This window comes from Roseivirga pacifica (assembly GCF_900111145.1).
GTDB classification, from domain to species: domain Bacteria; phylum Bacteroidota; class Bacteroidia; order Cytophagales; family Cyclobacteriaceae; genus Roseivirga; species Roseivirga pacifica.
Genome location: NZ_FOIR01000002.1, coordinates 692,058 through 749,728 on the forward strand (window position 1 = coordinate 692,058; position 57,671 = coordinate 749,728).

57 protein-coding genes and 1 tRNA gene (2 of these 58 cut by a window edge) are annotated in these 57,671 nt (G+C 41.5%); 38 read left to right on the top strand and 20 right to left on the bottom strand.

Annotated elements, in window-relative coordinates; translation table 11 throughout:
• Positions 1-667, bottom strand: partial view of a M13 family metallopeptidase gene (locus tag BMW98_RS11765; protein ID WP_090258784.1) — the start only. The gene continues 1,346 nt to the left of window position 1, outside the view; only the first 667 of its 2,013 coding nucleotides appear in the window; it begins with the start codon at positions 665-667; its stop codon lies off the left edge, out of view.
• Positions 668-868: 201 nt separating this feature from the next.
• On the opposite strand from BMW98_RS11765, the gene BMW98_RS11770 reads away from it, so the two are divergent.
• Complete coding sequence (locus BMW98_RS11770) at positions 869-4,045, top strand: AsmA family protein (protein ID WP_090258785.1); 3,177 nt, start codon at positions 869-871, stop codon at positions 4,043-4,045.
• A gap of 64 nt (positions 4,046-4,109) precedes the next feature.
• Here the strand turns inward: BMW98_RS11770 and BMW98_RS11775 are convergent, their stop codons facing one another.
• The 4 genes from BMW98_RS11775 to pnuC all read right to left on the bottom strand — a co-directional run bounded on the left by BMW98_RS11775 (position 4,110) and on the right by pnuC (position 8,789).
• Positions 4,110-6,746: an ABC transporter permease gene (locus BMW98_RS11775; RefSeq protein WP_090258786.1), complete on the bottom strand. Its 2,637-nt coding sequence runs from the start codon at positions 6,744-6,746 to the stop codon at positions 4,110-4,112.
• On the bottom strand, positions 6,739-7,074 hold the full coding sequence (locus BMW98_RS11780) for a PadR family transcriptional regulator (RefSeq protein ID WP_090258787.1): 336 nt from the start codon (positions 7,072-7,074) through the stop codon (positions 6,739-6,741). The genes BMW98_RS11775 and BMW98_RS11780 overlap by 8 nt, the downstream gene beginning before the upstream one ends.
• 136 nt (positions 7,075-7,210) lie before the next feature.
• The gene (locus BMW98_RS11785) at positions 7,211-8,197 is read right to left on the bottom strand and encodes an acyl-CoA dehydrogenase family protein (RefSeq protein WP_090258788.1); all 987 of its coding nucleotides are present in this window, start codon (positions 8,195-8,197) and stop codon (positions 7,211-7,213) included.
• The gene (pnuC, locus tag BMW98_RS11790; protein WP_090258789.1) at positions 8,184-8,789 is read right to left on the bottom strand and encodes a nicotinamide riboside transporter PnuC; all 606 of its coding nucleotides are present in this window, start codon (positions 8,787-8,789) and stop codon (positions 8,184-8,186) included. Before pnuC ends, BMW98_RS11785 begins: the two co-directional genes overlap by 14 nt.
• 338 nt (positions 8,790-9,127) lie before the next feature.
• On the opposite strand from pnuC, the gene BMW98_RS11795 reads away from it, so the two are divergent.
• Positions 9,128-11,095: an LruC domain-containing protein gene (locus BMW98_RS11795; protein WP_090258790.1), complete on the top strand. Its 1,968-nt coding sequence runs from the start codon at positions 9,128-9,130 to the stop codon at positions 11,093-11,095.
• Positions 11,096-11,120: 25 nt separating this feature from the next.
• The gene (locus BMW98_RS11800) at positions 11,121-11,591 is read left to right on the top strand and encodes a hypothetical protein (protein WP_090258791.1); all 471 of its coding nucleotides are present in this window, start codon (positions 11,121-11,123) and stop codon (positions 11,589-11,591) included.
• Positions 11,592-11,686: 95 nt separating this feature from the next.
• On the opposite strand, the gene BMW98_RS11805 is transcribed toward BMW98_RS11800, so the two are convergent.
• Entirely contained in the window at positions 11,687-12,274 is a 588-nt protein-coding gene (locus BMW98_RS11805; protein ID WP_090258792.1) for a superoxide dismutase family protein, read from the bottom strand.
• Between the two features lie 190 nt (positions 12,275-12,464).
• On the opposite strand from BMW98_RS11805, the gene BMW98_RS11810 reads away from it, so the two are divergent.
• The 7 genes from BMW98_RS11810 (at position 12,465) to BMW98_RS11840 (ending at position 17,936) form a co-directional block, all read left to right on the top strand.
• Complete coding sequence (locus BMW98_RS11810) at positions 12,465-12,881, top strand: SRPBCC family protein (protein WP_090258793.1); 417 nt, start codon at positions 12,465-12,467, stop codon at positions 12,879-12,881.
• Between the two features lie 59 nt (positions 12,882-12,940).
• A complete protein-coding gene (locus BMW98_RS11815; RefSeq protein ID WP_090258794.1) occupies positions 12,941-14,029 on the top strand; it encodes a hypothetical protein in 1,089 nt (362 codons plus the stop codon).
• An 18-nt stretch (positions 14,030-14,047) separates the two neighbouring features.
• Positions 14,048-14,512: a cupin domain-containing protein gene (locus BMW98_RS11820; RefSeq protein ID WP_222843640.1), complete on the top strand. Its 465-nt coding sequence runs from the start codon at positions 14,048-14,050 to the stop codon at positions 14,510-14,512.
• Between the two features lie 94 nt (positions 14,513-14,606).
• Positions 14,607-16,112, top strand: coding sequence for a potassium/proton antiporter (locus BMW98_RS11825; protein ID WP_090258795.1), 1,506 nt, complete (start codon positions 14,607-14,609; stop codon positions 16,110-16,112).
• Between the two features lie 27 nt (positions 16,113-16,139).
• A complete protein-coding gene (locus BMW98_RS11830) occupies positions 16,140-16,514 on the top strand; it encodes a hypothetical protein (protein ID WP_090258796.1) in 375 nt (124 codons plus the stop codon).
• 93 nt (positions 16,515-16,607) lie between these two features.
• Entirely contained in the window at positions 16,608-17,087 is a 480-nt protein-coding gene (locus BMW98_RS11835; RefSeq protein WP_139177528.1) for a hypothetical protein, read from the top strand.
• A gap of 177 nt (positions 17,088-17,264) precedes the next feature.
• On the top strand, positions 17,265-17,936 hold the full coding sequence (locus BMW98_RS11840; RefSeq protein ID WP_090259448.1) for a YiaD family glycine zipper/OmpA-like lipoprotein: 672 nt from the start codon (positions 17,265-17,267) through the stop codon (positions 17,934-17,936).
• 81 nt (positions 17,937-18,017) lie between these two features.
• On the opposite strand, the gene BMW98_RS11845 is transcribed toward BMW98_RS11840, so the two are convergent.
• Both BMW98_RS11845 and BMW98_RS11850 read right to left on the bottom strand, forming a co-directional pair.
• Positions 18,018-18,644 (bottom strand): opacity family porin, encoded by a 627-nt coding sequence (locus tag BMW98_RS11845; RefSeq protein WP_090258798.1) that lies wholly within the window; start codon positions 18,642-18,644, stop codon positions 18,018-18,020.
• Positions 18,645-18,646: 2 nt separating this feature from the next.
• A complete protein-coding gene (locus BMW98_RS11850) occupies positions 18,647-19,321 on the bottom strand; it encodes a DUF4136 domain-containing protein (protein WP_090258799.1) in 675 nt (224 codons plus the stop codon).
• Between the two features lie 82 nt (positions 19,322-19,403).
• On the opposite strand from BMW98_RS11850, the gene BMW98_RS20465 reads away from it, so the two are divergent.
• The 4 genes from BMW98_RS20465 (at position 19,404) to BMW98_RS11865 (ending at position 25,372) form a co-directional block, all read left to right on the top strand.
• Complete coding sequence (locus tag BMW98_RS20465; protein ID WP_170836515.1) at positions 19,404-19,544, top strand: hypothetical protein; 141 nt, start codon at positions 19,404-19,406, stop codon at positions 19,542-19,544.
• A 187-nt stretch (positions 19,545-19,731) separates the two neighbouring features.
• Positions 19,732-20,868, top strand: coding sequence for an efflux RND transporter periplasmic adaptor subunit (locus BMW98_RS11855; RefSeq protein WP_090258800.1), 1,137 nt, complete (start codon positions 19,732-19,734; stop codon positions 20,866-20,868).
• Between the two features lie 3 nt (positions 20,869-20,871).
• Positions 20,872-24,057, top strand: coding sequence for an efflux RND transporter permease subunit (locus tag BMW98_RS11860; RefSeq protein WP_090258801.1), 3,186 nt, complete (start codon positions 20,872-20,874; stop codon positions 24,055-24,057).
• Positions 24,050-25,372 carry a TolC family protein gene (locus tag BMW98_RS11865; RefSeq protein WP_090258802.1) on the top strand — a complete coding sequence of 441 codons (1,323 nt, stop codon included), beginning with the start codon at positions 24,050-24,052 and terminating at the stop codon, positions 25,370-25,372. Before BMW98_RS11860 ends, BMW98_RS11865 begins: the two co-directional genes overlap by 8 nt.
• Before the next feature lie 76 nt (positions 25,373-25,448).
• On the opposite strand, the gene BMW98_RS11870 is transcribed toward BMW98_RS11865, so the two are convergent.
• Together BMW98_RS11870 and BMW98_RS11875 are read right to left on the bottom strand one after the other, a co-directional pair.
• Positions 25,449-25,925, bottom strand: a complete 477-nt coding sequence (locus BMW98_RS11870; protein WP_090258803.1) for an ankyrin repeat domain-containing protein — start codon at positions 25,923-25,925, stop codon at positions 25,449-25,451.
• 163 nt (positions 25,926-26,088) lie between these two features.
• Entirely contained in the window at positions 26,089-27,012 is a 924-nt protein-coding gene (locus tag BMW98_RS11875; protein ID WP_090258804.1) for an SRPBCC family protein, read from the bottom strand.
• 108 nt (positions 27,013-27,120) lie between these two features.
• On the opposite strand from BMW98_RS11875, the gene BMW98_RS11880 reads away from it, so the two are divergent.
• On the top strand, positions 27,121-27,345 hold the full coding sequence (locus tag BMW98_RS11880; protein WP_090258805.1) for a DUF3820 family protein: 225 nt from the start codon (positions 27,121-27,123) through the stop codon (positions 27,343-27,345).
• Here BMW98_RS11880 and BMW98_RS11885 read toward each other — a convergent pair.
• On the bottom strand, positions 27,335-28,480 hold the full coding sequence (locus BMW98_RS11885; RefSeq protein ID WP_090258806.1) for a serine hydrolase domain-containing protein: 1,146 nt from the start codon (positions 28,478-28,480) through the stop codon (positions 27,335-27,337). The two genes, BMW98_RS11880 and BMW98_RS11885, sit on opposite strands and share 11 nt — an antisense overlap.
• Positions 28,481-28,760: 280 nt before the next feature.
• Here BMW98_RS11885 and BMW98_RS11890 point away from each other — a divergent pair, with 280 nt between their 5' ends.
• From BMW98_RS11890 to BMW98_RS11915, 7 genes are all read left to right on the top strand, one after another.
• A complete protein-coding gene (locus BMW98_RS11890) occupies positions 28,761-29,279 on the top strand; it encodes a YdeI/OmpD-associated family protein (RefSeq protein WP_090258807.1) in 519 nt (172 codons plus the stop codon).
• Between the two features lie 149 nt (positions 29,280-29,428).
• Positions 29,429-29,965, top strand: coding sequence for a CBS domain-containing protein (locus tag BMW98_RS11895; RefSeq protein WP_090258808.1), 537 nt, complete (start codon positions 29,429-29,431; stop codon positions 29,963-29,965).
• A 141-nt stretch (positions 29,966-30,106) separates the two neighbouring features.
• The gene (gene yidD, locus BMW98_RS11900) at positions 30,107-30,349 is read left to right on the top strand and encodes a membrane protein insertion efficiency factor YidD (protein WP_222843659.1); all 243 of its coding nucleotides are present in this window, start codon (positions 30,107-30,109) and stop codon (positions 30,347-30,349) included.
• A 40-nt stretch (positions 30,350-30,389) separates the two neighbouring features.
• Complete coding sequence (locus BMW98_RS11905; RefSeq protein WP_090258810.1) at positions 30,390-31,256, top strand: SDR family oxidoreductase; 867 nt, start codon at positions 30,390-30,392, stop codon at positions 31,254-31,256.
• A 220-nt stretch (positions 31,257-31,476) separates the two neighbouring features.
• Positions 31,477-31,632: a hypothetical protein gene (locus BMW98_RS20470; protein WP_162844732.1), complete on the top strand. Its 156-nt coding sequence runs from the start codon at positions 31,477-31,479 to the stop codon at positions 31,630-31,632.
• Between the two features lie 76 nt (positions 31,633-31,708).
• Positions 31,709-32,041, top strand: coding sequence for a hypothetical protein (locus BMW98_RS11910; protein ID WP_090258811.1), 333 nt, complete (start codon positions 31,709-31,711; stop codon positions 32,039-32,041).
• A gap of 120 nt (positions 32,042-32,161) precedes the next feature.
• Complete coding sequence (locus BMW98_RS11915; RefSeq protein ID WP_090258812.1) at positions 32,162-33,865, top strand: amidohydrolase; 1,704 nt, start codon at positions 32,162-32,164, stop codon at positions 33,863-33,865.
• Positions 33,866-33,919: 54 nt separating this feature from the next.
• On the opposite strand, the gene BMW98_RS11920 is transcribed toward BMW98_RS11915, so the two are convergent.
• Positions 33,920-36,469, bottom strand: coding sequence for a M14 family zinc carboxypeptidase (locus tag BMW98_RS11920; RefSeq protein WP_090258813.1), 2,550 nt, complete (start codon positions 36,467-36,469; stop codon positions 33,920-33,922).
• 67 nt (positions 36,470-36,536) lie between these two features.
• The gene (locus BMW98_RS11925; protein ID WP_090258814.1) at positions 36,537-37,460 is read right to left on the bottom strand and encodes a carbon-nitrogen hydrolase family protein; all 924 of its coding nucleotides are present in this window, start codon (positions 37,458-37,460) and stop codon (positions 36,537-36,539) included.
• A gap of 129 nt (positions 37,461-37,589) precedes the next feature.
• On the opposite strand from BMW98_RS11925, the gene BMW98_RS11930 reads away from it, so the two are divergent.
• The 5 genes from BMW98_RS11930 to BMW98_RS11950 all read left to right on the top strand — a co-directional run bounded on the left by BMW98_RS11930 (position 37,590) and on the right by BMW98_RS11950 (position 41,076).
• Entirely contained in the window at positions 37,590-37,871 is a 282-nt protein-coding gene (locus BMW98_RS11930) for a hypothetical protein (RefSeq protein ID WP_090258815.1), read from the top strand.
• Positions 37,872-37,942: 71 nt separating this feature from the next.
• Positions 37,943-38,650, top strand: a complete 708-nt coding sequence (locus BMW98_RS11935) for a hypothetical protein (RefSeq protein ID WP_090258816.1) — start codon at positions 37,943-37,945, stop codon at positions 38,648-38,650.
• 4 nt (positions 38,651-38,654) lie between these two features.
• The gene (locus tag BMW98_RS11940; protein ID WP_090258817.1) at positions 38,655-39,047 is read left to right on the top strand and encodes a hypothetical protein; all 393 of its coding nucleotides are present in this window, start codon (positions 38,655-38,657) and stop codon (positions 39,045-39,047) included.
• A gap of 16 nt (positions 39,048-39,063) precedes the next feature.
• On the top strand, positions 39,064-39,960 hold the full coding sequence (locus BMW98_RS11945) for a DNA-3-methyladenine glycosylase family protein (protein WP_090258818.1): 897 nt from the start codon (positions 39,064-39,066) through the stop codon (positions 39,958-39,960).
• A gap of 78 nt (positions 39,961-40,038) precedes the next feature.
• Positions 40,039-41,076, top strand: coding sequence for a bestrophin family protein (locus BMW98_RS11950; RefSeq protein ID WP_090258819.1), 1,038 nt, complete (start codon positions 40,039-40,041; stop codon positions 41,074-41,076).
• 2 nt (positions 41,077-41,078) lie between these two features.
• On the opposite strand, the gene BMW98_RS11955 is transcribed toward BMW98_RS11950, so the two are convergent.
• From BMW98_RS11955 to BMW98_RS11975, 5 genes are all read right to left on the bottom strand, one after another.
• Positions 41,079-41,534: a hypothetical protein gene (locus BMW98_RS11955; protein WP_090258820.1), complete on the bottom strand. Its 456-nt coding sequence runs from the start codon at positions 41,532-41,534 to the stop codon at positions 41,079-41,081.
• An 87-nt stretch (positions 41,535-41,621) separates the two neighbouring features.
• Positions 41,622-42,275: a response regulator gene (locus BMW98_RS11960; RefSeq protein WP_090258821.1), complete on the bottom strand. Its 654-nt coding sequence runs from the start codon at positions 42,273-42,275 to the stop codon at positions 41,622-41,624.
• A complete protein-coding gene (locus BMW98_RS11965) occupies positions 42,272-43,054 on the bottom strand; it encodes a sensor histidine kinase (RefSeq protein ID WP_090258822.1) in 783 nt (260 codons plus the stop codon). Before BMW98_RS11965 ends, BMW98_RS11960 begins: the two co-directional genes overlap by 4 nt.
• Positions 43,036-43,680, bottom strand: a complete 645-nt coding sequence (locus BMW98_RS11970; RefSeq protein WP_090258823.1) for a hypothetical protein — start codon at positions 43,678-43,680, stop codon at positions 43,036-43,038. Before BMW98_RS11970 ends, BMW98_RS11965 begins: the two co-directional genes overlap by 19 nt.
• 9 nt (positions 43,681-43,689) lie before the next feature.
• On the bottom strand, positions 43,690-44,595 hold the full coding sequence (locus BMW98_RS11975) for a hypothetical protein (RefSeq protein ID WP_090258824.1): 906 nt from the start codon (positions 44,593-44,595) through the stop codon (positions 43,690-43,692).
• A 198-nt stretch (positions 44,596-44,793) separates the two neighbouring features.
• Here BMW98_RS11975 and BMW98_RS11980 point away from each other — a divergent pair, with 198 nt between their 5' ends.
• The 4 genes from BMW98_RS11980 to BMW98_RS11995 all read left to right on the top strand — a co-directional run bounded on the left by BMW98_RS11980 (position 44,794) and on the right by BMW98_RS11995 (position 48,357).
• The gene (locus tag BMW98_RS11980; protein ID WP_090258825.1) at positions 44,794-46,170 is read left to right on the top strand and encodes an aldehyde dehydrogenase; all 1,377 of its coding nucleotides are present in this window, start codon (positions 44,794-44,796) and stop codon (positions 46,168-46,170) included.
• Positions 46,171-46,231: 61 nt separating this feature from the next.
• A complete protein-coding gene (locus BMW98_RS11985; RefSeq protein ID WP_090258826.1) occupies positions 46,232-47,272 on the top strand; it encodes an MBL fold metallo-hydrolase in 1,041 nt (346 codons plus the stop codon).
• 10 nt (positions 47,273-47,282) lie between these two features.
• Complete coding sequence (locus BMW98_RS11990) at positions 47,283-47,855, top strand: Crp/Fnr family transcriptional regulator (protein ID WP_090258827.1); 573 nt, start codon at positions 47,283-47,285, stop codon at positions 47,853-47,855.
• A gap of 49 nt (positions 47,856-47,904) precedes the next feature.
• Positions 47,905-48,357 carry a DoxX family protein gene (locus BMW98_RS11995; RefSeq protein ID WP_090259449.1) on the top strand — a complete coding sequence of 151 codons (453 nt, stop codon included), beginning with the start codon at positions 47,905-47,907 and terminating at the stop codon, positions 48,355-48,357.
• On the opposite strand, the gene BMW98_RS12000 is transcribed toward BMW98_RS11995, so the two are convergent.
• Positions 48,358-48,642: a GNAT family N-acetyltransferase gene (locus BMW98_RS12000; protein ID WP_090258828.1), complete on the bottom strand. Its 285-nt coding sequence runs from the start codon at positions 48,640-48,642 to the stop codon at positions 48,358-48,360.
• Between the two features lie 34 nt (positions 48,643-48,676).
• Here BMW98_RS12000 and BMW98_RS12005 point away from each other — a divergent pair, with 34 nt between their 5' ends.
• The 4 genes from BMW98_RS12005 (at position 48,677) to BMW98_RS12020 (ending at position 51,556) form a co-directional block, all read left to right on the top strand.
• Entirely contained in the window at positions 48,677-49,252 is a 576-nt protein-coding gene (locus BMW98_RS12005; protein WP_139177534.1) for a DUF6134 family protein, read from the top strand.
• A 163-nt stretch (positions 49,253-49,415) separates the two neighbouring features.
• Positions 49,416-49,489: transfer RNA gene (locus tag BMW98_RS12010), tRNA-Asp, on the top strand.
• Positions 49,490-49,949: 460 nt separating this feature from the next.
• Positions 49,950-50,693: a sulfite exporter TauE/SafE family protein gene (locus BMW98_RS12015; protein ID WP_090258830.1), complete on the top strand. Its 744-nt coding sequence runs from the start codon at positions 49,950-49,952 to the stop codon at positions 50,691-50,693.
• A 62-nt stretch (positions 50,694-50,755) separates the two neighbouring features.
• Positions 50,756-51,556 carry a DUF3050 domain-containing protein gene (locus tag BMW98_RS12020; RefSeq protein WP_090258831.1) on the top strand — a complete coding sequence of 267 codons (801 nt, stop codon included), beginning with the start codon at positions 50,756-50,758 and terminating at the stop codon, positions 51,554-51,556.
• A gap of 206 nt (positions 51,557-51,762) precedes the next feature.
• Here the strand turns inward: BMW98_RS12020 and BMW98_RS12025 are convergent, their stop codons facing one another.
• Positions 51,763-53,244 (bottom strand): alpha-L-fucosidase, encoded by a 1,482-nt coding sequence (locus tag BMW98_RS12025; RefSeq protein WP_090258832.1) that lies wholly within the window; start codon positions 53,242-53,244, stop codon positions 51,763-51,765.
• Between the two features lie 698 nt (positions 53,245-53,942).
• On the opposite strand from BMW98_RS12025, the gene BMW98_RS12030 reads away from it, so the two are divergent.
• The 3 genes in view from BMW98_RS12030 to BMW98_RS12040 are tightly spaced (at most 4 nt apart) and all read left to right on the top strand, a layout consistent with a single transcriptional unit that may run on beyond the window.
• A complete protein-coding gene (locus BMW98_RS12030; protein WP_090258833.1) occupies positions 53,943-54,902 on the top strand; it encodes a 5'-nucleotidase in 960 nt (319 codons plus the stop codon).
• A complete protein-coding gene (locus BMW98_RS12035) occupies positions 54,899-56,911 on the top strand; it encodes a DNA methyltransferase (protein WP_090258834.1) in 2,013 nt (670 codons plus the stop codon). Before BMW98_RS12030 ends, BMW98_RS12035 begins: the two co-directional genes overlap by 4 nt.
• A gap of 4 nt (positions 56,912-56,915) precedes the next feature.
• Positions 56,916-57,671 carry the 5' end (the start) of a DEAD/DEAH box helicase family protein gene (locus tag BMW98_RS12040; protein WP_090258835.1) on the top strand. 1,776 nt of this gene lie beyond the right edge of the window, so only the first 756 of its 2,532 coding nucleotides appear in the window; the start codon lies at positions 56,916-56,918; the stop codon falls past the right edge of the window.

Here is a 57,671-nt window from a genome sequence, read left to right on the forward strand (position 1 = left end):
TATTGTAAACCAATGCCGCATGCTTTTCTGCTTCAGCCGTAGTTGAGCCAGTCAACTCAAACAAGGTGGCTAAATAGGTTTTATAAGCATCTTGAATCTGCTTGGTCGATTGGTCAGTATTGAAGTAATAATCTCTGGTTGGCAAACCAACGCCCGTCTGTCGCGCATGGGCAATATTCATGCTGCTGTTCTTATCGTCTGGCCCAATATTAAATCCAATGATAGAGTTGTTATAGGCCTTTGCTTGCTCGGCTACAAACTGCATTAAAGCTGGCACAGAATTGACACCATCAATACTAGAAAGTATGGGCTGAATAGGCTCATAACCGCGCTGGTTCACGGTAGCCGTATCCATTCCCGAGGCGTAGAAGTCGCCTACTTTCTGGCCAATGCTACCCACAGGACTATCGGCTTGCGCCACACTATCGAGAATACCTTGCAAGCGAATGCGCTGCGGATAATTCATAAACATATAAGCACCAACCCCAGCTTGGCTAGGCGGAATTTGCGCGGTGTCGTACCAAATGCTATTGGCATATCGGAAAAAGTCATCTCCAGGGTCAAGGGATAAATTCACCCCTTCTATCGCTACATGCTTTTCTTCTGGCTGTGTTGAACAAGCCTGAATGGCCAGTACTACAACCAAAAGGATTAAAATCTTCTTCATAAGGTCATTTGATTTAGCTAAAAGTTGAAATGAATATTAAGATAAGCAATTCAGCAACAACAAAAACTTACATTATTTAAAGAGAAGTGCTAAGCCGAAAACCCTACAAACACTTTTGCTTTAGCTTGTTAAGCACAACAATGGTACTTACTTTCAGTTTTAGAAACAGTACCGTCTAAATCTTCTCGAAAACACAAAGCAATGCCAAAGCAGAAACGTATGAAATGGTGGATCAAAACACTCGCTATTGTTGCGGGCATATTCGTGCTCTTTCTAACAACGGTATTGGGCATTGCCTATAATCAGCAAGACAGGCTTATTCAAAAAGCACTAAGCCAGCTGAATGAAGATTTCCCCGGCAGGTTTACCATAAGAGACTCTCACATCTCCCCTTTTGCAAACTTTCCTTATGTATCGATTGACTTAGAAGATATTGAGATTTTCGAATCTAAAGCAGACAGCAGCCAAGCCCTTGTGCATGTGCAAGACACCTACATTGGCTTCGACCTGATCTCCATAATCAAGGGCACTTATCAGATCAAAAAGGTAAAACTAAGTGATGGTTTCGTAAAGCTGATTCAGCATACAGATGGGAGCTTCAATGTGGTGAACGCATTGGTCGTACCGAGTGAAGAAGAAGCGCCTGATGCAAGTTCTGAGGCTTTGCACTTAAGTCTCGATGCTTTTGAACTGGTGAATATTGACGTGCTGAAAATCAATGAGGCCAACAACTTGCTTGCCGAGGTTTTTATTGAAAACATTAAGTCCAGTGTCTCTACTTCCGATAAGCATATAAAAGCGCAATTGGATAGCAAAATGCTTTTCAACCTGATACTGGATGGTGATACTTCTTTTCTGCACGACAAACACCTTTCGCTTAGCACAGGCATAGATTATGACCTGACTACTGGCTTACTCGATATGGACCCTTCCAAACTGATGATTGAGCAAGCCGAGTTTTTAATGGATGGAACCATTGATATGACACACGACATGGATTTGGATCTTCAATTCAGTGGTCAAAAACCTAATTTCGATATGTTTTTGGCTTTTGTTCCTGAGGAGTACGATCCACTCCTAAGAAGATACGAAAACGGTGGCTCGGTTTATTTCGATGCGATAATTAAAGGCCCTTCTGCCAATGGCGCTATTCCACATGTTGAGATTGATTTTGGTTGTGCCGAAGCCTTTGTTGAAAACGTGAATGTTTCCAAAGGCGTAGATGAGCTTTTCTTTAAAGGACATTTTACCACGGGCGAAAAAAACACTCCCGAAACCATGTCAGTGGTAATAGAAGACTTTCGCGCCCGGCCAGAAGAAGGCTCATTTACAGGAAATGTGCGTATTCAAAACTTCGAATCGCCCGACATTGAAATGCAATTGAGATCCGAATTCAACCTAGACTTCCTCATTGACTTCTTTGAGATACCGAACATTGAAGATGCTAGCGGAAAGATCGTTCTGGATATGAACTTCCATGACATTGTGGACTTGGACAACCCGGCAAAAGCCATAGAAAAGCTGAATGAAAGTTACTACACCGAGTTTAAGGTGGAAGATCTGAATTTTAAGAGTAAGGACTTACCGCTGCCCATGCGAGATATCAATATTCACGCATCTATGGACGGCCATTTGGCTTTAGTAGATCAGTTTAAGTTTAAAACCGGTAATTCGGATCTTTCCTTAGTTGCCAGCGTTTCTGACCTCCCAGCCATTTTACATCACACAGCCACACCTGTGGAAGTAGATTTAGACATCCGTTCTAAGGTATTGGACATACAAGAATTGACAAAAACCCCTGAAGATACGGTTGGGTTTGATGAAAGAATTGAGAATCTATCCATGAGCTTTAAATTTAACAGCTCAGCAAGAGCGTTTACAGAATCGCCAAACCTACCTCTGGGCGAATTCTTTATAAAAGAGTTAAACGCACAACTTACCCACTACCCTCACCGATTGCATGACTTTAATGCCGACATCATAATCGATTCTACTGATTTTAAGGTGATCGATTTTACGGGTATGTTGGACCAAAGCGACTTTCACTTTAATGGAAGCTTAAAGCACTACGACCTCTGGTTTGATGAAAACCCAAATGGTGATACAGAAATTGACTTCAACCTCACTTCGAACCAAATTGAATTAGATGATATCTTCTCTTATGGCGGGGCAAATTATGTTCCGGAAGACTATAGACATGAAGTACTGAAAGACGTCAAAATTCATGGGCTTACGGCCATGCATTTCAAAGGTGATCAGCTAACAACTGACCTTGCCATTGATAAAATTGAAGCATTTGCTCAATCACACAATGTGCGTTTGGAGCAATTCAGTGGAAACATTTATTTGGATAGCGCCAACCTGAAAATAGACAACCTTGGTGGCAAACTAGGCAACACAGAACTTAAAGCAGACTTGCTCTATCACTTAGATTCAAATGACGCTCCGGGGCCTCATATATTCACGCTGCGAAGCCCAAGACTAGACTTCGATCAGTTGTTCTCCTATGCACCACCTGCCGAAACAACTGACAGCACCTCAGTAGATCATGAAGACGGTTTCAACCTCTTCGACCTACCTTTTTCCAATTTGGAGTTCGATTTGGTTGTGGAGCACCTGAACTACCATCGCTACCTGATCGATGACTTTGCGCTTAAAGGCCGCATGCAAGAGAACCACTACATTTACATTGACACCATGGCGCTGAAAGCAGCAGGAGGTTCAATGGCGCTAAATGGCTACTTTAACGGTTCAGACCCCGATCAAATCTACTTCAGCCCGAACATGAAACTGGAAAATGTAGACTTGGATAAACTGCTGTTTAAGTTTGACAACTTCGGCCAAGACCAACTGATCTCCGATAATCTGCACGGGCAATTAAGCGGTACTTTAACGGGTAGAATACACATGCACCCCGACTTGGTACCCGCCACAGATGTTTCTGAATTAGACATGAACATAGAGGTGGTAAACGGCAGCTTGGTTGAATTCTCAGCCTTTGAAGCGCTCTCAGACTACTTTACCGACAAGAACCTTAAGCTGGTAAGGTTTGATACATTGAAAAATAATCTAACACTCAAAAACGGTAGCCTTATCATTCCGAACATGAACCTAAATACCACATTGGGGTATTTTGAGATTGCCGGAGAACAAGGCCTTGACTCGAGCATTGATTACACCATGCGAATTCCGCTAAAGGTGATTACTAAAGCGGGCGTACAAAAACTCTTTGGCAACAAAAACCGAGACAACTCCGACCAGGTAGACGAAATTCAATATAGGGACGAGTCGAAGCGAACAACCTTTATAAGCCTAACCGTAAAAGGCACTCCCGATGCTTATAGTATTTCCTTGGGCAAAAAAGAGCGGGGGAATTGACATTGAGTATGACCAAAAGAAAAGGCAGACCATTCGATCTGCCCTTTCACTTAGCCACATAAGACTACTCGTCTTTCAATATTTTTGTAGGGTTTGACATGGCAGCCCCAATAGTTTTGAAGCTCATAGTTAAAAGTGAAACAGCAAGCGTAATTGAAGCTGCAAAACCGAACACCTGCCAACCAATTGAGGTTTGATACGCAAATGAAGCTAGCCAAGTGGACATGATCCAGTAAGCCACAGGAATGGCCAAAAGTAGAGCAATACAGTAAAGCTTAATAAAATCGAAAGAAAGGGTGGTGACTATACGTTGTACAGAAGCACCCAATACCTTTCTAATACCAATTTCTTTTGCACGCTGGTTAGTCGTGTAAATAGTTAGCCCAAACAAGCCAAGGCAAGCTACAAAAACAGCGAGTATTGAGAACGAGTAGAAAATAATTCCAAAGCGTTCATCTGCTTCGTATTGATTGTCAAAGCTCATATCATTAAAGTAAGTGTTGAATGGATAAGACGGAACCGCTTCCTTCCATATGGCTTCCAACTCACCTAAAGTACTTCCCAAATCCGTTGATTTAAGCTTAACCGAAAATTTTTCAGTAGACCACCAAATTGAGTACCTCAATGCCAAAGGTTCAACCTCGCTATGTAAAGAAACATAGTTAAAGTCTTCAACCACTCCAATTACTTTACCCTCTCTTCCCCATTGGCTAAAATTCTTGCCAACAATATCTTCCGGATTGCTATAGCCATAGAGTTTGGCAGTAGCTTCGTTTACGAGTAAGGCTTTTGTTGTATCGGTAGGAAAGCTCTTCGAAAAGTTCCTACCAGCAACCATGTGCATATCGTAGGTAGGTATAAAGTCTTCATCTATCTCATAAATAGCAGGGCTTTTAGCTAACATTTCGCCATTTGGCGTTTCTATGGTAGTTCCAGCATTAGGAAAAAAATCTCCTGGAGTTGCCCTGGAAACAGAAACTGACTCAACAGCACTGTGCTTAAGCAATTCGGCCTTAATAAAATCAATATTTCTCTTCACCTTATAATCGCCTCCATAATCGATAACCAAAATTTGCTCAGACTCAAAACCTTTATCATAATCTCTTATGTAGTTGAGCTGCTGATAAACGATGGCTGTTCCGGCTAAAAGCATAATGGACAACGCAAATTGAAGCACCACAAGCGTCTTTCTAAGCCAAATGCCTTTTGAAGAATTTTTAAAAGAGCCTCTAAGCACTTGAAGAGGCCTATAATTAGAGAGAATAAACGCAGGGTAAAGCCCCGCAAGCACGCCCAATAATAACACAAGAAGCAACCCAATTAACAAGCTAACAGGTGAAAATAACCAATCTACTGAAAGTTGTTTCCCTATAAACAATTCGAGGTAACCGTGCCCCAAAGAGACCATTAGAACAGCCACTAAAGCCGCGAAGAAAGTTATGAGTACCGATTCGATTAAAAACTGAGATATTAATGGGCTTCTGCGCGAACCTAATGTCTTCCTTACTGCCACCTCTTTGGCGCGATCGATTGAGCGTGCTGTAGAAATATTAACGAAGTTAATGCACGCGATAAGAAGGATAAACACTGCCACAGAAATGAATAGATAGATATTATTCTTGCTCCCAACTGGTCCTGGCTGACGTCCCGCATCTGAGTTTAGATAGGCATCTTTTAAAGCTTCAAATTGAAAGGTATAGCCATATTCAGTATCATAATACTTGGTAAGAAAATCTGGAATCTGCTCACCTAAATCATGAATATTGGCTTGCTCATTTAGGGTGAAATAAGTGTAAAAGTCTACGTAGCCCCATGCATCGAAAATCTCAGGTCTATAGCCCTTAAACGTTGACATGGATATTATTGCATCGACCTGAAAGTGTGAATTGGCAGGTATTTCAAACACGCCCGTTACTTCAAACAGTTCATCTCCATCCATTAGTAATGATTCCCCAATCGGGTTTTCGTTACCAAAGTATTTCTCCGCAAGTTTCTTCGTTAGAATAATGGTAGAAGGCCTCACTAAGGCCGTTTCAGCATCTCCAGCAAGCCAATCCCAAGAGAACACTTTGTAGAAAGTGGAATCACCGAAAACTACATCCTTTTCCTGATAGCGGTTTCCTTTGTATTCAACCAACCAATTGAATTGGCTAGTAAAACGGAATACGCTTTCTATCTGAGGATAATATTCTTGAAGTGCTGGCGCTATTGGAGCATTTCCCCATACCTGATATTCAGAAGTGGGTAATATTTCATTCTTTAGATCAGATCCTCTTCCACCAAAGTGTTGAATCACTCGGTAGGTTCGGTCGTAATTGGCATTGAAAGTATCATAAGAGAGTTCATTCTTAACATAGATAAGAATGAGCAGGCAGCTAGCCAGGCCCACACTTAGACCTGTGACATTGAGAATTGAGAATACCTTGTTTCTCAATATGCTGCGCATACCAATTTTAATGTTGTTTTTAATCATACCGTAATTATTGAGTTTTTGAGTTCCTTCTAAGCTTCGGACTATACCGGGTCTAATAAACCTCAGTATGGTCCATATGTATTTCCACCTCGCTATTAACTGACCTTTTGATTCTACTTCGGTGTAGAATGCTTCTTCCAAGTCGCCCAGAATACTCTCCTGTAATGGCGCCTTACAATACCATTTGAAAAACTTGGTAAATAAGCGAGGTGGCCTTACTTCAGACATGGTTGAATTTCAACTGAGGCGTAAGCTTCCATAGTTTGCTTCTGGCGTCCTTCATCTCTTGCAGCATGGCTTTGCCTGCATTGGTTATTTTAAAGTAGCGCTTCTTCCTCCCCCCTCGCACCTTTGTGGCACCACCAAAGTGAGACTCCAGATACCCTTTGTCCTCCAACCTGTAAAGTGTAATATGCACCGAGCTCAGGTTGACCTCCCTGTCTTGGTGCTCCTTAATTCCATTTACAATTGTGTTACCGTAAGCATCATCATCAAGAATCAAAACCATAGTAAGAATCAACTCTTCGAATTCGCCTAAAAAAGATGTACGACTCATTATTATTGAATTTGTAAAACAAATATATACTTAATTTCTATATAAATTGTAAAACAAATTAAACCACAATACAGATATCAAAATCAAACAAATGATTTTCAATTACTTACACCTCAAAAAACTCAATCAAGAGAAATTATCTGGTAAAAATATGATGTTGGGTAGCGGTAAAGTAGTCTCTAAAAATTTGGTTAAGTGCGCTATCCTCCCGACTGGCGTTAATGCCTAAATAAGGATGTAGCCCAAGGATTGCAGCAGACAACTGTTTTACCGATGCGGCAGCAATGTTGTGTACCGTACCAATGTACTCTTCAGAAAAGGTTGCATTGCGTTTGGTGCCACTTTCTATTTCTTCTGCATATGCGTACAACCTTTTACTTGCCGCAGCAATAGCTTGCCTTAACTCCCCTAATCGCTTTATTTCCTTTGGCTGAGCCTCAGCTAAATAATGCTCGGCCATACCAATGTAGTTTACCCAAAGGGTAAGGTCGGCAAACAGTGAAAAGTGCACCTTAAAAACATCTTGTGGCAGGTAAAACTCATTATAAACAAAACTATAATCCTTGCCCACCTCCACATTGTTTACCTCAAAAGAATGCGTGGCCGAGGCCTTCAAGCCCATGGTGTTCCAGTCTTCTATAATGGTTACCTTACTGGCCGGAATTACGAAAGACAAGAATTTAGGCGTTCCATCTTTATTGGTTTGCTCCTTTCCGTTTTCCACTATTTTGGCATTGAGCGTAAAGTGCGTAAGGTATGGTGCACCTGTGGCATAGCGCCAGGTTCCATTCAGTCTGTAGCCATCTCCCTCTTTTTCGGCTGTACCAAGCATACCACCGCTACCGCCCAATATCGCAGGCTGGGCAAACACCTTTTTAGCCATTTCGGGCTGTAGGTTGCCTATAAAGTAATTGGCGCCACTGCACAAGGTAACTGTCCAGCCGAGGCTGCCATCAGTACTTGCTAGTGACTGCAAGGTTTTTAGGCCTTCAGTAAGTGGTAGCTCCAAACCACCAAAAGCTTTGGGCACCCAAATATTCCACAGGTTTTTCTCAGCAATGTAGTCCAGTACTTCTTTGCGAAAAACGGGTGCATCGGCACACCATTGCTTAAGCTGCTGCATACACCGTTTGGTTTTCTTTACTCATTAATTTACGCCATTTTAAATACCCTGAAGTGCCCATAATAAACAGAAAAACCGACATACCTGCGTAAATGTAAAGTTCTTTATACATTAAAAGCGGAATGGAAATGATGTTGCTGATATTCAGGTACACCCAGTTTTCGATCTTGCGCTTGGCCATTAGCCACATGCCTGCCCAGGCAAAGGCCACCACCACGGCATCCCAAATAGGCACGTCCGAATCGGTGTGGTAAAAGAGCCAATAGCTCATAAGTGCAAAACAGCCCAACACTATTCCATTGGCTTTTAAAAACTCGTTTTTGTTAACTGTCGAAATGGGTACTTCGGCTTTTTGTTTGCCAAACTTCCAGTAAACCCACCCATATACACTCATTACCAAGTAATACATGTTAAGTAGAATATCGGCATAAAGCGCACTCTGGTACAATACCCACATGCTGATTAAAATTGAGGCAATACCGAACAGGTAAGTGTGTACACTATTCTGTCGTGCAAGCACCACTTGCACAATGCCAAAAATTGTCCCGAAGGCTTGCAACCATGTTAATTCTGAAAGAAATTCCTCGATCATTGTTTTAGTTTTTTCAATGAAATGAGGAGATGAACCAAACCACAACAGACAGGTTGCGATCGCTTAAAATCCCTACGCCAGCATTATCCGGGTCAGGTGTGGAGCCAAGCTCCTGGGTATCATCTCAGCCTACCAACTGGCAAGCACCCCATTTTGGGCAAATGTATGCCCGAAGTTTTTAGCAGAAAAGAATTCCACCAAATATTGGCGGTAACAGGCTCAAGTTTCCCGTTTCATTCAACGAAAACAAATGCCAATTATCGAAAGCAAGGCTTGGTTCATCGAAATAACCCTTTAAAAACCTGACTACTAGCGATTTTTAGGAAAATTCGTGAGCCATGAAAAAGTTCGTTTTCCTAATTCTTAGCCTTTCCCTTGTTGCATGTATTGAAGAACCAAATGTTGGTAATGAGGTAGATGATAGCCAATCACTAACCGATTATTCGTTCGACACATTTGATTTTGAGACCGCCAAACAGGTGGAAATCAATATTAACGACATAGGCAGCGATGCGGCAAAGTATGAGCTTTTCTATGAGTTTGAAGGTGAAATGCTTTCGGTTGGGGCTTACATTAAAGAAACAAATGGTTTGACTGTGAGCCATACGCTCCCTTCTTCTGTAAGTGAATTGTATGTGAATAAAACAACAGTAAACGGAACGCAGCAATACAACATGCCCGTTAATGGCGCTAGTGCAGCTTTAAGCATTAAAGACTACACTACTGGCAGTGCGGCCAATAGCAACAACGAAGGCTGCGTAGATCACCTTTATGCTGTAAACAACAATGGAGACTTTTTCAGCATAGATGTTTCGAACAGCGACTTTGCTCCAACAGAACTTGGCCAGCTGCAGGGTGGTGGCTCTATTGCCAATGCCTTAGACCAAGCCAATGGCATAATGTATTACAATGTGGGCAAGAACTTATACGCGTACGACATTGCCACGGGCACATACACCACCAAGCATACCAACAACCCATTTAACGGAAACTACCCAAGGCTTGAGTACTATGACGGTTACTTTTATATGAGTAATAAAGATGTGATGCACAAGGTTGAAGTAGAAACCAATAATGTGGTGGCTACTTATAAAATCTCTGGCTTTATAAACAATAGTGGAGGTGGCGATTTGGCTTTCGACTCAAATGGCGAACTATATCTAGCGTGCTTTTCAGGACTTTATAAATTCTCATCTTTTGATGATGCCAATGGCACAGCGCAGATTATTAGGATTAGTGCTGAAAACTTTCCATTTCAACTTACCTCTATGGCTATTGATCGCCAGGACAGAATATTTGTAGGAACAAATGATGCTCAGTCTAATCTTATTCAAATAAGTAAGGAAGATGGCGCCTACTCCATTGTAAAAACCTTCGACAAAAAGATCAATGATTTAACTGCATGGAAGTGCGAAACAAGTGATTTGAGCCAGGTTGACTCTGACAACGATGGTGTAATTGATGAACTTGATGACTACCCCAATGACCCTGAGGCTGCGGTTGATAGCTATACGCCTTCAGAACTAGGCATGGGCTCTTTTGCATTCGAAGACCTTTGGCCTAACAAAGGAGATTACGATTTTAACGATATGGTAATTGGCTACCGATACAGAAACGTATTGAATGGAGATAATGAAAGCGTAAGGCTAATCATGAACTTCACGATCAGGGCCATTGGTGCGGCAAACCACAGTGGTTTTGGTATTGAACTAGATGTTGACCCGAACTTGGTAGCATCGGTAAGCGGACACAGTACTGCAGGCAACAATACTAGCCTAAACGAAAAAGGACTTGAAGCACAGCAAAACAAATCTGTGATCATTGTATTCAACGATAGCTTCAACCACATAAAGCCAGCTGCAGGCGCATCTTTTATCAACACCGACCCTAACGAGACATCCGTAGCACCTTTCGAATTCGAGGTGGTTGTACAGTTTACCAACCCAATCGACCCTACGCTAATTGGCGAAGCTCCATTCAACCCATTCATCTTTTCGAGCTACGACCGCGGTGTTGAGCTACACCTGGCAGGCAATATGCCAACTGCTCTGGCCGACCAAAGCTTATTCGGCACTGCCGGTGATGCAACAGACCTAGCTGCCGGAAAAACCTATCAGGACAGCAATAACTTGCCTTGGGCCATTCATATCATTCACAAGTTCAGGTATCCGACAGAAAAATCGAGAATTGACCAAGGGTACAACAAGTTTGTGGACTGGGGTTTAAGTCGAGGCACTCAATTCAAAGACTGGTATGGCGATAACTCAGGCTATAGAAATGTAAATAGACTATATTTTGACAATTGATAGTAAGTGAATTACATTTCACTTAATGTTTGAAGATGATGACGATTTTATAGACCCGAAGACCCTGCCCATTTACCAAAAGGGAAAGGAAATATTCGATACGGTAAAGCAAATTTGTGACTTGATACCTGAGGACAACGAAGAATTAGCATTCACCCAGTCCATTATGTTGGATGATGCAATGATGTTGACTGTAAAAGTAGCGGGTGCTACTGGCGCAGGGCTTTACGACATTAAAATGGAAAATGCGGCCATTATTAGAAAAGCAGCCCGCGACCTAATGGTGCAAAACCACACATTGGAAATGTTTGGTTTTAAGGAGGTGCATTACTTTCAGGTGGTAAGAGAGCTTATTGAAGAATACCGACTATTATTTATCGACTGGGTAGCTAGCTTTGATCCGTGGGACTATGCAATTGACAGGTGGGGGCTTTTCAACCCACCAGGCGTTGGTCCATTCGATAAGGATCCGGATGATGATATTCCAATGGACTAAAGACCATTGCTTACGCTTGCCCTAAAAGTGAGAATGCCCCAGCATTAGCTGAGGCATCGAAATCTATATATTTAGGGTTTATTACTAAACCTCGTTTATTTCTCTATTACACCACAACCAACTCTGGCACCAGCGGCACCGCTTGGTTGCGAAGTAAAATCGTCTGGACCAGCATGTACAATTACCGCTTTACCCAAAATATTACTTACATCAGAACCGCCAATTGTCCAGCCAGCAACATCGAGCATTAATGTGCCAGTTCCGTCCTCTCCTACAGTAATATTTCCAATATCTCCTTTATGGAAAGTCTCACTTTCCATTCTGTTGCCATGGGCCACATCTAAAGGGTTCCAGTGGCCTCCAGCCGACTTACCATCTGCTGCCGAACAATCACCTTTCTCGTGAATATGCACCGCGTGCTCTCCTGGTTTAACGCCACTTAGCTTAACGCTTAAGTTAATCTTACCTTCTTCCAATTCGCTAAAGGTAACTTGCCCCTTGAGCTCGCTTCCACTTCTGCTTATTAGCTCAGTGGTTACAACTTTAAACTCCTTGTTAGGCTTTAGAGAAGGTATTTCGTTCTCGGGCGCATCGTTTTTTTGCTCTTTTACCTGAGTACAAGCAACTAGTGCAGTAACTATACCCAGTGCAATGGTGAACATATTGTTGTTAAAGCTTCTCATGGTTGTAGTCTTTGGTTGCTAGCCATAAAGAAAATCACATGCCAAGGCCTTAAAAGCCGTACAGGCGCTGTAAAGGCCAATTGCACAGCATGAACTTTCTCAAGTTGAAAAAATCTATTTCAAAACAATAAAGACCAAGTGTTCACCAGACAGAAAAAGACTATTTTCATGAAGACAAAACTTCAAGAAAATGACTTTTCAGAAAATAAACATCGAAGCCACAGTAAATGCCGATATGCAAACTGCGTGGAACTGCTACACTAATCCGGAGCACATTACAAAATGGAATTTTGCTGACGACAGTTGGCACTGCCCTTCGGCAGAAAACGATCTAAGGGTTGGCGGTAAAATGAAATCGCGTATGGAAGCCAAAGACGGAAGCTTCGGTTTCGACTTTGAAGCCATTTATGATGAAGTGAAGGAAAACGAAAAAATAGTTTACCACCTTGAAGACGGCCGATCAGTTGACATTACTTTCGAGGATAAGGGTGGTTCCATACTTATAAAAATTGTATTTGATGCTGAAAACGAAAACCCAGTTGATATGCAAAAAGCAGGGTGGCAAGCTATTTTGGATAACTATAAAAAACACGCTCAAGCACAGTAATCTAAAACATTATTGTGTCTTACCTATATTTTTCGTTCATTTGAGTAAATCATTTATTTATGAAAATAAACATACTTTTTCTATCGTTGATTCTAGTTGCTTTTAGTTGTAAAGATGCTGATGAAACTCCGGAACCATCAACCAGTATACATCTGATAGCCAAAGAAAGTGGTACTTCCAGTTACAAACACCTTGTAAATGGTAAAGAGCAAGAGATACCATCTGAATTAAATTCTGAGTATACTACGTTAGTCTCAGCAAGTGTAGATGAAGAAGGTAATAGTAAGCTATACTACATCTCTAGAAACTACGGGGAAACAGCCAAGCTATACATCAACGAGAATGGAACAGAGAGCTTGCTAACAAGCTTTCCTCATCCGCTTGTTTTTTTTACTGGAAGTGGCTCCAATGCAAACTCCCTTATATCAGGTTATGTTGAGGGAAATAAAGGCTTTTATATTGAAGGAAACAATATCACCTATGTTGGCGAGGCTGAACATTCAATGGTTCATGTAGCACTAAAGGATAACCAAGGAAACTACCATATAATTTATCAAGAGCGTAAAACCACATACTCTGAAGCATACGGAGCAAATTTTTCTGGCCCTACAGGGCAGCCAAAATACATTTTAAATGGTCAAGAAGTTGTGATACCAATTCCAGAGGGTGCGGTAGTCAACTCATACCGCTTCAATCTTTCTCCTGACGGAACCCCCACCCCGCGTATTAATTTGAACAAAAACCCTTCATCTCCAAATAGCACTCATACTTTACATGAATTCGTAGATGGAGAACTAATAGAAATTGAAACTGAAAGTAATCCAAACGGAACGTTCAAAACATCACGCACAAAACATATTGATGGTAAAGAATATCAGCTTGGCAATTTCTATGCCTTTGATAATTCTCCAGAGGAATCGTACGCTTACTATTTAGAAGATGGCGAAATGCATAAGTTTTCAAATGAGCACCGAAACTATGAGTTTACGGATATTACGGAGATTGATAATGTACTGCACATAGTTGGAAAATCACGATTAAAAAACAACTATGCAGACATACAATCTTTGTATTTAGTAGATGGAGAACCAAATGAACTATCAGGCATTCCGAATTTAGAATTGCTATCTATTTTCAAAGTGGAGTAATTACGGTTACTTTACTTTATGAAAAAACCACTACTCTATTCTACGCTAACCCTTACACTCATGACACTTTCTGCTTTTGTAGGCTGGAAAGGTCATGAGAAATTCACCGATATAGAAAGCATTATCGTTTCTAGAACTCAGGCCAATATTAGCCATGAGAACTGGGGCGATATAGTTATATATACGCCAGAAGATGGCACCAACACCTTTGGCACCAAAAACACACTTACAGCAGTTGCGGAGATCAAGCCAGGAGAGCAAATACACCCACCACACCAACATACGGCAGAAGAGTTTATGTACATGTTAGAGGGTGAAGGCACTTGGAGCTTGAAAGGCAAAGAATCTCCAGCCAAAGCCGGTGATATGATGTACGCTAAACCATGGGACTGGCACGGGCTAACCAACACAGGCGATAAGACATTAAAGTTCTTTGTGGTAAAATGGGATAACAAAGGCGTGAAACCACCGAAAAAACCATAAACCAAGCCCATATTTTACAGAACGAAATGGAACGCTTTAATCAAAAAAGTGTTTTCTTGATTGCTATTCCACTCAAATAACTAAGAATCAGTAGGTGCAAATTACCATTGAAAACATTATTCTAATCGGATCGCTGTTGCTTTTAATAAGCATAGTGGCAGGTAAAACCAGCTATAAGTTCGGTATACCTACCCTATTGCTCTTTTTGGCAATTGGTATTTTGGCCGGCTCCGATGGAATTGGCGGTATTCAGTTCGATAACCCTGGAGTAGCCCAATTCATTGGTATTGTATCGCTCAACTTTATTCTGTTTTCTGGTGGTTTAGACACCAGCTGGTCATCCGTAAAACCAGTACTTAAGGTTGGACTTACCCTTTCTACCCTTGGCGTGTTGTTCACGGCATTGGGGCTTGGCACATTCGTTTATTTTATTACCGATTTCACCCTGTTCGAGAGCTTTTTGCTTGGCGCTATTGTATCCTCTACCGATGCTGCTGCAGTATTTTCTATTCTTAGGGGGAAAAACTTAGGGCTAAAAAAAGACCTTCGCCCCACGCTGGAGCTAGAAAGTGGTAGTAACGACCCGATGGCCTATGTGCTGACCATTGCTTTTCTATCCTTAGTACAAACACCAGACAAAAGCTTGTGGTCAATTATTGGTTTATTCTTAATGCAAATGAGCATTGGTGCCGCTGCTGGCTTTTTGTATGGAAAACTGAGCAAGTGGATCATTAACAATATTAACCTTGATTTTGAAGGGCTTTACCCAGTTCTTGCCATCACACTTATGTTCATTGTGTTTTCAAGCACCGATGCACTTGGCGGAAATGGTTTCTTAGCCATTTACATATGTTCCGTTTACTTGGGCAATCAAAACCTCATTCACAAGAAAACCATAATGCGAATGTTCGATGGGTTGGCTTGGCTAATGCAAATCGTGCTTTTCTTAACCCTTGGTCTTCTGGTTTTCCCGAGTGAAATTGTGCCTTACATTGGCATCGGATTGATCATCTCGCTTTTCTTAATATTCGTAGCTAGGCCATTGGCGGTATTTCTATCACTCATCCCCTTCCGCATGAAGCTAAGAAGGCGGTTTTATATTTCGTGGGTTGGTTTAAGAGGTGCGGTTCCTATTGTTTTTGCCACCTACCCACTATTGGCCGGAATAGATAAGGCAAATGTGATATTTAATATCGTGTTCTTTATTTCGGTTAGTTCGGTGCTTATTCAAGGTACTACACTGCCTATTGTGGCCAAGTGGTTGCATGTGGCCCTACCAAGCAAAGCAAAGCCACTTTCGGCTACCGACATGCTGTTGGAAGAGAAACCAAAAACCATTTTAGACGAAGTTTTGGTTAGCAGCCATTGCCAGCTTATTGGTAAAAAAATTGTAGAACTTGGTTTTCCTAAAAATGTATTGATTGCAATGATTGAGCGAGGTGATAGTTACATTACACCGAATGGGTCAACTGTAATTGAGGATCATGACAAACTTGTAGTGCTTACCGATAAGCAGGAACATTTAGATGAAGTGCGCAAAGTTTTGGGTACTTACGCTAATGAACAAGAAAAACCCGTAGAGGAGGAAGTAAACAGCTAATGCACTAGCTATATTTGCAGCTATACAATGAAAAGAGCAGGAACATACGGCAAAAAAACCCAGTCAGTTGCACTGATGCTTTGTTATGTATTTACTCTGTTTATTGGTTACGTAGCCAATATTGAGGCCAATACGAGAGATTATTCGGCAGCAGACACCACGCTTAGCACTTTACTTTCCGATACTTTTCACCATGCCACCAACCTAAGTAGAAACTCTAGTGAGCGGATAATTACACCGGCTCAAACTGATGATACCCCAGGCAAGGATCACTTGGCTGCTGCCTTATATGGCAATGCGCAAGCACACACAAACATTAACCAGTTTTATGCTGATAGAAGGATTAGACCCTTACATCAACGTAAAGCTGATTTGCTCTTCCCATTCCATTATTTCTGGTAATTCAACTTTTCTCCCACGCCTTAAAAGGCAATTACTTATTACCTAAAACGCTACCACGGCCATTGGCCATGGCAGCACATGAATTACTATAAAATGGAACTAGATATAACAATCATAGGCCTTATTGCAATGGCCCTATGCATTATTCCTTTGCAGATAATGTATAAAAGCAAAAGAAAGAATAGCCTGAAAATAACCGATGCGCTTAAGCAATTGGCCAACGAACTAGGCACCGAATTGAGTACGTTCGACACCGCCTCAAGCTTTGCCCTTGGTTATACTGCCGACAATAGCCATTTGCTATTTAATTATACCGGCAAAGCTGACCCTTTTCAACAAGCCATTCCTTTTTCCGAAATAAGCAATTGCAGGCTTTTGGTAAATCGTACCTCTAAAAAAGCAGGAAAAGAAACAACTTCTATTATTGATAGAATCATGTTGGAACTGGATATGAAGCACGGTGGAAAAAAGCTAAACCTTACGCTTTTTAATTACGACAACTTTATTCCCATGTATAATGAGCTACAACTTGCGCATAAATGGGAAATAGAAATCAATCGGTTGATTGATTAACCCTGCTAGCTGCGGAGCGCAAAAGGTGCTCCGTAGCTTCCTAAAACCCTTTCATTTTGAGAAAATCACTTTCCATCTGAAAAGAGAAAGTGCCGTCAGAGTTTATTAAGCGCGTTTTCCCGCTCATTTCTGGCTTGGCATTACGCTTGTATTTCAATGGCAAAAAAACAATTAGCCATGAAATCAACATTAAAATCTTTAATAGCAGTAGCCCTAGCCGCTACAGTAATAGTAAGTTGTCAAACAAGTAATGCTGTAAAAGGCGGAGCCATTGGCGCAGCCGGTGGTGGTGTGCTTGGTGGCGTAATTGCCGGAAAAGACAACACAGCCGAAGGCGCAATTATAGGTGCTGTAATTGGTGGTACTGCTGGTGCCTTAATTGGTAACCGAATGGACAAACAAGCCGAAGAACTTAGAGCAGACTTAGAAGGTGCCGAAGTAGAACGTGTAGGTGAAGGAATTAAAATCACCTTCGATTCGGGACTTATGTTCGCTACCAATAAGTCGGACTTGAACCCAGCTACCAAAACCAACTTGCAAGAGTTAGCCACTACCCTACAGAAATACGAAGACACCAACGTATTGATTGAGGGCCATACAGATGCAACAGGCTCTGAAGACTACAACCTTAAACTCTCAAAACAGAGAGCATCTTCAGTAGAAGATTACCTAATTGACCTTGGAGTAGGTTATGGCAGGTTACAAACTGAAGGTTATGGAGAACTGCAGCCAGTAGCCAGCAACGACAATGCGAGCGGACGCCAACAAAACAGAAGGGTTGAAATTGCCATTTATGCTAATAAGAAAATGCAGCGCATGGCAAAACGCGGAGAGTTAGGGCAAGAGTAATATAGATTAGTTAGTTAGATTCATTAGAGAAAAGGCCACTTTCGACATAGAAAGTGGCCTTTTTCCATTAATTCATTCTATTTAAAGCCCAAAACCAACACCGATAGAGAAGCCGAGGTAATTTACATTAGCACTATCGCCAGCTTTGGTGGCATAATTATACTTTACACCAAAATGCCCTGAGACATCACCTTGAAAAGGTACTATTACACCTGCGGCCGGTGCTAATCCAAAGTGAAAGTTATTGTCCTCAAAAGCATATAAACCCATTTCGGTACGCCTAGCGATGTAATAGCCACCCACACCAATACCAACATATGGTCTTACACTATACTCAGAGCCAAAATAATAGTGACCGGTAGCTAATACTGGTGTTGAGTTGATAAACCTAAACTGCTTGGCAGATAGTGTAAGCGTGTTGTCTTCGGTCTCAATCACTTCGGTAACAATACCATCACTTTCTTCACGCATTACTTGCCAACCAGACTCCAGGCCCACCGAAACGTTGGTACTAATAAAGAACCTATAGCCAGCCGAAAAACCATTAAAACTAAAACCACCAGCATAGTCTGCTGTTTCACCTAGCCCAATTACAGGGGCATAATCAATATGTAAATAAGAGGCCTGATATTGAGCCTCAGCATCTGTTGTACTAAAAAGCCCAGCACCTAAGATTACAATCGCGAATATTCTATAAAGCTTCTTCATTATTAATTCTTGTCTAGGTAAGGTGAATCATTAAACATTTGGTCGAGCCCCTTGGCTAGCCTAGCATTTATGCTGGTCTGACTACCCTCTAACAGGCCATTGATAGAGCCAGACCACAGTACTGGCACTGGATCAGTATCCGCATCATTCTCATTTACTCCAGCATTCGGATCTACCATCTCAATAATCAAGGTACCCTCGCGATAAGCATAAACCGTTGTAATTCCTCCCGGGTACCAAGGATACCATGGGTACCAACCACCAGGGGGGTATGGTGGGTACCAACCCCAGCCGCCCCAGCCGCCCCAGTAAGACCACCAGTCGTAAATCACCGACACATTTACATTGTCGATTAGCGTAGCGGTAATCAACACATCTGAGCCATTATTCTCAGGGTCAGTGCTTTCTTGCCAACCTAAGCTGTTAAAATGATCTTGCACACTTGTTAGAATCAGCTGCTCCTCGCTTTCAGCTATTTCTTTATCAGGATCGTTAGTAATGTACATTACTGTATCAGGAATTACATAGGTCATGTAATCATCGTAGTTCACCGAATTATCCCTAATGGTAGCCACTAAATCGAGTTCATCGATGTATTCAGCTCCATTCGGATAACAGCCTGCTACCAGCAATAGGCATAAAAGCCCTGGCCAGGCATTTGAGATTTTGAGTTTCATAAGCGTTTTTGTTAAATGGGTTGGTTAGCCCAACACGGGCTCACACTAATATCAAAATTATAATAGATAATTGAATTTACTAATGTTTACAACACTACAACAAAATGCCTTAAAGGTTGTTTATCATTCGGTTATGGAGCAAACCATAATTGAAAAGGGCAACTTCGAACTAAGTGAGCGAGAAATGAACAGTCATTGCACTGAAATGCAAACGATTGAATAAAACTCGGAAAAATTTGTGCGCAAGATTGACCAACCTCTCTTAACAGAAATTGACCTTTCAAAAATTTGCAAGCTTCGCTTACGAAAAAAAATAAGTCTTTTGCTGGAATTAAACGTCCTTAACTAAACACAGTCTAACTGCACAAGCGCGTACATTTTAGACCCTAATTGTATACGATTAAAGCTTTATGGTAAGAAAAATTGTAGGAATAGCAGTAGGTTTAATCCTATTAGCAGCATCGTTCTATGTGGCAAAAAGCCTTGTAGAAAACAATAAACGACCGGTTTTTGAGGTTCCGAAAACAGTAAAAACCGTTTATACCCAATCTGTACTTAATACCGATGTACCTATAGTGGTTGAAGCCAAAGGAAACTTGGTGGCCTCTAGAAAAATTGAACTTTATGCCGAAGTTCAAGGGATACTGCAAGAAACTAGCAAGGCCTTTAAGGCCGGTCAAGCCTACCGAAAAGGTGAAATACTAATGGATATTGATAGCCGCGAGTATTACACCAGTTTGTTGGCTCAAAGAAGTACACTTTACGATCTTATTACTGGCATGATGCCAGACTTACGATTCGACTACGAAGAATCGTTTGAACAATGGCAAACCTACCTCAATAATTTCGATCTAAACGAAAATGTAAAGCCGCTTCCTGAGCCCGTAAACGATCAGGAAAGATACTTTGTAAACGGTCGCCAGGTAGTAACTACTTACTACACCATCAAAAACATGGAAGAACGCTATAGCAAATACAAAATAACGGCTCCATTTGATGGTATTCTTACTGAATCGCTTGTAAATCCTGGAACTTTGGTTCGTTCTGGCCAAAAAATGGGAGAATTCGTTTCCCTAAACGATTTTGAGCTTGAGGTAAACGTTAACCAAGAGTTTTTAGACATTCTTCGTGTTGGAGAGCCCGTATTATTGACGAACCTATCTGGCGCAAAGGAATGGGACGGTATTGTAAAACGCGTTAATGGAAGAATTGACCAAGCTACGCAAACCGTTACTGTATACATTGGCGTAAAAGGTAGCGAACTGATTGAAGGTATGTACATGGAGGCCAAAATTGCTGGTAGATCAGAAAACAATGCCATCGAAATTCCAAGATCGCTCTTGATCAACGACTCTGAAGTTTTTGCAGTAGAAGGTGATAAACTGGTAGTGAAGGAAGTAAACACAGTTTATTTTACTGACGAAACAGCAGTGATAAAAGGCCTGCCTGATGGCACCCAGTTGGTGAACCGCCCTGTTGCTGGTGGTTATAGCGGAATGCTCGTAAAAATTGCCCCTTCAAGAGAAACAGGAACTATTGAACAATAGGCCATGAGGAATTTAATTTCATATTTCATCAAGTATTCGGTAGCGGTAAACGTGCTTATGGCCGCTATCCTAATCTTTGGTGTGGTGGGTTTGCTGAGGATGAAATCTTCATTTTTCCCACTCAACGAAACACGAACAATTAGCATTTCCATCACCTACCCTGGTGCTTCTCCTTTAGAGGTAGAAGAGGGAATAATGCTGAAAATTGAGGATAACCTTAAAGGGGTTATCGGTATTGATAGAGTAACCTCAGTAAGTCGCGAAAATTCCGGAACTATTACTGTAGAAACAGAAAAGGGCCGAGATATTGACCTTATGCTGCAAGAAGTTAAAAATGCAGTAGACAGGGTTCCCTCCTACCCATCGGGTATGGAACCATTGGTTGTGGCCAAGCAGGAAAGAGTAAGACCTAGTATTTCTTTTGCCCTTACGGGAGATCAAATTCCGCTAAAAACATTGAAAGATGTTGGTCGCGAAATTGAGAATGACTTGCGAGGCATAGAAGGAATTTCTCAAGTGGAGTTAAGTGGTTTTCCGAATGAGGAAATAGAGATTGCCCTTAGAGAGTCTGATTTACAGGCTTACAACCTTACTTTTAGCCAGGTAGCAGAAACCATTTCTCAAGAGAACATACTGGTAACAGGTGGTAATATTAAAACCGATATTGAGGAATACCTTATACGAGCCAACACGCGCTCTTATGTAGCCCGTGAGTTAGATTACTTAGTAGTAAGGGCTGATGCATCAGGAAATGTAATTCGCTTAAGAGACATAGCTGAGGTTCGCGATAGATTTGCAGAAAGTCCGAACGCAACCTATTTCAATGGAAAAGTAGCTGTAAACGTAAGCATCTCAAACACCAACGATGAAGACTTACTTTCTACCGCAGCCAATGTAAAGGAATACATAGAAGGGTTTAATCAAAGATACTCTAACCTAAAAATTGACATTGTAAGTGACGGTTCCATTCGCCTAAAGCAAAGAACCCAACTGCTTATTGAAAATGCTGGTGTAGGTGCGCTTTTGGTGCTTTTCTTCCTATCACTATTCTTAAACACACGATTGGCATTTTGGGTAGCAATAGGCCTACCAATAGCATTCTTAGGAATGTTCATTTTTGCCCCATACCTGTCACTTACCATCAATATTCTGTCACTCTTCGGAATGATCATTGTAATTGGTATTCTGGTAGATGATGGAATTGTAATAGCAGAAAACATTTACGCTCACTACGAGCAAGGCAAAGGCCGTATTCAAGCGGCAATTGATGGTACAATGGAAGTTGTTCCACCAATTGTATCGGCTATTCTTACTACCCTATTGGCATTCAGTACCTTTCTGTTTTTAGATGGTAGAATTGGTGAATTCTTTAGTGAAGTTGCTGTGGTTGTAATGATTACACTGGCTGTTTCGCTAGTAGAAGCTTTGATTATTCTTCCGGCACACGTTGCCCACTCAAAGGCATTGCAGAAAGAAGAACCAAAGGCCAAAAAGTCAATTGTTGGTAAAATATTCTCCAAGCTGAGAGAAGTGAACAAAATCGGAGATTATATCACGAATATATTAAGGGATAAGATTTACGCCAAAGTGCTCAGATTTGCACTAAATAACAGATTCTTAACCGTAGCATTCGCTTTCTCCTTACTTATTGTAACTGTAGGAAACATCGGTGGTGGAGTAATTAAAAGAAGCTTCTTCCCTTCCGTAGCTAGTGACGAAGTAAGTATTGAGCTAAATATGCCGGAGGGTACCAACGTACGTATTACAGACTCTATTCTTACGGTTTTAGAAGAAAAAACCTGGTTGGTAAACGAAGAATTTACTGCCAAACAAACTGGCAACCGACAGGTAGTTGAGAATGTGATTAAGCGTGTGTCTGGTACATCGAGTGGTTCATTAAGAATCAACTTGTTACCAGGAGAACTGAGAGATTTCAACTCAGATGAAATCGGTAACGCTATTAGACAAAAGATGGGGCCTGTTTATGGCGTTGAATCACTTGTTTACGGTGGCGGTAGAAACTTTGGTGGCAGTCCAGTTTCAGTTTCTCTTTTGAGTAACAACATTGAGGAGCTAAAAGCAGCCAAACAAGAGTTAAAAGAAGAGCTATCGAATAATGCCCTTTTAAAAGACATTACTGATAATGACCCTCAGGGTATTAAGGAAATCAGTATTCGACTTAAAGAAAAGGCTTACTTGCTTGGCTTAAGCACAAGAGAAGTCATGAACCAAGTGCGTTACGGTTTCTTCGGCTTTCAGGCGCAGCGTTTTCAGCGCGGTCAAGACGAAATCCGTGTTTGGGTGCGCTACGACAGGGTAAACCGCTCGAGCATTAACAACCTAGACGAAATGAAGATTTCGGCTCCTGACGGTTCTAGAATTCCTTTTGCAGAAATTGCCAACTACACCATTGAACGTGGAGAAATCGCCATTAACCACCTTGATGGCCGTAGAGAAATTCAAGTTTCGGCCGACCTAGCGGATATAGATGCTAGTGCGCCTGAGATTCTGGCAGATATTGAAAACGTGATTATGCCAGAGATTCAGTCGAAATACCCGTCTGTTTCGGCTATTTTCGATGGACAGCAGCGCGAACAAAACAAGATGACAAGGTCTGCCAACACGGTAATTCCAATCATCATTTTCCTAATTTATATTACCATCGCCTTTACATTCCGTTCTTACGATCAGCCATTGCTACTATTATTATTAGTGCCAATGAGTTTGGTTGGCGTAGCATGGGGACACTACCTACATGGCTTCTCTATCAACCTACTTTCTTGGTTGGGAATCATCGCCTTGGTGGGAATTATGGTGAACGATGGCCTTGTGCTAATTGGCAAGTTCAACGGCTGCCTTAAAGACGGTATGCCATTCGATGAAGCATTATTCACAGCGTCAAAAGCTAGGTTTAGAGCCATTTTCCTTACTTCGCTTACTACCATTGCAGGTATGGCACCGCTGATTTTGGAGAAAAGCCGACAAGCGCAATTCTTAATTCCAATGGCCATTTCTATTGCTTACGGAATTGCTGTTGCCACCGTATTAACATTGATTTTACTCCCTGTTTACCTCTCACTTTCCAACTCATTCAAAGTGAATAGCAAGTGGTTGTTTACAGGAAAAAGAGTTCCTAAGGAACAAGTTGAAAACGCGATTCTGGAACTTAAAACCGAATTACATGACTAAGAGATATATTTATATAGCTACTCTCCTATTGTTGTTTTCTGGGTTGAATATTTCGGCCCAACAAATGCTAACCAAACACGATGCATTGCGCATAGTAATGGAAAACAACTTTGATGTGGTGCTTTCGGAAGAACAGCTGAAAATTGCAGAAACAAATACCAGTATTTTCAATAGTGGTTATTTACCAACGCTATCGGGCAATGCAGGTATTACCTACAACATAGACAACCTGAATGTGGAGCGTCAAGACGGTAGTGTAATTGAAACTACCAACGCCAAGTCTGACAGCCATAATGCGGGTTTAAACTTAAACTATGTGCTTTTTAATGGCTTTAGCCGCAAGTATAACTTAGAACGTAACAAGGAGCTACTAAATCAAGGCCAGCTTAATATGAGGGCAACTTTAGAGGCTACCATTCTAACACTTTTTCAGAGTTACTATGGTGTGGCACGCTCTCAGCACAACGTTGAAAACTTGCAAGAAACACTGGTTATCTCGAAAGAAAGGCTGCGCAGAATGCAATACGGCTACGAGTACGGTAGAAATTCACGCTTAGACGTTTCGAATGCTGAAGTTGACGTGAATACGGACAGCATCAACCTTTTAAACGCAAAGCAAAACCTGGCCAATAGCAAACGCGACCTGAACTTTATTTTGGGTCAGCCGGCTAACACAGTAATTAATGTAGATACAACGCTTCAGTTTAACGGATTGGTGAATAGAGACGAACTGCACGCCAGTATGCAAACCGAGAGCGTTCAGATTCTAATTGCCAACTCGAACATTGCTGCAAATAGAAGTGCCACTAAAGCCACCCAAGGCGGCTACTACCCTTCTTTAAGTTTGAACGGAAGTTACAGCTACAGACGAGGCAACAACAACGATGCATCCTTTACGGCTGCCAATACATCGAGTGGGTTTAGTTACGGAGCAAGCCTTAGCTGGAACCTGTTTGATGGCGGTTCTACCCGAACCAATGAGCAAGTGGCTAAAATCAACGAGAACATTAGTCAAATTGGTTTAGAGCAAACCAAAAACCAACTGGAAGTTGATTTTGAAAATGCTTGGGGCGATTATCAAAACAAACTGTTTGTAGTGCAGGCGCAAGAAGCCAACTTGCAAACAAACAGACAGAACTTTGAGCGCTCTGTAGAGCAATATAAGTTAGGTCAGCTTACTTCCATTGACTTTAGAACAGCACAAAGAAACTTATTAACTGCCGAGGTAAGCCTTACACAGGCCAAATACGATGCTAAAATTGCAGAGTTGGTGCTACTGCAACTGGCAGGCAGAATTCAAGAAGCTGACTTTTAGATCAGAGATGTACCTTAACAACTAAAGAAGGCTCGCCAAATGGTGAGCCTTCTTTTTTAGATAAGCAATTCCCAATTTACTTTTCTAACAGTGCAAGCAGTTGCTTGTTATCTTCAGCTTTTGCATAAGCCACCGGTGTTTTCCCTCGATTATCCTTTAAAGTTTTGTCCGCACCTCCATCGAGTAGCGCCTTTACAATATTTACCTTACCAAAAGTAACGGCATAAGTTAATGCCGTAGCGCCTCCAAAATTTTGCACGTTTACATCGGCACCTCGTGTGATCAGCTTGTTTACAATCTCCTCAAAACCCTTAAAACAAGCGCCCATTAGAGCCGTGTTGCCCGAGCCATCTTGCCCATTAATTTGTGCACCAGCATCCACAAACAACTCTACAAGTACAGGTTGATTGAAATATGCTGCCATAATAAGTGGAGTAAAACCCCGTGAATCAGCCTCATTCACAATTTGAGGCGAACTACTTACTATTTGTTGTACTGCTTCAGAATTGCCGTTTCTAACGGCATCTAAAAGGGTTTGGATTGACTGGCTCATAGGTTTTTTGTTGTAACAGCAATGCCAAAAGCCTAAACGGCCAGTATTAGCTGCTAATTTCAAACACAAGTTGACAATTGATTAACAGTCAATCAAATAGATAGTTTAAACAAGCTATAGAAGAAAACTATAAACCCTGTGAAATATTCAAAAAGCAATAGTTCTACTTGATTGGGAATCGAATTTCGGTGATCAAGTCATTTGGTGCTGTAGTCGATGGGTCGCTTACATACACCTCAAACGGATCCATCTTTTTATTCTGCTTGTAGGCTTTGCTTCGCGAAAGGTTCATTTGTGCACCCCAGGCATTACCCAAGTGGTGATATGGCCCTGTGTGCGTAACGGTATAGGTTGAAGTGCTTGGCAAACTGCCCAGTGAAAGTCCATTTGGTATAGTATCGGGCACCTTCTTTAGTGGTACACCAACAGTATAGTCTACCTTGCCCTTTGCTATATTCCATTTGTGGTAAATCGTAAAAGGCGCGCCTGATACCTCACCTTTAATTGGCTCTGCTGCAGTCATTAATTCAGAAAAGTCCTTGGCCATGGCCTCACCGATTTCGTCCATGCCACAACTGGTTTTTAGCCCCAAGTACTGGTAACCTTCATACCTGCCCTCTCCCGTAAACTCTAGCTTAGAGTGTACTTCGCCATCTTCCAAATAATCTTTTAAAAGCTTCAGTCCTCGTTCAAAGTCCATTCCCACAAACGACTCCATCATCTTCTTCATAAAAAACATAAAGAAGGGCATGCTGCTCGCCATTACCCAAGTAACCTTTGTGCCTTCAGCAGAAGGGCTCAGGTGAAAGGTAACATCAGCCTGCGACTTCCAAGGCTTTAAAAAGACCAAGTTAAAATCGATTCGCTCGAACTCCTTTTCACCCACAACTTCCATGTTTCCGCTGCCAATGCGTTTTCCATCCCACTCATAAAAGCGGTTGTCATCTCTTACCGTCATCTTTGTTTCTGGTTCAAGAATTAACCACGGTGACCACTTTTGCCACTCATCCATTTTAACAAGTGAATTGTACACATTCTCTGGACTGGTTTTGATCTCTAAAGATCTGGAAACGTTCATTTTAGGCATGGCATTAAGTTTTAGCGCTAATGAAAATAGCAAATACAATCTTTAATCCATCTAAACATTCTCAACTTTGTGTAGAGTGGTAGAATTTTGAAGCGTTACTTTTACCGAATGAATCAGCCCAACGGCCAAATACTAAAAGACCTTGTTGTACATAAAATGCCCTTTGGAAAATACAAAGGCAGAACGCTGTGCGATCTGCCTGTATATTATTTAGAGTGGTTTGCCAGCGAAGGTTTTCCAAAAGGCAAGCTGGGTATGCAGCTTCAAACACTCTACGAAATCAAAATCAATGGGCTAGAGTTTTTACTAGAGCCACTTAAGGCTAATCGATAGCCTCGCGAACCAGCCTCACCATTTCACCAATCTTGTTTGGCTCTAGCCATCGGGTAACAATCACCAAATCGTTGGCCTTATCTACCACTATAAAGTTACCACCAAAGCCTGCAGCGTAGTAAATAGACTCATCATCTACTCCTTTCCATTTACGACCGCCTCGGTTAAGCCACCACATGTAACCGTAGCTCGCTTGTGCCTCGGACGATACCTGAACGGCATCAACCCAGTTTTTAGAGATCAGTTGGTTGCCATTCCAGTTGCCTTCATTCAAAAACAAATAGCCAAAACGGGCATGGTCCATTGCGCTAATAAACACACCTCCACCAGAGTGCCCTCCACCAGTTACCGACTTCATCTGCATGCCGTCAACAGTTACCCAAGCATCTTTGTAGCCAAACCAACGCCAAGTGGTAGAAGCACCAATAGGATCCATTATTCTTTCTTTCAACACTTGCGGAAGAGGTTTTCTCCACACTTGTAGTAAGGAGTAAGCCAAAACATTGACGCGCACATCATTATATTCCATCACCGTGCCCGGAGTAACAGGTTTAGTAAACCTCCAATCGTCAGTACCTCCCTGTCTTGGCGGCCTATCGGCCCAATCTTTAATACCAAACAAGGTACCCGACCAAGCCGATGATTGATTGAGCAAATGATGCCATTCGATAGTAGCATTGTGTGCCCCACCAAAAGTGCCGTCCCATACATATTGTTCCACTTTATCGTGCACATTGGCGATCAAACCATCATCCAAGGCCAAGCCAGCCATTGTAGAAAGGTAGCTTTTGGTTACACTAAAGGTCATGTCTACGCGGTCTACATCGCCCCATTGTGCAGCAACGTAGCCATTCTTAATTACCACACCTGCTGGGCCACCACGTTTTTTCGTTGGACCCAAAATTTCATGATAAGGCTCTGAACGAAATCCCTCTAAAATGGCTATTCGCAAATCGCGCGAGCCGCTGTATTCGTTGCTATTGGCAAAATCTACAGCCTGTTGTAAAGCTGCGGCATTCATGCCGACCTCCTGTGGAGCTTTGGTTTGCCATGTGCCCCTTGGCGGAAAATATTGTTGGGCTGAAAGACCGGCTGAAAAGCCCAAAGCCAACACTATAGTTAGTAGTTTTTTCATTAGTAAAGTTTTCTACGATTTAGATAACCTAACCAATAAATTCAAGTGGGCTTTTATGAGTGGAAAACAAGAAAGGGAGCCATGACACTCCCTTTCGACCTAATCAAAAACATGAAATATTCACGCTTTCTTCTTTAATTTTTTAGTAACACAAAGGTAATACACTAAACATTAAAGTAAAATTCGGTTGACAATTAATTGAGCGTCTTTTCTTTATAGCAGTTAAATGCCCCGAAAAGCAATTTATACCTAACTTGAAAAAGTAAATTTCCATTACCAAATGACCATTGAAACAACACTCGAGAACTTTGATTGGAACATGTGGGGTTATCACTTCCCCATTAACGCAGCACACACCGAGCAGCTTTCGAGCGTGGCTCATCGCAGGGTTGTTTGTACCATTAATGGTCAGGTTACTCAGCAATGCGCCCTTATGCCTATTGATGACGGTAGCTACATACTCATTAACAAAAAGAACCGAGAGAAACTGGAGCTTAATGAAGGTGATAAAGTAGTGCTGGAAATTGAAAAAGACGAATCGGAATATGGCCTGCCAGTGCCAGACTCTTTCAGGTTTGTAATGGATGACGATACAGAAGCTTTTGAGCACTTTGAGCGCTTAACGCCCGGAAAACAGCGTAGCCTTCTTTACATAGTGAACAAGGTGAAAAGCACGGATAAACAGATTAACAAGGCGCTTGCAATTGCCGCTCATTTGCGAGAAGTCAATGGAAAACTTGACTTTAAGAAGTTAAACGAAAAGATTAAAGCATTCAATCAAAGGGACCAATTACTGTAAATGAACTACTATGGGCTGAAAGCACCATAGTTTTAGAAGCTAAAGCGAAATGCGTGAAAGTGCATAGTTTGAACTCAATTTGCGACCAACACAACCCCACCCTTACCCAGTCTAATATTTTATTAAAACATTAATATCCAAATACATATTTGGCATATACATATATTATCCGTAAATTCTATACCCCTAAATCAATTTCTCAACTAAAAGTAAAAGGAGGTAATGTTATGAATTTTACGGGAGCAAAAGCACCAGAAGAACCTAAGACAGTAAACGAGTATCGGCCTGTCACCGACTACATGACCAAAGAAGTCATTACTTTCCACCCAGACCAGAGTATTGCAGATGCAATGGACGTGTTTCTGGAAAAGCATATTTCCGGTGCGCCTGTGGTTGATGATAGCGGAAAGATCATTGGCATACTTTCGGAAATCGATTGCTTAAAAGTAATGGTGGATGAGGCCTATCACAATTTACCACATGGCCGAATAGCGGTTTCGCAATACATGAGCAACAATGTAAGTACAGTATCTGTAACTTCCGATGTGCTCGATGTAGCCTCCAAGTTTCTCCATACTCATTTTAGGCGTTTCCCTGTGGTCGATCAAAACGGAAAGCTTGTGGGCCAAGTAAGCCGCAGAGACATTCTGCAAGCAACTAGAGACTTAAAAACTTCTACTTGGTAAAACCGGTAGTATGGCGATATGTTTCAAGTGCTAAGCCTAGCAAACTTAGGGCTTGAAACGATGTTGACCAGCACCAGTTTCTAACCACCCCACCTACTTCTCACTTACAGCTTTTCCAGCTATCTTGCAGCTGTGAGGCACATTCTTTCTTCCTTCTTCATTTTTTTGGTTCGCATTTACCAATATGCCATATCGCCACTTTTAGGCGCCAATTGTCGCTACACCCCTACTTGTTCTGCTTATGCAGTAGAAGCAATTCGTACCCACGGCCCTTTTAAAGGTACTTGGATGGGAATAAAACGGATAAGTCGTTGCCATCCCTGGGGTGGTCATGGTTATGACCCCGTCCCTCCCAAAGAAGATGCTAAACAGGCTTCAGAGTAAGCACAATAAGCTTTAAGTTTGCGCACCTAAATCGGCAAGAATGGATTCAGATAGAAAAGTTTTATTGGCAGGCGCCACTGGTTATTTGGGAAGCTACATTTTAGCCGAGCTAATCAACCGCAATTGTTTTGTAAAAACAGTGGTTAGAAACACTGACAAGCTACCAAAAGGAATTTCAGACCTTCCTCTTTTACAAGTAAAAACAGCCGAAGTAACCAAGCCAGAAACACTCAGCGGTATTTGCGACAATATTGACACTGTAATTTCAACTATAGGTATTACCAAACAGCGCGATGGGCTTACTTACCAAGATGTGGACTATCAGGCCAATTTGAACCTACTCAATGAAGCCAAAAAAGCAGGTGTACGAAAGTTCATTTATGTAGCTGTTTTGAACGGTGAGCAATTCAGCGATTTGAAGATATGCCAAGCCAAAGAAGCTTTTGTAAAAGAGTTAATGGCCTCTGGGCTTGAGTATTGCATTGTCCGCCCCAACGGCTTCTTCTCCGACATGACGGAGATTTTTAAAATGGCACAACGAGGTAAAGTATACGTTTTTGGCAATGGAGAACAAAAGGCAAATCCAATTCACGGTGCCGACCTCGCCAAAGCTTGTGTAGACCAACTTGAAAGCACTGACAAGGAGCTTGAAATTGGTGGGCCAGAAACATTCACCCACAATGAAATTGCTCACTTGGCTTTTAAAGCTGTGGGCAAAAAACCGAGAATAACGCATGTGCCAGATTGGGCTCGTAAACTTTCGTTAAAGCTCAGCAAATTGGTAATGAGTAAATCACAGTTTGGCCCAATTGAGTTCTTTTTGAATGTGATGGCTGTAGATATGGTTGCCCCTGCATATGGTACCCAAACACTCGAAGCCTTCTTTGAAGACTTAAACAAGCAGTAGCTTTTCTGCCCATAAATTTGATGTTATATTAAAACACAGGTTTACTTATTTGGATCACAGAGGAAGAAAACTATTACTCACGCCATAAGCTGTGTCCTCACAGCGTAACACAAGGCCATTTGTGAAAACTTGCTAATGCAGGCAGGCACAAATGGTGGCAAGGTATAAAACACATCTTTCGATACTTAAGTAAGTAGTCCTATTAAATCAAAAGACAATTATGGGATTATTTAGCATCATAGCTTGGTTGGTTATTGTAACACTAATTGGGGGCGTTATTGCTACAATTAAAAATGCAGCAAATCAAAACATAAAGGGATTACAATCCATTGACGAGCGTTTAAAAAGGATTGAAGAAGAAATAAAAAAGCGTTAGCGTATTTATTTAATGAAAGTCCTTGTTCACGGCACCTCCAAACCACTTGATAAACTGCAGGTACCCGCCATGAATTATGGCCAGCTGCAGCGGTGGAGTGAACACAATGAACTCCCCTATTCAATCGAATTATCATGTGAAGAACTGCTCAACACATGCAGATGAAGGTTTCGCTGAACTGGCTGAATGGAAAGCTTCTGGTTGGCCAACTTTGCCAGAAATGCTCAAGTCGCACCCTGCCCTACTTGAAAAGCTGATAGTTTACAGCGACCTTGAAATACTAAATGTCTTGCTTAAAACCAGCTCCGTAGAAAGCCCTTTCTACATTGTTAACTCGCTTGATGAGGCAATAATTAGTGAAGAGAAAATCACTATTTCAGGCATTTGCTTCGAAGTAAAACTGGCCTAGATACTCAGGCTTAATTAGAGGGTTTAGCTCAAGTAGCAAGAACATCTTGAAGCATTCAAAGCACGATCTTATTATTAAAAACTCTTTTTAGTTAAATTCAGCCAACAAATAAACAAACTCATGAAAACAATCACACACACCATTCTTGCACTCCTACTGATCGCAGTAGCTGCTTGCGACTCGCGAAAAAATGATCAAAACAGCAATACTAAAATTTATAGTGGTGGAGATATTATCACCATGCAAGGGGACAGTCCCAAGTATGTAGAAGCAATTGTTGTAAAAGATGACAAAATTAGCTTCACCGGTTCACTAATTGATGCCAAAGAAAATGCCGGTTCAGGTTATACTTCTTATGACCTAATGGGGAAAACTTTACTACCTGGGTTTATAGATGGCCATGCACATTTTGCCGCATTTTCTGCACAGGCCATTGGTGCACAAATACTACCACCACCAGATGCGGAGGCTAAAAACATTCCAGAATTGATTAAAATATTAAAGGATTGGAATACACCTGAAAATAGAGCTTTAACTAACTGGATTTTCGGTATGGGTTTTGACGATTCCGTGCTTGAGGAAAAGCGTTTTCCAACAAAGCATGACTTGGACAAAGTTTCTACCGAATACCCTGTCATGATCATCCATATCTCCGGACACTTCATTGTGGTTAACTCTAAGGGCTTGGAAGAATTAGGCATTGATGCTAATTCAGAGGAACCTGACGGTGGTGTTATAAGAAGAGAGGCCAATAATGAGCCTAATGGTGTACTAGAAGAGCTGGCGGCTATTCCTCATATGCTTAAAGCCATAACTCCTGCAAGTAAAGAAGCTGCAGACTTGTTCTTTGAAGCGGGACAGGAAATGGCATTATCGTTCGGCTATACAACTGCCCAAGAAGGAAGAGCCATGGAAAACCATGAGCAACTTGCTGCAGCTGCCGAAGCAGGAATGCTCAAATTAGATGTGGTAAGCTATGTGGATTATGAGTGGGTAGATAAATACATGAACACCAAGTGGTATGGCAAAACTTATAAGAAGCATTACAGAATTGGTGGCATGAAAATTACGCTTGACGGTTCACCACAGGGCAGAACAGCCTGGAGAAATGAGCCTTATTTAATTCCACCAGATGGAGCAGAACCCGGCTACAGGGGCTATCCAGCTATCCCAAGTGATAGTACTGTTACAGCACTATACGAGAAAGGATTCGAAAACAATTGGCAAATATTGACCCATGCCAATGGAGACGCTGCTATTGATCAAATCATAAGAACAATGTCTACAGTAATTGACAAACATGGCAATGAAGGCCGAAGAGATGTACTTATTCATGGGCAATATATTCGCCCAGATCAACTCGATAGCTTTAAAGAAATGAATGTAATTGCTTCGCTCTTTCCACTACATACATTCTATTGGGGAGACTGGCATAAAGAAATCATTGGAGATGAGTTAGGAGAAAAAATCAGTCCAACGAGAACCGCCCTAAACAAAGGGCTCAAGCTAACTATCCACACCGATGCACCTGTTGCACTCCCTAACTTAATGCGAATGGTGGGTATTTCGGTCGAACGAATATCGCGATCGGATAAAGAAATTGGCCCGGAGGAAAAACTCACACCCTACGAAGCGCTAAAAGCAATTACTGATTGGTCTGCTTACCAGCATTTTGAAGAACAACAAAAGGGTACGCTTGAAGTAGGTAAACTAGCTGACCTTGTTATTCTAGATGCAAATCCGCTTAAAGTTTCTGAGGCGGAAATAAAAGACATTAAAGTCTTAGAAACTATCAAAGGGGGAAAATCCGTTTTCAAGAAATAATTTAAAGCTCCACATGCTCAATTGAGTGAGCATGTGGAGCTAAACTTAGCTTAATCAAAACAAATTCCCGAAGAACAGGGCGTTTAAGAATAGCTTGTTGGTGCCATACCACATGCCTCTAAAGTTCGGGTTATCAGCAAACATAATTACGTTACCACGGCCAATTCCGCTTACAATCAGCGAAGCGGTTCCTCCTAACTTCTCTAAATTTTGCTGCTTAACATAGCCACTCAAAAGTGGATTCTCGGTGTATTTAACCACTGTACTAAATGGATCCTTGCTAGGCTTTAAAAAGATGGAATGATTACGGTAAACAGGCAAATCTCTTCGTGTGTAGCCAAAACCAAGCGGGTGTGTAATATCAATATCGGCCATATACATAGAACCGCCAATTGCCGTAGAGCCACGCACATCACCAGCCGTTGCATAATCCATTCTATCAGGATTATCGAACTCTGGTCGGTCGGCAAACTCCTCGTTCACAAACTTGCTGCTTACCGCCCAGCTGGTAGCATTACGAATAGTGATCACTGTTCCGCCTTCTCGCACCCATTGCTTAATTCGATTGATTGTATTTTCGCCTAAACTACCGTAGTAGCCCGACACCAATACAAGCGTATTGTACTTGCTCCAATCTACTCTACCTAAGTTATCTTCCCAAACTTTGGTAATCGGCATTCCCACTTTGCTATCTAGCAAATGCCACACTTCTCCGGCCTCGTAGCTACTTGTACTTCCTCCAATGACCATTAGCGCCTTTGGTTGACGAATGGTTCTAAAGTTTCGGCTACCCAAGTCAATTCCTGTAGTGCTGTAACCGGTATTGGCAGCATAGGCTTTAATTCCTGCTAAATCGGTCGCCTCTTCCACAAAAGCGTGTACCAGATCTGCATCAACCTCCTGCCTCGCTACCGGAATCATTAAAGTACCGTAGCTAAATTCCTTTAATCCTTCATGCGTTTCCAAGCTAAACTCCTTGAAAGCAGCATTTACATACAAGCCTCTTTCTAGCAAGTAATTAAGTGCCTTTGGCGCATAATATTCGTCCCATTCAATTAGGTAGGCATACCTAGCATTCGGCACACTTTCATACCCCGATGTAAGATCATCAAAAGTAAGTTCAGCCCCGTTTAAGTCGGCTTTTCCAGCGTAACGTTCGTATGGCATGTTATAGGTCAAAGCTGCCGTCCATGACGATGCATCGTAAAAAATACTATCATGAAATTGGGTTACCTGCTCAAACATGGTGCGTACCATGCGGTATTGCTTTTGCCCATTCGGCACATAAAAAGCATTTCCGGCTTCAAATTGCTTTCCACCTAAGCTAATTGACTCATCTAGAGCATATGTTTTAATTCTGTGGCGAAGAAGTAAATCTAAGAACGCTTGGTTTCTGGTATCATCAGCCTGATCACCAAACACCCAGCCTCCACCAGCCTGATTACCTTCGTCAACCGCTGTTTCAAAGTAATTACTCATGTGGTTCAAAAGCGTTGGCTTCTCTCCCACAGCTGCACGTACAGTTGCTAAACTAGAGGTTAGGTGGTTTTTAATGGTGAAGGCAAAAGCCACCTTGCCCATATCAGAGTCTTGAATGTGGCCACGAGAACTTGCTTGTTCAAAAACCAAACCTAGCGCACCGTGAATATCGGGGTATGTAGAACCATAACCTGGATAACTATTGTCGTACGCTTCTTTGGTAAAATAAAGTGAGCCTATTTCATCTAAAGCCTCGTGGAAGTATTCGGCAAAAAGATTATTCAGTCCATCGTAATTGTCTCTTGGAACAACAGGGTTTTCCGAGCCATAAGGCTTTGTTGGTTCGAAGAAATAAGTCGAGTTCGTACCCATTTCATGAAAATCGGTCACCACATTTGGGTACCACTTATGGTAAAATTCTATTCTAGCTTGAGACTCTACATGTGCCAAAGGCAGCCAGTCGCGGTTAAGATCGTACCAATAGTGGTTTGTTCTACCACGCGGCCACATTTCATTGTGCTCTGCATCCACTGGGTCCGAAACCATCGGGTCACCCTTGTAAGTATTTGCCCAAGTTGAATGCCTGTCGCGGCCATCTGGGTTGAAAGCTGGGTCGATCATAATCACGCCTTCTTCCAAAGCATTGGTTACTTCGGCATGCAAACCCGCCACATAGTAGTAAGCCGTTAGCATGGCCGCTTCAGAGCTGGAAGGCTCATTACCATGCACATTGTAACCCAATAGTACAATGGACTTCTGAGCATTCAAATCGCCATTATCTGCGGTAGGGTCAACTAACTTTAGGTGCTCCTGGCGGATTTCTTCAAGGTTATTCAGGTTTTCTGGCGTAGTAACTGTTAACACCACCAACTGACGGTGCTCATACGTCTCTCCAATGGTATCGAGTTTTGCTCGGTTTGAAAGGCGCGCCAGTTCTCGCATATACCCAACGATGGCATCGTGACGTGTATGTAGCGTGCCTATTTCGTAGCCCAAATACTTCTCTGGAGAAGGAATTTTAGGGTCGAAGCGAGCTTCTTGCGGAAAGAAATAGTCTGATTGCGCCTTGGTTGAAATTGCCAGACACAAGCAAACAATTGCTGTTATTAATCGGGTACTCTTCATAGCTTTTGGTTAATTGGTTGACTTGCCATTCGCGAATTGGTGCGCCAACACCGAATGGCGATTAACGCTACACCTTTTGCGTAGCAGGTTGATTTTTTACGTTTAATTCAAAAATATCAGGTCTAGCATAATGACCAATCGGGTCAAAGTCTAGCTTACTTTGCGTAATCAGGTCTAAATTGATTTCAGCGGTAAGAATTCCTTCGGTTCCCCACAATGATCCGGCTAAAACATTACCTAATGGGTCGATAATTACAGAACCGCCATTGCTCATAACATCCGGTTGATTTTGTAGATCGGCAATACTCGGTAAGTCGTTCGGGTACATATTTTTAGTAACAAACTGATTGCACCCGAACACAAAGCAACGGCCTTCTAGTGCAATGTGCTTCATGCTATGTTGCCAGTTTTCTCGTGCATCGGCAGTAGGTGCCAAATACAGCTGAACTCCTTTTTGATACATACTCATACGCGCTGCGGGCATGTAATTCTCCCAACAAATGAGCCCTCCCATTCTGCCCAAACTTGTATCAAAACTAGACAGCGTACTGCCATCATCTTCTCCCCAAATTATCCGCTCTTGTGCTGTAGGCTTAATTTTTCGGTGCTTACCTAAGAAATTACCATTAGGACCAAAGTAAAAAATGCTGCAGTACATGGTACCCGAAACAAGGTCTTTTTCATTTACCCCAATGGCCAAAAATGCCTTAGCTGCTTTTGCCATTGCGCCAAGTCTATTGCAGGCAGCATCACCCTCTGCAATACTAGCGTCCCAGTAGCGCTGCCACAATTCCCTACCTTCAGGGCTGCGGCTGCCTACAACTGTCCCGAAACTTAAACCCCGTGGATAAACCGAAACAAATGCCTCAGGAAACAGAATCAGCTCCGCACCATTTGCCTGTTCAATAAGGTCAGCCGTTTTCCCCAAGGTTGCTTCTAAATCGAACAAAACTGGTGCGGCTTGCACCACCGCTGCTGTGAATATTGCCATGCCAAAAGTTAAGGAGAATTTGACTTTGGTAATTGGTCATTGCGTAATTAGTGCGCTCGGACCTTCTAAATTTCGGGAGTTGGTAAAGGAACCAACCAAATTTCAAACTATTTGAGATAAATTAGCCATATGCAAAACAAGCAAGACTACGCCCTATTATCCCTTGAGCAACTGAAAAAGGCGGAAAAGAAAATTTATCGTCAAGCCATTACCGCAGCAGTAATTATTGGCTTTTTATTCGGCATTATCATTTTCGGATTACTTAAAAATGGCTTTGGCTTTCTGTATGTTTTCATCCCTGCCATACTCATTGTAATGGTTTATAAGCAATCGAAAACTTTGCACAGCAAACTTGCAGACATTAGGGAGGAGATGAACTACAAACAAGCAACGAACAAGAGTAATCAATAGGACATGAGCTAGTTAACAAATCAAATTCATATTTTAGGTTCTAGGTTTCAACTTCAAAAACACGCATCAACATGCCAGCTCTCAATAAACCACTGACCATACTGCTAATCATTTGTACAAGCTTTGGTGCCTATTGCCAAAAAGCAGCTCCTATTTTAATAGCCCCCGTGATTATAGATACTGTTGAGGTAAAACAAACCTCTACTGTAACCCGCATGCTTTGGCTAAACGATACCATTACGATAGGCACGCTGGTGGAGCCCATTGAGATAGACACTGCAGAATTACTCAAAATGAAAAAGGCTTTTAAAGACGATAGCCCAATTAACGACAAAGAGATTGCTGAATTAAAAGCCAACATCAAAACTGGTGCACAAAACTGTTATTCCTACGCACTCGAAAAATACTTTGCACATCATAGCAGTTTTAACCAAACCCTTTTTAGCCAAACTACTGGCATAGACCGCCCTTCGGCAGAGGCTATTCTAAGCAAGTACTTTAGCAGCATAGACTCCTTCTCAACCGATTCAAAACAAGACTTAAAAAAACAACTACCCAATAATGTACTCGTTGGGTTTGTCAATAAAGAAAACTGGACAACCCATTTGGTTTATTATAATGAAGGGGTCTTCTATTCAAAAAACGGGGTTTTTAAACCGATTGAATTCAAGTCGCTGAAAAAATTCCTTAAAGAAAGCTACATCTACACGCAGCAAATAGTGCTTTATAGAATTGATGAAGATAAAGTGAAAGATTATATTCAAAAGGATAACTTCTAACTACATGAACTGGTACAAAACCCTTCTCATCATATTGTTTCTTTTGGCTCCGCTTTTCTCATTCGGCCAAGCAAAAGATTGCCATAAATTTAGGACAGGTAAATTTAAAACCACGGACAGCGAAATAGGGGTTAATTACATTACTCGAAACGATTCTATTCAAATAGAATATGTACCAAACCTAAAAGCCAAGGTTGCTTTAAATGTAAAATGGATCAATCAATGTACACTCCAACTCACCTTCAACAGAGTTATTGAAAACCCGGATTCATTAGCTATAGGAAAACTATTAGTTCTAACAGAAATAATAGAAACAAAAGAAAACTCTTATATAGCCGAGACCACAGTCGAGGGATACGATTACATGGTAAAGCATGAGTTCTTAAGAATAAAGTAACAGCTGAACCCCTAGAATGCCCACCCAACTTTCTATAGCCTATACCGAGCCATTCAGTTTTAAAAGATGCTACAATGCACTTTATCGCAGCGATGATGAGATCCTTTACCATTTGGAGGATGACGTCATTTACAGGCTTATCAAGTTGGGAACAGACTTTATTCCCGTGATGATTTCTGAAGGGGAAAACTGCATTTTGGCAAGCACAGACATCGATTTATCGACTGAACAGCAAACCGCGCTAGAAGCGTATATCACGCATTGGTTCGACCTAAAAACTAACCTCACTCCTTTTTACGCGCTTTTGCAAAAAGATACTCGGCTGGCGCATTTACCCGAAAAACTACATGGTTTACGTATTGTCGGCATACCCGATATGTTCGAAGCTATTTGTTGGAGTGTGGTGGGTCAACAAATCAACCTGAGTTTTGCCCACAAACTAAAGCGCAGATTGGTAGAACACTACGGAGTAAAAACTACATGGCACGGCAAAGTGCTACACCACTTCCCTACTCCAGAAGCCTTGCTACAACTTGATGAAGTCTATTTTCACGAGCAAAAGCAGTTTAGTAGAAGTAAGCTCAAGTATCTAAAAAATGTATCTGAGGCTTTTGCCTCTAGCATTGTAAGTCAAGAAAAATTGGCTGCTTTACCAACTTTTGAAGAACGCCAAGCATTGCTGACTTCTATTAAAGGCATAGGTGTATGGTCGGCCAATTACACCTTAATGAAATCCCTTAACCAGGCTGAAGCCATTCCCTTTGGCGACACCGGCATTACCCAAGCCATGTTCAACCTTGGTACTATCAATGACAGAAAGGATGAAACAGCCATAAAAGCATTCTTTGAAACTGTAAAGGGATGGGAAGCCTATACAGTTTTTTATTTATGGGGCAGTTTAGGTCTTAGATAACCCATTTATTCGCCCCATTCTCTCTCAGTTCAATCCATTTTCACTTCAATCTTTAACAAGCATCCATTATTTTACAACATGCTTGTTTACAAACAATTCAAACTCAAAAGAGTATTTGCTTTTGCCGGTTACCACATGGTATGGCTAACAGCTTGGGTAAGTGTAGTAGCCTTTTCCTATCAAAAATTTGAATTGAGCTGGCTAAGTATTCCTTGGGTACCCATTGCTTTAATAGGAACAGCGGTTGCTTTTTACGTGGGCTTTAAAAACAATAGTGCCTATGATAGAACTTGGGAAGCACGCAAAATTTGGGGCGCCATTGTAAACGACAGTCGGGCTTGGGGCAGTATGGTAAAAGCCTATATTGATGATTATTCTTTGGATAAAAATAAAAACAGCCAAGACATAGCTGACATTAAAAAATCGCTCATCTACCGCCATATCGCATGGTTGTATTGCCTGAGAAACCAACTTTTAAAACCCACCGATTGGGAGCATGAAAGGCAAGGCGGTTTTGTAAAGTTCAAAGCGCGTCAGTTTCGCAAAAAGTACGGTTTAGGTTTATTTGAAGATGAAATTAAGGATGCAGAACTTTACCACCTGCTTTCGAACGATGAGTACCAAAAGCTCAAACATTATAAAAATCCAGCAACCCATTTAATAGATCAGCAAGCGCAAGTATTAGCACAACTTACAAAGGCAGGCACACTTGAAACCTTTAGGCAAATAGAATTACAGAAGCTGCTTAACAGTTTTTACGAACAACAAGGCAAGTGTGAGCGCATTAAGAAATTCCCCTTGCCCAGGCAGTATGGTAACATTAGCCAGTACCTAGTGAGTATTTTCATCTTTCTACTCCCCTTTGGCATGATGTCCGAGTTTAGCGGTCTTACTGGCGGGGCATTTTACTGGTCCATTCCTTTAACCGTTTTGGTCGGTTGGGTATTTGTAGTAATGGAAACTGTGGGCGATTATACCGAAAACCCGTTTGAAGGAATGGGTAATGATATACCAATGCTTTCGCTTTGCAGAACGATCGAAAACGACCTAAGACAAATGCTCAATGAAACGGAATTGCCAGAAGACATTAAGGTGAAAAACGGGGTATTAATGTAAACTCAAATAAACAAGGGAATCAAGCTTTCCACCACACCGATCAGTAAACTCACTATTAAACCTGTTTTAGAAAGTTTGTTCGTGCTAAACGTATTGGTATGCGCTATATAAATAGCACTACCAGCTGCAAGCAACAGCACTATTACCACAAAGACAGGTGTGAAAGAAGGTGTAACACCAACCAAGTCAAAGAACAATTCTAAAATGGCCATGTAGCCAAAGATCGCCAACGCTAAGTTTGCCTGTTTAGAACCACGAATAAGTAGAAAACCTGCGTTTAGCAGTGCCATAGGCATAAGCAACAACGAAAACTGCATGTAATATGCCGGTGTAAAGTAAGTAGCAAAATCTACCTGAATTGTGGTTGTTCTGAAAAAGTTGACGATCAGCAACAAAGCAATCATCATAAACAAAGCCGCTACAATTCTACCCGCATTCAGTTGTTTGGAAGCCTCCATTTAACAAGAATAAGAAAAAGTACTGACATCAAGCATTCCTTATGGGTAGTCGAACCTGTCTTATTGGTAAGTAATTCTTAATGCAGGTTAACCAGCCAAAAAACCCTTCCTAACAGCTTCCATTACCAGTTTGGCTGTATTATGCACATCGAATTTCTGCAATATATTAGTCCTATGTCCATCGACCGTACGACTGCTGATAAACAGCTTTTCGGCTATCTCTTTATTCGAATAGCCCTCAGCAACTAACTCCAACACCTCTTGCTCTCGTGCACTTAGCACAATCTTTTGGCCTACCCTGGGCGTGAGCCTCGTTTTTCGCTTAAGGCCTTCCAACATAGCCTTGGACACCTCTTCCGAATAGTAAATTCCTTTTTCATACACATTCAAAATGGCATTCCTTAATGTCTCTCTGTTACTGTCTTTCATTAAGTAGCCATTCACACCCATTTCCATTAAATAAGATATCATTCGCTCCTCGCTGTGCATGGTTAAAATGATCACTTTAAGGTTTGGATAAAGCTCCCGAGCTTCTTGAAAAGTATCTACACCATTTTTACCCGGCATATCAAGATCCAGCAGCAATACATCTGGCATAGTTGATTTAAGTTCCTCTAGTGCAGCTATTCCACTACCCACATCAAAAACCAGCTCAGTTTCTTCAATGCGCGACATAAGTAGTTTTATTCCTTCACGAAACAGCTCATGATCATCTACCAAGCCAACCTTTATCGTATTCATTGTCTGTCTATTTGAATGTGAATCATCACCCCACCTTCTTCAGGATTTGTAATCTTTAACTTGCCTTTTAATGCGTTTACCCGGCTTTCCATATTCTTTAACCCGAGCCCTTTTTTCACTATATCGCTGCTGCTAATTCCTTTACCATTATCTGAATAAGTCAAGCTAAATAGGTGCGGCTGTGCATTTAAGTCCATATTTATGGCCGAAGCTTCGGCATGCCGCAGCCCGTTGGTTAGCAACTCTTGCACCACCCTATAAACACTCAACTCGTGCTTTTGCGATAAAGGATAATCGTATGAATGTTCAAACTGAATATCAACCGAAGAGGCTTTGCCAATATGCCTAACCAGTTCGCCAATAGCTTCGGCTAAGCCTAGGGTTTCTAGCACAACCGGACGCAAGTCTGCCGACACCCTACGCACCGATTCTATGGTTTCTCCCAACATGGCATCTACCTGTTTGTTTATACCGTTGTTCTGCTCCGCCTCTTCTTCGATATTGTGCCGCAAATACATTCGGGCAGTGGTGAGCAAAACTCCTACACCATCGTGCAACTCGCGACCAATCCTATCCCTTTCATTCTCTTGACTCTCAAGCGTAGCTTGCAGCAACTCTAACTGATGCTCTTCTTCTGCCTTTTTATGCTTGCGTTCTTGAGCAATAAGCTTTCGCTGGTAAATGACCACGAAAACAATGATGACAATAGTGAGAAAGAACATCCCCACCATGCCAATGATTACCGCATTAATATCAGCTGTTACTCCGGGTCCATCCATAGCGCTATGTTAAAGCAGAGGTACTGGATAATGTTAAAGAAAATATGGATCAACCATACGTTAATGGAATACTCCAGGTCGAGCTGAGTTAACCAATCACCAAAAACAAACAGTACTATACTGCTAGAGAAGTAAGTAAGCACACCAATATTTATCCAGAAGAAACTACTCTTCTCAATTTTGGTGTAGACCATTTTGCTCAAAATTCTAAAGAAGACAAGTACAGAAAGTAATACTAAACCAATACTTGAAGCAGTGATGACATTTGTATTTAACTCGCGAACTCCTTGAAAGAAACACAGGTTAATCACAGCAAATACCGCCATCAACACTATGCCTACCCTTATTAGCTTTCTTTCTGAATGAGATAAATGCAAGGATAGAATTGTTGCCATAAAGGCAAACTCTATTACGGCATAAATATGAAACACAATGTAATTAGTAATTACAAGCTCAATCAATACCCTAGAAATGACCTCTGTGATGAAAGTAAAGCACAATGAAAAAACAAGGAGCTTTTGAGAAAGCCCCAGTTTATTAAATTTTGCAGCCCCAGTAATCAGGCCTAAAAAAATTAGTCCAATAGGAATAGCAAGGATAATATTATATAAAGTCGCTTTATCCATTAAGGAGTACTAGTTCTCACAGTTACCAAATGGTGGACATGGCTGCATGTACTGATAGAGCACCTGAACTGTTTCTTCATCGTCTTCTGCTCTCAGCACATTCACTGCCGTGGAACTATCAAATAAAATATCATTATGATGTTCAGAAAAGAATTCTAATGTGCCAGTTTTACCCCCTTCTCTGTGCTTTAGCCTAAACTCCAATACAGTTACGTAAGAAAAAGTATTGACTATATCCACCTTGTTTAGGTCGATACCAAAGTGAAATCCAATGAAAGCAAGCTCAAATTTTGGAGAAATATTAGCCAAGTATTGAACCAACATATCATGAACATTTGGATTAGTAGCTGGAGAGATATTGTAGCCCAACAACTTACTCAATTTGGCTGTTGGCTCAAGCCCTGAAACGACTTTTGATGTAAAGACATCTTCAATTTTACTAATTCTTGAATCTCTCCAAGTTCTAGTTACCAAATCCAAATAGGTCTCTGGAACCTGAAATCCCCCAATGGCAGAAGCGTTATCTCCCCTTCCATAAGCGATTTTAGAATTCTCATAGCCGCTAATCGGGTTTACAAAGCCAAAGTTACAAGGAGACTCCTTCTCCCCATTTATCACCCTCAAAATGGGCATTACCCTTAGCTTGTAATCTCCTAGCTCCCTTAAGCCAAAACTTATTTTAAACTCAGTTTCATGGCTAACTCCTTGTCCTTCCTTTTTAATGGCGGAAATAATCTCTTCCCCACTCAAATACAAAGACTTAACCTTGAACAGGTCACCTGTATAAGGCTCTTCAAAGCCTGAATTACTACCAGGCAAATCCGGTACCCCGAAGAAGTTTTTAGAAAGGTCCATTATGTTACAGTCACACCAGTTACCCAGTGACTGTTTTGTTTCTGTTGAAGTTAATTGCATGGTTTATTCGTTTTTAGTTGATCTTTTTCTTATCAATATAATTCAATCCATCATCAATTTCACCTAGGTTCAGGTTACAGACCAACATTCGGATTAATACGCCTATGCAAACAGGTGTTTTTACTTGGCAAATAGCCTAGCCTTTTGAGAGAATGGAAAGAATGTACTTATATTGATTGCTGTTTACTCACTAAAACTATGGAAACCTCTCTCGCGCTTATTCAAGACAAGCATTTAGCATTAAAAAACCACTACGCTAAAGGGCAAACCCAAGCCATTTCTACCCGCATTAATGCACTCAAAAAGCTAAGGTCTGCGATAATAGCAGCTGAGAAGGAAATTTTAGACGCGCTACACAAAGACCTGCGAAAATCACCTGAGGAAGCATACATTACCGAAATAGCATTAGTACTTAAAGAGCTATCGCACCACATAAACCACCTCAAAAAATGGGCAAAAACTAAGCGAGTAAGCACACCATTATTCCTACTACCATCTTCGAGCAGAATACGGCATGAACCCATGGGCACGGTACTGATTATTGCGCCATGGAACTACCCTTTTCAGCTGCTAATGACCCCGTTAATCGGGGCTGTATCTGCAGGCAATACCGTAATGCTAAAGCCTTCGGAGCATTGCATAAACACCAATGCTGTAATGGACACTATTGTGCAAAGCGTTTTTGACTCAGCACATGTGAGCTTGGTACATGGTGGAAAAGACACCAACCAAGCGCTTTTTGCACAGCGCTTCGATAAGATATTTTTTACAGGCAGCCCGCGCCTAGGTAAAATTGTAATGAAAGCCGCTGCCGAACACCTCACCCCTGTTGTTTTAGAACTTGGCGGAAAAAGCCCTTGCATTGTAGACCGCACGGCAAACATTGATGTGGCAGCCAAACGCATTGCTTGGGGGAAAACCGTCAACTTAGGCCAAACCTGTATTGCGCCAGACTACTTGTTGGTTGATGAAACCATAAAAGACGAACTCCAAGAAAGGATTATCCACCATTGGAAAACCCTTTTTGGTGACAACCCGCAACAAAGCACCTACCTACCGCGCATGGTTACCCATGAAGCTTTCGACAGGGTGAGTGCTTATTTGCAACAGGGCAAGGTGCTATTTGGTGGCAAAACTGACAGAGAAGATAAGTTTATTAGCCCAACATTAATGGATGACGTTGACTTGGATGCACCAATTATGCAGGACGAAATCTTCGGTCCAATTCTGCCAATAATCCCCTTCAAAACTATTGAGGAAGCCACGGATTTTATAAGTGCACGAGAAAAACCATTGGCCTACTACTACTTTGGCGATAATGGAAAGATCGACCAATTACTCTCCGCAAATACATCCGGGGGCGCTTGCTTTAACGATACGCTGATTCACATTAGCAATCACGGGCTACCCTTTGGTGGAGTTGGCACTAGCGGTATGGGCCAATATCACGGCAAAGCCAGCTTCGAGGCGTTTTCAAATACACGCTCCTTTATGAAATCACCAACATGGATCGACCTGCCCTTTCGCTACCCTCCATTTAAGCACTTTAGCATGATAAAAAAGTTGCTTAGATAACGTCCATTCGGAACCACACGAGACGAAACACAGTTCTGATACCTTCAAAGCGAGTAGATAAATGATCAAACAATTTGGCGGCAAACTCACCAAAGCTTTAAAAGCCAGGTATAGCCAATCGCCCAACTGGAAGGAAAATAAGTTTCTGAATTTGGAAGAAACCACCATGAGCATTAGCCTCAAAACGCTTCCAAAAATACTTTACAAGCAGTTTTTCGAGAAAAATGGCCGTGAGCCAGCACAACCATTACCGGTTGTTCCTTTCGACAAAGCAGCATTTTTAGCGCCTTCAGAAAAAGCCAAACTGATTTGGTACGGCCACTCTGTAATGCTAATGCGCATTAGTGGTAAAACCATTCTTATCGACCCAATGCTTGGTCCCGATGCAGCGCCTATAGCACCATTTGCAACCAAGCGCTTTTCCGAAAACACACTAAACCTCATAGAGAAGTTTCCTGAAATCGACCTAGTTTTACTTACACACGATCATTACGACCACCTTGACCTAGCAAGTATAAAACTGCTTAAACCAAAGGTTAAACAATACTTTGTTTCCCTTGGCACTGCAAGGCATTTGGAAAAATGGGGAATCGACTCAAATCAAATTCAAGAATTCGACTGGTGGGATGACGCTCAATGTGGCGACATAAAAATAACCTTTACTCCTAGCCGACATTTTTCTGGTCGAGGGCTAACGGATAGAGCCCAGTCACTTTGGGGTGGTTGGGTATTCAAAACCCCAACGGAAAGCATCTACTTCAGTGGAGACGGTGGCTATGGCGAACATTTTAAAGCTGTAGGCGAAAAACTTGGCCCCTTTGATTTTGGCATAATGGAATGTGGCCAGTACAATGAAAATTGGCACCAAATACACATGTACCCAGAAGAAGCCATACAAGCCGCCAATGAGGCAAAAGTGGCCAAAGCAATGGCGGTTCATTGGGCAGGCTTCGCATTAGCCCAGCACCATTGGAAAGAACCAATTGAGCGCTTTACTACAGCCGCGTTAGCAGCCAAACTACCTTTGCTATTACCCAAAATTGGAGCTCAATTTTCTGTAAATGATGAGCTATTGACCGAATGGTGGAAAACACTGGAATAAACACCTTGAAATGGCACCAGAGCAAATCAAAAAACACTTTCAACAACTTGTGGATATCTCTGAGGAAGACTGGCAATTCTTCGCCTCAAAACTCACCAAAGCATCATTCAAAAAGAAGGATGCAATTCTACGAACCGGCCAAGTAGAAAATCACCTGTCTTTTATCGAACAGGGAATGGTGCGGTTCTTTATACCAGAAGAAACCAAAGACCTAACCTTCGCCTTTGCTTTCGAAAATAACTTTGTGAGTGCTTACGATTCGTTTTTAACACAAACACCCTGCGCTTACAACATTGAGGCACTTTCCGACACTATATTATGGCAAGTGAGTTTTGATCAGCTACAAGAAATTTACGCCAAAACCACCGTTGGTAATACCATTGGCCGATTGGCCAGTGAAGACCTTTTTCTTAAGAAATCAGCCCGAGAACTATCACTCTTAAACGACACAGTAGAGGAGCGCTATCTCAAACTCTTCTCTGAAAGGCCAGAATTGATTCAGAAAATTCCATTAAAGTACCTAGCCTCCTACATTGGCATTACGCCACAGGCGCTTAGCCGCATTCGTAAACGCATTTCTTAACCCAGGTTCATTTTCTAAGCTAACCTATTTGATGAGCTTTGCCAATGTTATGAAGCCACTCATCGTATTAATAGGAGTTTTCATTCTCGCCCTTATTGTATTAAGGGCATCAGCCAAGCAAGTCGATTTTCAATTCGCAGGCAGAATTGCCATGGCTGCTATGCTAGTATTTACCACAATGGGGCACTTTGTATTCACCAAAGGCATGGCCGCCATGATTCCCGAGTTCGTTCCCTTTAAAACATCTGTGGTTTACCTTAGCGGCATATTCGAAATACTGTTGGCGCTAGGGCTACTATTGCCCAATTACAAAACTGCTGTTGGTTGGGTTGTCATTGTTTTCTTTATCCTAATGCTACCCGCCAATATCAAAGCAGCTACCATCAACCTGAATTACCAAACAGGCGAATTAAATGGCCCTGGACTGAGCTATTTATGGTTTAGAATTCCTTTACAAATACTATTTATCGCGTGGGTTTACCTAAGCGCCATTAAAAACTGATCACCACACATCTTTCCATTCCGGATGTCTTTGGAGTGTGGCCTTGGCAAACGGGCATAGCGGCAGAATTTTAATACCCTTGTTGCGAACATAGTCAACTGCAAACGCTACTAGTTTTACGCCCACTCCCTTTCCGCGAAGCGAGTCGTCAACTTCGGTGTGATCTATAATGATCCTGTCCTCTCCAGCCTTGCTGAAGGTCATTTCGGCAAGCAGTTTTCCTTCGCTTTCCACAAAAAAACTACCTTTTGAATCCGTTTCTTTTACCTGAACCTGTAAATCCATAAATTAAGGAGTTAACATTCAATATTTTGTACCAATGAAGATTTCTCTAACAGCTCTCCTATGCTTCTTTTGCTCCATTGCAGGAGCCCAAACCCTAATATATGACGGTTACATGAAAGGCCATAAGGTTGGCGAAATGAAAGTGGTGAAAGAAGTAAGTGATGAAAGAACCGTGATAACCACAGAGACCACCGTGGAAGCCCATATGCTGGTGAAAATTTTAGTGGAGTACAACAGTAAGTCGACTTACATGAATAATAGACTGGTTGAAAGCGAGGCTAAGTCTCATACAAACGGAAACTTAAAATCATCAGTACAAACCATATGGAAAGACGGCACCTACCATATTAACGACAATGGAGATAGCAAACAGTTGAGCCATCCGGAACTGATTGGGGCCGATTATTATTACTTTGAAATCCCCGACAACAATTCCAAAGCACTAGCCCTAGCAACCGGTGAACTACTGACCATAGAAAAGTCTAAACCGCTGGAATATTACTTTGAGCATGACGGCAAAAAAGAGCTGCATTTGTTTGACGAAAGTCACCTGAAAGAAGTGACCATTAGTCACAAACTCTACTCCATTACTTTTAAGCGCAGATATTAGAAAAAAGTGTTTTAGACAAAGTATTGATAGCCAAAGAGTTCTTAATACACACAAAAAAAGATTGAAAAATAATGCACTTTTTTCGGTTCAGGTGTTTGCAATTAAAAGATAAGCCACTACTTTTGCATCACCTTAAACGAAAGGGACACACGAAAAACATTTTGGAGCGGTAGTTCAGCTGGTTAGAATGCCTGCCTGTCACGCAGGAGGTCGCGGGTTCGAGTCCCGTCCGTTCCGCAAAAGCCTTAGAGAAATCTAAGGCTTTTTTGTTTTAGATGCTTCTTAAAAAAAGCAGTTAGAATACCTGCATCAAGTAATTCGTAAAGGTCATGGGCTTCTCGAACCTCATTGGGATCAATTCCACAAAGAGGCTGTCTCAAAAGCAAAACGTCATTCCCGACACCGATCGGGAATCTCTTAAATTGGGCGTAAAACCTGAATGAGATTCCCAGTCAAGCTGAGAATGACGAAAGCCACTAGCTTTTGAGACAGCCTCTTTTTTTTTAGATCGGTTTTAAAATGCGATTCGGGCATTTCATTCAAATCACACTGTGCCCTTCCCTCCTACATTACGGGCAGATTTCGTGTTTTAAAATACATAAATTAACATATATTAACTTTATCATATTTACATATTTTACTTATTCAATTTATAATAAGCCCTACCCGCGTAAACATTCTTCCTTATCTTCGCGGCATGCTTTCCACCCTATCACTTGCCGACTGGTTATTGGTTGCTTTTGCAGCATTTGTACTCGGTCTTTCCAAATCAGGTATCAAAGGCATTAGCATCATTATAGTAGCCCTACTCGTGTTTGTATTTGGCGCCAAAGCATCCACTGGCATTTTGTTACCTATGCTTATTGTGGGCGATATTTTCGCGGTAATTTATTACAACCGTCACGCACAATGGAAATACCTTTTCAGGCTGCTTCCATTTATGATGGGAGGTGTAATTATAGGCACTTTGGTAGGCGAAAACATGCCTGAAGAGGTTTTTAGACGCAGCATGGCACTGGTCATTTTCATATCGGTGGTGTTTATGTTCTGGTGGGATCAGCGCAAGTCGAAGCAGGTGCCACAGCACATAAGCTTTGCTGGAGTTATGGGTTTAACAGCCGGCTTTACAACCATGGTAGGCAACCTGGCAGGTTCATTCGCCAACATCTTCTTTCTGGCCATGAGGCTACCCAAAAACGCATTTATCGGCACAACAGCTTGGCTATTCCTGTTCATTAACCTATTCAAAGTTCCTTTCCATGTTTTCAGTTGGAAAACCATCGACTGGCAAACACTCCAAGTAAGTGCAGTCTTTATTCCTGCCATTTTTCTTGGTTTGTTCGTGGGTGTCAGGATATTAAAGCGTGTGAATGAAACTTTCTTTCGAAAATTTATATTAATAATGACTGGAATTGGAGCTGTGTTAATATATTTCACCTGAAATGATCTAACCTTTCGGTTGAATACGTAGTTCACAGTGAATAAGAAAATAGAGCAGTAGAAATGGAGCAGAACGCCTGGATTGAAAGAGCACTTCAACCATACAGAGACCAACTAAACAACCACAAACTTTACGAGCAACTTAGCACCATAGAGGACATACAAACCTTTATGGAGTATCACGTATATGCGGTTTGGGACTTTATGTCGCTACTCAAAAGCCTGCAAATACAACTTACATGCACTACTGTGCCTTGGGTGCCTTCGCATACACCAGAAACTGCGCGATTTATTAATGAAATTGTGTTGGGTGAAGAAAGCGATGAGGACAAAGACGGCAACCATATGAGCCATTTTGAGATGTATCTCAACGCTATGGACCAAGCCGGTGCCAGCACGCTTAAAATCTCTCAATTTATTGAGCTAATCCGTGCGGGTGAAGCAGTTGATATAGCGGCCTACAAGCTAAGACTTGATCCGGCTATAGTGAATTTTATGCGCTTCACGTTTAACGTAATCAACAGTGGGAAACCACATTTGGTAGCCGCTGCCTTTACTTTTGGTCGCGAAGACCTGATTCCTGATATGTTCTTGGCAATTGTAAAGCAAGCAGAAGAAAACGATGCCGCTACCTCTTACAGCAAGCTTACCTATTACCTAAACCGACACATTGAGCTAGATGGTGACGATCATGGGCCATTGGCACTGCGAATGATTGCACAACTTTGCGGGGAGAACGAGCAGAAATGGCAAGAGGTAATTGAAGTTGCGCAAGAAGCACTGCAACAGCGCATTTACTTATGGGACGCTATTGCCGAAGAAATCTGCACCAAAACCACCAAGCTTTCTGAGGAATTGGCTTAAATCATCAGCCCTACAGGGATGTGCCTCTTTTTAGGAAATCACTTTTCCAAAAGAGGCACATCTATAAAATTCTATCCAACCCTGTTTGCACGGACACTCCTCCTTGGTGAAGGAGGTTGGGAGGATTGGTTTTTGAAATGAAATATCTCCCACTTATAATCTGATTCTACTGATATCCAGTAGACACAAATAAGAGAATAAACTAATTACTCCGCAGTCTTTTTCTCAACAGGAGGCTCCGTTTTAGCCATAAACAAACCTATGTTTGAAAGTGTTGGAGCAGCTTTAGAGTCCAATATTTTAATCTGAATAGAAGTAGTTGTAACCTCATCCATTCGTAAGATTCGCTTATAACCCACCGTGGTGCCCGCTCCTACTTTTTTGTACTCCTTTTCACCCAAATCTGCATAAATCTCGAAAGCCTTTATGCGCTGACCAAGCGGAACATATTCCTGCAACATCAGTCTGTTAAAAGTTACGGGGTTATCAAAAGTGAGCAAAAAGGTAGCCTCAGTTACACCATCTTCTGTCGCCCAATAGGTGTCGTTCGAATCGTCTACAGCCAAGCTTGGTTCAAAGCCTTTGCCACGCAAATCCTTAGCAGACGCAGAACCTTGTTTCACTAGATTAACGCTAAATGTTGCATCCAACGTAGCCTTTAACTCCATCAAAGCAGCGCTATCGGCTTCGTGCACCAAACCTCTCCTGTCAACCGGTAGGTTCAGCAGCAAGTTGCCATTTCTACCTACCGACTTGTAGTAAATATCGAGCAGGTGAGATAGTGACTTTACCGAAGTATCCTGGCTTGCGTGGTAGTACCATCCCGGACGAATAGACACATCGCACTCGGCTGGCACCCAGTCCGTACCATCTTCTTGCCCCACAGGTAAAAACTCATAAGGTCCTATACCGGGAGCAAACTCCGCCTTATTCAGTGTAGACCAGTTGGTTTCTCCGGCAAATCCGTTTTCGTTGCCCACCCAGCGTACATCTGGTCCGCCATCGCTAAAGATCACGATATTCGGCTGCAGCGATTTGGCCAAAGCAAAGGTGCTGTCCCAATCGTAATAAGTTTCTCTATCCACATTGCGCGTTTCATTGGCACCACCGTAGTAGCCATCGCCACCGTTGGCGCCATCTACCCAAAACTCGAACACCTCACCATAATTAGTGAGCAGTTCCTTCATTTGGTTGCGGTAATAAGTTATATACTCAGGCTTTCCGTACTCCGCGTGGTTTCTATCCCAAGGAGAAAGATAAAGCCCTAATTTCAGTCCATACTCTTTACAAGCAGCGGCCAATTCGGCCACCACATCACCTTGACCATTCTTCCAAGGGCTATTTTTAACAGAATGCTCTGTAAACTCAGAAGGCCAAAGCGCAAAACCATCGTGATGTTTGGCTGTAAGGATAATGCCCTTCATGCCAGCTTCCTTCACAATGCGCGCCCATTGGCGCGTATCCAATGCAGAAGGGTTGAAACTGCTTGGCGGCTCATCGCCCATGCCCCACTCCATATCCGTAAACGTGTTCATATTGAAATGCACAAAAGCATAATACTGCATTTCTTGCCACTCCATTTGTTGGGCAGTTGGCAAAGCACCAATTGGCTCTGGCGGAGCAGCAGGCTGCTCTTTACAAGCAAAAAATAGTAGTCCGATAGCGGCTATTAATAAGTAGTTTCTCATTTGTAAGGTTTAAGCTCCCCGAAGATAATCATTATAGTGAATTGATTGATCTGTACGATACTGTAGTGCAGGAAACATTGGCATCCCTTTTAGGGACTGAGGGGTGGTTTAGTTCGTAGTTCAAAGTCAGAGAACCGCAAGAGCCCACGTACACCGTCATTCTGAGGAAATTCATGAGCCATTAGGCGAATGAGTGACCGAAAGCCCCCCCAACATATTGCACCATTGCTGACTATCAGTTAAACAGAAATCAAAGGGCTGCTCATAGTATCAAGTGGTTTGACCACTCAAGCCAATAGGTTCTGCACTCAAATGGATTATGAAAGAGCATAAAGGTGACCTTACCTTAAACTTAGCTTGGAAGAGGTTACTAATTTTTAGCATTTATTTTTTGAGGAGACTTCCGAAATAACGACCAAAATTGATGGCATGTTAATCAAAATGAAAATATGCGGAACTTTATAAAAACCGATACCATACCAATTTTAAAAGTTGATTATTGCGGAATTATTTAGGAAGTTCCACATATAAACGAGTTGTGCTTCATGCGAAAAAAGCCAGCCGCACAGTCAAGCACATTTGCTTGCCCCAATGCTAAAGGCTGACGCTTTGCAAGCAAAAGAGACTGTTTTTTAGCCAGCGCACAGACGAAGAAACAGAATGATAAAACTAAATTTGACGATGACAAAAAATACAAAATGCCAGTAGATTTTTCGGACATATTAGTAGTCGGAGTTTCAAGCCGTTCACTTTTCAATCTTGAGAAGGAAAATGAAATATTCGAAACGGAAGGAATAACAGGCTATCGCAAGTTTCAACTTGAACACGAAGACGAGCCACTTGAACCAGGAACCGCATTTTATTTGGTTCAAAGTTTACTGCATCTAAATCAAAACGCTAAAAAGAGAATCGTTGAAGTAGTTGTCATGTCTCGCAATAGCCCTGAGACAGGTGTGAGAATCATGAAATCTGTTCACAAATACGAGCTTGATATTACAAGAATGGCATTTAGTGGTGGAGAACCATTATCACCTTACATTGATGCTTTTGACATTAACCTATTCCTTAGCAAGGATTTGAAAGATGTGCAAACGGTAATTGATTCCCAGAAAAGTCCTGCTGCATTCATTTACGAGCCACCATCCGAATTTAAACCTACAGATAGCCGTGTAAAAATGGCGTTTGATGCAGATGCTGTTTTGTTTTCGGACGAATCTGAACACAGGTACAAGACGGAAGGAATCGAAGCATTTCATAAGTATGAACAGGAACACGAAGATGATCCACTGACTGAAGGGCCATTTGCTAAGTTGCTGATTAAACTTTCCAAAATTCAGGAAGAACTCCCTGAATCCGTAGAACTTTCACCTTTAAGATTGGCAATTGTTACCGCCAGGAATGCTCCTTCACACATGAGAGTTATTAAAACCCTTAGAAAATGGGGTGTTTATGTTGATGAAGCCTACTTTTTAGGTGGACTTTCAAAAGATAATGTTCTCAAGGCATTTGGTGCTCACATCTTCTTTGACGACCAAGAAGTACACCTGACCGATTCATCAAAGTTTGTTCCTTCGGGAAAAGTGCCTTATGCTTCTGATTCTCCTTTGCAAAAATTAAATTCAAAATCAAAATTGACCAAGCCAAAAGACGATAAATGAAATTATACGAAACACTCGAAAAGCAACTAAAGAAAGAACCCAATTTTGTAACCGATGACGGAGAATTGAAAAAATGGGTAGTGCTAAACAAAGCCCAGAATTTTGATAAAGAACTCATAGGTTTGCTGCTCGACAATGCTGACTTGAAAGAGAAGTTTTTTGTGAAGGTTAAAGACACCTTGGTTTTTAACCAAAATCTGTTCAGCCAATTCTTGGAACAGAAGAACTATCTGAACGACAGCTATACCCAATATAAAAACAAGGTTGGACTGACCATTGACGGAAAATATCTAAAACAACGCAACGAAGTGGCTTTGGTATGGCCTTTTAAAGACTGCATATTGGAAGGCGGACAAAGCCGTGAAGAACAAAACCGTGAAGAAATTTTCTTTAATGAAGTGTTGGCACAAGATGAAATTACCCAGCTGCTTGAACTTAAAGTGCTGAGCAATGCTAAACGCATTGATAAAAACGGAGAAAAACCTTTGGAAGGGTTTAACAGAGACGCTGAGCTTAACAAGAAACGTGGTTTACCCGAAGATACTATCACAGACAACCTGATTATCAAAGGAAATAACCTTTTGGCTTTGCATTCACTCAAAGAAGAGTTTGCAGGGAAGGTTAAGCTTATTTACATCGATCCTCCTTACAATACAGGTAACGATAGTTTTCGATACAATGATAATTTCAATCATTCTACATGGCTTACTTTCATGAAGAATAGATTATCCGTTGCTCAATCACTCCTGACAAAAGATGGTGTGATTTTTATTAATGTTGATGACAAAGAATATTCCTATTTAAAAGTTGTCTGTGATGATGTTTTTGGCAGGGAGAACTTTTTAAATGTGATCGCTGTCAAAACTTCAGACCCGTCAGGACATAAAACTGTTAACCCCTCACCTTATTCTCAAACAGAATACATCCTACTTTATGCTAAACATAAACAGTCATATAATTATGAGATACAGTATGTAGCATCTGAATATGATTCGGGCTATAATCAGCTTATTTTAAATTATGAAGATGATTTTTCAAGTTGGGAGATTGTTGGTTTGTTTGACTACTTGGCAAAAGAAAATGGCTATAAGGATACTCGGGATGCCAATAAAAAATTAGGACATGATGCTTTTAAAAGTATCGTTGCAAAATATGCTCTTGAAAATAGAGAAAGAGTATTTCAGGCTACAGCCATTGCCAATGATGCAGCAAAAGAAATAGTAGAAATTCGAGATAAATCAAAAGATAATTCAGGTAAGATTTACAAAGTTGAACGAGATAAGGATGATATTTTCATAAAGGATGGACGTCAAATCTATTTCTACTCCAATAAGGTTAGAGAAATTGACGGTGAAGAAACACCTTCTAAACCGCTGACAAATCTATGGGCTGACATTCCCTATAATGGCATATCAAAAGAAGGTGGTGTTAAACTAAAGAACGGCAAAAAGCCTGAAAAACTACTAAGACGGATAATTGAAATTAGTACTGATGAAGATGATATCGTCTTAGATTATCATTTAGGAAGTGGTACATCTTGCGCAGTTGCGCATAAGTTAGGACGTCAGTTTATCGGTGTTGAGCAATTGGATTATGGGAAAAATGACAGTACGGTTCGCTTGAAGAACGTAATCAATGGAGATACAACAGGTATTTCAAAAGTAATTGATTGGAAAGGTGGCGGATCATTTATATATCTAGAACTCAAGAAATATAACCAGATTTTCATCGACCAAATCGAAGAAGCAAAAGACACGAAAGCACTTCAAGAAATTTGGAAGCAAATGAAAGAGAAGAGTTTCTTGGATTACAATGTGGATATTCAAGAACAAGAAAAGAATTTGGAAGCGTTCAAGGCAGATTCACTCGAAAATCAAAAGCAACTATTGCTCAAGCTGCTAGACTTAAATCAGCTTTATGTAAATCTATCTTCAATCGATGACAAAAACCTTGAATGCACAGATGAAGAAAAAGCAATAACCAAAGATTTTTACCAAATAAAAGATTAAACAAATGGCATTTCTCTATGAAATATTCAACAACCCATTTGCGAGAAAGGCTTTAGCACAAGTACCTATTCCAAATGGAATTAGCGATAATTTAAAATACAGCATTCGTACTTATCAGGAAGAAGCATTTAAGCGCTACCTATACACAGAGCAGGAAGATTTTGACGAAAAACCAAAAAAGCCATTACACTTGCTTTACAACATGGCTACAGGTAGTGGTAAAACGATGGTGATGGCAGGCTTAATCTTGCATCTATATGAACAAGGTTATCGCAACTTCCTGTTTTTCGTTAACAGCAATAACATTATTCAGAAAACCAAGGAGAACTTTCTCAATCCGCAAGCTTCAAAGTACCTCTTCACTGACAAGATCGTCATTAACGGCAAAGAAGTATTGATTAAGGAGATCGACAACTTTGATGAAGCCGATGACAGAAATATCAACATCAAGTTTGTTTCCATTCAGATGCTTACTTCAGGCTTGCTCCTGAATGTTCGAGAAAATGGATTGAGCTTTGAAGATTTTGAAGACCGTAAATTGGTTTTGATTGGCGATGAAGCCCACCACAATAACGCAGATGTTTGGGGTGATTTAGTGGAGAAAATCCACCAGATGAATTTTGAAAACATCCTTTTAGAATTTACAGCCACTTTAGATTATGAAAGTCAAAAGATTGTTGAGAAGTATCAGGATAAGGTCATTTATAAATACGACCTTGCCCAGTTCAGACTTGACAAATATTCCAAAGAAATCAATCTG

Bases quoted from the DNA above. Each gene is read 5' to 3' on its own strand.
- BMW98_RS11880 (WP_090258805.1), top strand. From the start codon at position 27,121: ATGAATCAGCCCAACGGCCAAATACTAAAAGACCTTGTTGTACATAAA.
- BMW98_RS12015 (WP_090258830.1), top strand. From the start codon at position 49,950: ATGCTTTCCACCCTATCACTTGCCGACTGGTTATTGGTTGCTTTTGCA.
- BMW98_RS11905 (WP_090258810.1), top strand. From the start codon at position 30,390: ATGGATTCAGATAGAAAAGTTTTATTGGCAGGCGCCACTGGTTATTTG.
- BMW98_RS12005 (WP_139177534.1), top strand. From the start codon at position 48,677: ATGAAGATTTCTCTAACAGCTCTCCTATGCTTCTTTTGCTCCATTGCA.
- BMW98_RS11810 (WP_090258793.1), top strand. From the start codon at position 12,465: ATGACTTTTCAGAAAATAAACATCGAAGCCACAGTAAATGCCGATATG.
- BMW98_RS11975 (WP_090258824.1), bottom strand. From the start codon at position 44,595: ATGCAATTAACTTCAACAGAAACAAAACAGTCACTGGGTAACTGGTGT.
- BMW98_RS11945 (WP_090258818.1), top strand. From the start codon at position 39,064: ATGCCCACCCAACTTTCTATAGCCTATACCGAGCCATTCAGTTTTAAA.
- BMW98_RS11845 (WP_090258798.1), bottom strand. From the start codon at position 18,644: ATGAAGAAGCTTTATAGAATATTCGCGATTGTAATCTTAGGTGCTGGG.
- BMW98_RS11840 (WP_090259448.1), top strand. From the start codon at position 17,265: ATGAAATCAACATTAAAATCTTTAATAGCAGTAGCCCTAGCCGCTACA.
- BMW98_RS11990 (WP_090258827.1), top strand. From the start codon at position 47,283: ATGGCACCAGAGCAAATCAAAAAACACTTTCAACAACTTGTGGATATC.
- BMW98_RS12000 (WP_090258828.1), bottom strand. From the start codon at position 48,642: ATGGATTTACAGGTTCAGGTAAAAGAAACGGATTCAAAAGGTAGTTTT.
- BMW98_RS11860 (WP_090258801.1), top strand. From the start codon at position 20,872: ATGAGGAATTTAATTTCATATTTCATCAAGTATTCGGTAGCGGTAAAC.
- BMW98_RS11865 (WP_090258802.1), top strand. From the start codon at position 24,050: ATGACTAAGAGATATATTTATATAGCTACTCTCCTATTGTTGTTTTCT.
- BMW98_RS11980 (WP_090258825.1), top strand. From the start codon at position 44,794: ATGGAAACCTCTCTCGCGCTTATTCAAGACAAGCATTTAGCATTAAAA.
- BMW98_RS11875 (WP_090258804.1), bottom strand. From the start codon at position 27,012: ATGCCTAAAATGAACGTTTCCAGATCTTTAGAGATCAAAACCAGTCCA.
- BMW98_RS11815 (WP_090258794.1), top strand. From the start codon at position 12,941: ATGAAAATAAACATACTTTTTCTATCGTTGATTCTAGTTGCTTTTAGT.
- BMW98_RS11960 (WP_090258821.1), bottom strand. From the start codon at position 42,275: ATGAATACGATAAAGGTTGGCTTGGTAGATGATCATGAGCTGTTTCGT.
- BMW98_RS11925 (WP_090258814.1), bottom strand. From the start codon at position 37,460: ATGGCAATATTCACAGCAGCGGTGGTGCAAGCCGCACCAGTTTTGTTC.
- BMW98_RS11835 (WP_139177528.1), top strand. From the start codon at position 16,608: ATGGAACTAGATATAACAATCATAGGCCTTATTGCAATGGCCCTATGC.
- pnuC (WP_090258789.1), bottom strand. From the start codon at position 8,789: ATGATCGAGGAATTTCTTTCAGAATTAACATGGTTGCAAGCCTTCGGG.
- BMW98_RS11995 (WP_090259449.1), top strand. From the start codon at position 47,905: ATGAAGCCACTCATCGTATTAATAGGAGTTTTCATTCTCGCCCTTATT.
- BMW98_RS11940 (WP_090258817.1), top strand. From the start codon at position 38,655: ATGAACTGGTACAAAACCCTTCTCATCATATTGTTTCTTTTGGCTCCG.
- BMW98_RS11850 (WP_090258799.1), bottom strand. From the start codon at position 19,321: ATGAAACTCAAAATCTCAAATGCCTGGCCAGGGCTTTTATGCCTATTG.
- BMW98_RS11820 (WP_222843640.1), top strand. From the start codon at position 14,048: ATGAAAAAACCACTACTCTATTCTACGCTAACCCTTACACTCATGACA.
- BMW98_RS11780 (WP_090258787.1), bottom strand. From the start codon at position 7,074: ATGAGTCGTACATCTTTTTTAGGCGAATTCGAAGAGTTGATTCTTACT.
- BMW98_RS11915 (WP_090258812.1), top strand. From the start codon at position 32,162: ATGAAAACAATCACACACACCATTCTTGCACTCCTACTGATCGCAGTA.
- BMW98_RS12025 (WP_090258832.1), bottom strand. From the start codon at position 53,244: ATGAGAAACTACTTATTAATAGCCGCTATCGGACTACTATTTTTTGCT.
- BMW98_RS12035 (WP_090258834.1), top strand. From the start codon at position 54,899: ATGAAATTATACGAAACACTCGAAAAGCAACTAAAGAAAGAACCCAAT.
- BMW98_RS11870 (WP_090258803.1), bottom strand. From the start codon at position 25,925: ATGAGCCAGTCAATCCAAACCCTTTTAGATGCCGTTAGAAACGGCAAT.
- BMW98_RS11920 (WP_090258813.1), bottom strand. From the start codon at position 36,469: ATGAAGAGTACCCGATTAATAACAGCAATTGTTTGCTTGTGTCTGGCA.
- BMW98_RS20465 (WP_170836515.1), top strand. From the start codon at position 19,404: ATGTTTACAACACTACAACAAAATGCCTTAAAGGTTGTTTATCATTCG.
- BMW98_RS11890 (WP_090258807.1), top strand. From the start codon at position 28,761: ATGACCATTGAAACAACACTCGAGAACTTTGATTGGAACATGTGGGGT.
- BMW98_RS11985 (WP_090258826.1), top strand. From the start codon at position 46,232: ATGATCAAACAATTTGGCGGCAAACTCACCAAAGCTTTAAAAGCCAGG.
- BMW98_RS11970 (WP_090258823.1), bottom strand. From the start codon at position 43,680: ATGGATAAAGCGACTTTATATAATATTATCCTTGCTATTCCTATTGGA.
- BMW98_RS11785 (WP_090258788.1), bottom strand. From the start codon at position 8,197: ATGCAGCAGCTTAAGCAATGGTGTGCCGATGCACCCGTTTTTCGCAAA.
- BMW98_RS11805 (WP_090258792.1), bottom strand. From the start codon at position 12,274: ATGAGAAGCTTTAACAACAATATGTTCACCATTGCACTGGGTATAGTT.
- BMW98_RS11770 (WP_090258785.1), top strand. From the start codon at position 869: ATGCCAAAGCAGAAACGTATGAAATGGTGGATCAAAACACTCGCTATT.
- BMW98_RS11800 (WP_090258791.1), top strand. From the start codon at position 11,121: ATGTTTGAAGATGATGACGATTTTATAGACCCGAAGACCCTGCCCATT.
- BMW98_RS11955 (WP_090258820.1), bottom strand. From the start codon at position 41,534: ATGGAGGCTTCCAAACAACTGAATGCGGGTAGAATTGTAGCGGCTTTG.
- BMW98_RS11935 (WP_090258816.1), top strand. From the start codon at position 37,943: ATGCCAGCTCTCAATAAACCACTGACCATACTGCTAATCATTTGTACA.
- BMW98_RS12030 (WP_090258833.1), top strand. From the start codon at position 53,943: ATGCCAGTAGATTTTTCGGACATATTAGTAGTCGGAGTTTCAAGCCGT.
- BMW98_RS11855 (WP_090258800.1), top strand. From the start codon at position 19,732: ATGGTAAGAAAAATTGTAGGAATAGCAGTAGGTTTAATCCTATTAGCA.
- BMW98_RS20470 (WP_162844732.1), top strand. From the start codon at position 31,477: ATGGGATTATTTAGCATCATAGCTTGGTTGGTTATTGTAACACTAATT.
- BMW98_RS11885 (WP_090258806.1), bottom strand. From the start codon at position 28,480: ATGAAAAAACTACTAACTATAGTGTTGGCTTTGGGCTTTTCAGCCGGT.
- BMW98_RS11830 (WP_090258796.1), top strand. From the start codon at position 16,140: ATGAAAAGAGCAGGAACATACGGCAAAAAAACCCAGTCAGTTGCACTG.
- BMW98_RS11910 (WP_090258811.1), top strand. From the start codon at position 31,709: ATGGCCAGCTGCAGCGGTGGAGTGAACACAATGAACTCCCCTATTCAA.
- BMW98_RS11775 (WP_090258786.1), bottom strand. From the start codon at position 6,746: ATGTCTGAAGTAAGGCCACCTCGCTTATTTACCAAGTTTTTCAAATGG.
- BMW98_RS12020 (WP_090258831.1), top strand. From the start codon at position 50,756: ATGGAGCAGAACGCCTGGATTGAAAGAGCACTTCAACCATACAGAGAC.
- BMW98_RS11950 (WP_090258819.1), top strand. From the start codon at position 40,039: ATGCTTGTTTACAAACAATTCAAACTCAAAAGAGTATTTGCTTTTGCC.
- BMW98_RS11930 (WP_090258815.1), top strand. From the start codon at position 37,590: ATGCAAAACAAGCAAGACTACGCCCTATTATCCCTTGAGCAACTGAAA.
- BMW98_RS11795 (WP_090258790.1), top strand. From the start codon at position 9,128: ATGAAAAAGTTCGTTTTCCTAATTCTTAGCCTTTCCCTTGTTGCATGT.
- BMW98_RS11965 (WP_090258822.1), bottom strand. From the start codon at position 43,054: ATGGATGGACCCGGAGTAACAGCTGATATTAATGCGGTAATCATTGGC.